Annotated in this window: 50 protein-coding genes, 1 tRNA gene and 8 pseudogenes (1 of these 59 running past the window's edge); 34 read left to right on the forward strand and 25 right to left on the reverse strand. The window is 38.2% G+C overall.

Annotation, left to right across the window (positions count from 1 at the left end):
* Positions 1-175, forward strand: a pseudogene (locus tag ABP870_RS04485) (ISAs1 family transposase); the annotation flags it as partial.
* Positions 176-305: 130 nt separating this feature from the next.
* Positions 306-377, forward strand: a tRNA-Glu gene (locus tag ABP870_RS04490).
* Between the two features lie 38 nt (positions 378-415).
* Here the strand turns inward: ABP870_RS04490 and ABP870_RS04495 are convergent.
* From ABP870_RS04495 to ABP870_RS04515, 5 genes and pseudogenes are all read right to left on the reverse strand, one after another.
* Positions 416-799: pseudogene (locus tag ABP870_RS04495) on the reverse strand (transposase); the annotation flags it as partial.
* Positions 799-1118 (reverse strand): annotated as a pseudogene (locus tag ABP870_RS04500) (transposase); the annotation flags it as partial. The pseudogenes ABP870_RS04500 and ABP870_RS04495, both read right to left, overlap by 1 nt.
* A gap of 223 nt (positions 1119-1341) precedes the next feature.
* Positions 1342-3948 carry a YfhO family protein gene (locus ABP870_RS04505; protein ID WP_350014284.1) on the reverse strand — a complete coding sequence of 869 codons (2607 nt, stop codon included), beginning with the start codon at positions 3946-3948 and terminating at the stop codon, positions 1342-1344.
* A gap of 82 nt (positions 3949-4030) precedes the next feature.
* Positions 4031-5653, reverse strand: coding sequence for an ATP-binding cassette domain-containing protein (locus ABP870_RS04510; protein ID WP_350014285.1), 1623 nt, complete (start codon positions 5651-5653; stop codon positions 4031-4033).
* Positions 5654-5717: 64 nt separating this feature from the next.
* A complete protein-coding gene (locus ABP870_RS04515; protein WP_350014286.1) occupies positions 5718-6590 on the reverse strand; it encodes a YitT family protein in 873 nt (290 codons plus the stop codon).
* Positions 6591-7397: 807 nt separating this feature from the next.
* Between ABP870_RS04515 and trpS the strand changes: the two genes are divergently transcribed.
* On the forward strand, positions 7398-8420 hold the full coding sequence (trpS, locus tag ABP870_RS04520; RefSeq protein WP_350014287.1) for a tryptophan--tRNA ligase: 1023 nt from the start codon (positions 7398-7400) through the stop codon (positions 8418-8420).
* Positions 8421-8674: 254 nt separating this feature from the next.
* On the opposite strand, the gene arcC is transcribed toward trpS, so the two are convergent.
* The 6 genes from arcC to ABP870_RS04550 all read right to left on the reverse strand — a co-directional run bounded on the left by arcC (position 8675) and on the right by ABP870_RS04550 (position 15903).
* The gene (arcC, locus tag ABP870_RS04525) at positions 8675-9622 is read right to left on the reverse strand and encodes a carbamate kinase (protein WP_350014288.1); all 948 of its coding nucleotides are present in this window, start codon (positions 9620-9622) and stop codon (positions 8675-8677) included.
* A gap of 23 nt (positions 9623-9645) precedes the next feature.
* Positions 9646-10977, reverse strand: a complete 1332-nt coding sequence (locus tag ABP870_RS04530; RefSeq protein WP_350014289.1) for a dipeptidase — start codon at positions 10975-10977, stop codon at positions 9646-9648.
* A 17-nt stretch (positions 10978-10994) separates the two neighbouring features.
* Positions 10995-12491: a YfcC family protein gene (locus tag ABP870_RS04535; protein WP_350014290.1), complete on the reverse strand. Its 1497-nt coding sequence runs from the start codon at positions 12489-12491 to the stop codon at positions 10995-10997.
* A gap of 103 nt (positions 12492-12594) precedes the next feature.
* Positions 12595-13608 carry an ornithine carbamoyltransferase gene (argF, locus tag ABP870_RS04540; RefSeq protein WP_062710884.1) on the reverse strand — a complete coding sequence of 338 codons (1014 nt, stop codon included), beginning with the start codon at positions 13606-13608 and terminating at the stop codon, positions 12595-12597.
* Between the two features lie 61 nt (positions 13609-13669).
* Complete coding sequence (gene arcA, locus ABP870_RS04545; protein ID WP_350014291.1) at positions 13670-14902, reverse strand: arginine deiminase; 1233 nt, start codon at positions 14900-14902, stop codon at positions 13670-13672.
* A gap of 293 nt (positions 14903-15195) precedes the next feature.
* The gene (locus ABP870_RS04550) at positions 15196-15903 is read right to left on the reverse strand and encodes a B3/B4 domain-containing protein (protein WP_350014292.1); all 708 of its coding nucleotides are present in this window, start codon (positions 15901-15903) and stop codon (positions 15196-15198) included.
* Positions 15904-16292: 389 nt separating this feature from the next.
* On the opposite strand from ABP870_RS04550, the gene ABP870_RS04555 reads away from it, so the two are divergent.
* From ABP870_RS04555 to ABP870_RS04570, 4 genes are all read left to right on the forward strand, one after another.
* The gene (locus tag ABP870_RS04555; protein ID WP_350014293.1) at positions 16293-16973 is read left to right on the forward strand and encodes a Crp/Fnr family transcriptional regulator; all 681 of its coding nucleotides are present in this window, start codon (positions 16293-16295) and stop codon (positions 16971-16973) included.
* 9 nt (positions 16974-16982) lie between these two features.
* Positions 16983-17468 (forward strand): arginine repressor, encoded by a 486-nt coding sequence (locus ABP870_RS04560; RefSeq protein WP_350014294.1) that lies wholly within the window; start codon positions 16983-16985, stop codon positions 17466-17468.
* A 213-nt stretch (positions 17469-17681) separates the two neighbouring features.
* Positions 17682-19163, forward strand: coding sequence for an IMP dehydrogenase (gene guaB / locus ABP870_RS04565; protein ID WP_350014295.1), 1482 nt, complete (start codon positions 17682-17684; stop codon positions 19161-19163).
* Positions 19164-19573: 410 nt separating this feature from the next.
* Positions 19574-20443, forward strand: a complete 870-nt coding sequence (locus tag ABP870_RS04570; RefSeq protein WP_350014296.1) for a GRP family sugar transporter — start codon at positions 19574-19576, stop codon at positions 20441-20443.
* A gap of 16 nt (positions 20444-20459) precedes the next feature.
* Here ABP870_RS04570 and recF read toward each other — a convergent pair whose 3' ends face one another.
* Positions 20460-21557 carry a DNA replication/repair protein RecF gene (gene recF / locus ABP870_RS04575; protein ID WP_350014297.1) on the reverse strand — a complete coding sequence of 366 codons (1098 nt, stop codon included), beginning with the start codon at positions 21555-21557 and terminating at the stop codon, positions 20460-20462.
* A 3-nt stretch (positions 21558-21560) separates the two neighbouring features.
* Entirely contained in the window at positions 21561-21941 is a 381-nt protein-coding gene (gene yaaA / locus ABP870_RS04580; protein ID WP_350014298.1) for a S4 domain-containing protein YaaA, read from the reverse strand.
* Positions 21942-22025: 84 nt separating this feature from the next.
* Between yaaA and yfmF the strand changes: the two genes are divergently transcribed.
* The 8 genes from yfmF (at position 22026) to ABP870_RS04620 (ending at position 30236) form a co-directional block, all read left to right on the forward strand.
* A complete protein-coding gene (yfmF, locus tag ABP870_RS04585) occupies positions 22026-23273 on the forward strand; it encodes an EF-P 5-aminopentanol modification-associated protein YfmF (RefSeq protein WP_350014299.1) in 1248 nt (415 codons plus the stop codon).
* A 2-nt stretch (positions 23274-23275) separates the two neighbouring features.
* On the forward strand, positions 23276-24550 hold the full coding sequence (gene yfmH, locus ABP870_RS04590; RefSeq protein ID WP_405054639.1) for an EF-P 5-aminopentanol modification-associated protein YfmH: 1275 nt from the start codon (positions 23276-23278) through the stop codon (positions 24548-24550).
* Positions 24551-24622: 72 nt separating this feature from the next.
* A complete protein-coding gene (locus ABP870_RS04595) occupies positions 24623-25498 on the forward strand; it encodes a helix-turn-helix domain-containing protein (protein ID WP_350014301.1) in 876 nt (291 codons plus the stop codon).
* Between the two features lie 6 nt (positions 25499-25504).
* The gene (pgsA, locus tag ABP870_RS04600; protein ID WP_350014302.1) at positions 25505-26047 is read left to right on the forward strand and encodes a CDP-diacylglycerol--glycerol-3-phosphate 3-phosphatidyltransferase; all 543 of its coding nucleotides are present in this window, start codon (positions 25505-25507) and stop codon (positions 26045-26047) included.
* Between the two features lie 11 nt (positions 26048-26058).
* On the forward strand, positions 26059-26886 hold the full coding sequence (locus ABP870_RS04605) for an energy-coupling factor ABC transporter ATP-binding protein (RefSeq protein WP_350014303.1): 828 nt from the start codon (positions 26059-26061) through the stop codon (positions 26884-26886).
* A complete protein-coding gene (locus tag ABP870_RS04610; RefSeq protein ID WP_350014304.1) occupies positions 26862-27704 on the forward strand; it encodes an energy-coupling factor transporter ATPase in 843 nt (280 codons plus the stop codon). The genes ABP870_RS04605 and ABP870_RS04610 overlap by 25 nt, the downstream gene beginning before the upstream one ends.
* The gene (locus ABP870_RS04615; protein WP_350014305.1) at positions 27697-28497 is read left to right on the forward strand and encodes an energy-coupling factor transporter transmembrane component T family protein; all 801 of its coding nucleotides are present in this window, start codon (positions 27697-27699) and stop codon (positions 28495-28497) included. The genes ABP870_RS04610 and ABP870_RS04615 overlap by 8 nt, the downstream gene beginning before the upstream one ends.
* 1022 nt (positions 28498-29519) lie before the next feature.
* Complete coding sequence (locus tag ABP870_RS04620) at positions 29520-30236, forward strand: transglycosylase (RefSeq protein ID WP_350014306.1); 717 nt, start codon at positions 29520-29522, stop codon at positions 30234-30236.
* A gap of 29 nt (positions 30237-30265) precedes the next feature.
* Here ABP870_RS04620 and ABP870_RS04625 read toward each other — a convergent pair whose 3' ends face one another.
* From ABP870_RS04625 to sdaAB, 3 genes are read right to left on the reverse strand one after another with little or no spacing between them, the layout of a single operon-like run.
* The gene (locus ABP870_RS04625) at positions 30266-30853 is read right to left on the reverse strand and encodes a histidine phosphatase family protein (RefSeq protein WP_350014307.1); all 588 of its coding nucleotides are present in this window, start codon (positions 30851-30853) and stop codon (positions 30266-30268) included.
* Complete coding sequence (gene sdaAA, locus ABP870_RS04630) at positions 30854-31729, reverse strand: L-serine ammonia-lyase, iron-sulfur-dependent, subunit alpha (RefSeq protein WP_350014308.1); 876 nt, start codon at positions 31727-31729, stop codon at positions 30854-30856.
* Between the two features lie 11 nt (positions 31730-31740).
* Positions 31741-32415: an L-serine ammonia-lyase, iron-sulfur-dependent subunit beta gene (sdaAB, locus tag ABP870_RS04635; RefSeq protein WP_062710956.1), complete on the reverse strand. Its 675-nt coding sequence runs from the start codon at positions 32413-32415 to the stop codon at positions 31741-31743.
* A gap of 216 nt (positions 32416-32631) precedes the next feature.
* Here sdaAB and mnmA point away from each other — a divergent pair, with 216 nt between their 5' ends.
* The 9 genes from mnmA to rpsD all read left to right on the forward strand — a co-directional run bounded on the left by mnmA (position 32632) and on the right by rpsD (position 41930).
* Complete coding sequence (gene mnmA / locus ABP870_RS04640) at positions 32632-33753, forward strand: tRNA 2-thiouridine(34) synthase MnmA (RefSeq protein ID WP_350014309.1); 1122 nt, start codon at positions 32632-32634, stop codon at positions 33751-33753.
* Between the two features lie 162 nt (positions 33754-33915).
* A complete protein-coding gene (locus ABP870_RS04645; protein ID WP_350014310.1) occupies positions 33916-34371 on the forward strand; it encodes an NUDIX hydrolase in 456 nt (151 codons plus the stop codon).
* 1 nt (position 34372) lies between these two features.
* Entirely contained in the window at positions 34373-36274 is a 1902-nt protein-coding gene (gene mnmG / locus ABP870_RS04650) for a tRNA uridine-5-carboxymethylaminomethyl(34) synthesis enzyme MnmG (RefSeq protein ID WP_350014311.1), read from the forward strand.
* Between the two features lie 87 nt (positions 36275-36361).
* Complete coding sequence (locus ABP870_RS04655) at positions 36362-38329, forward strand: DHH family phosphoesterase (protein WP_350014312.1); 1968 nt, start codon at positions 36362-36364, stop codon at positions 38327-38329.
* A gap of 3 nt (positions 38330-38332) precedes the next feature.
* Entirely contained in the window at positions 38333-38785 is a 453-nt protein-coding gene (rplI, locus tag ABP870_RS04660) for a 50S ribosomal protein L9 (RefSeq protein ID WP_350014313.1), read from the forward strand.
* Positions 38786-38829: 44 nt separating this feature from the next.
* Positions 38830-40191 carry a replicative DNA helicase gene (dnaB, locus tag ABP870_RS04665; RefSeq protein ID WP_350014314.1) on the forward strand — a complete coding sequence of 454 codons (1362 nt, stop codon included), beginning with the start codon at positions 38830-38832 and terminating at the stop codon, positions 40189-40191.
* A gap of 60 nt (positions 40192-40251) precedes the next feature.
* Positions 40252-40539, forward strand: coding sequence for a Veg family protein (locus ABP870_RS04670; RefSeq protein ID WP_350014315.1), 288 nt, complete (start codon positions 40252-40254; stop codon positions 40537-40539).
* 175 nt (positions 40540-40714) lie between these two features.
* Positions 40715-41083 (forward strand): helix-turn-helix domain-containing protein, encoded by a 369-nt coding sequence (locus tag ABP870_RS04675; protein ID WP_350014316.1) that lies wholly within the window; start codon positions 40715-40717, stop codon positions 41081-41083.
* A gap of 235 nt (positions 41084-41318) precedes the next feature.
* Entirely contained in the window at positions 41319-41930 is a 612-nt protein-coding gene (rpsD, locus tag ABP870_RS04680) for a 30S ribosomal protein S4 (protein ID WP_062710983.1), read from the forward strand.
* 181 nt (positions 41931-42111) lie between these two features.
* On the opposite strand, the pseudogene ABP870_RS04685 reads toward rpsD, so the two are convergent.
* Both ABP870_RS04685 and ABP870_RS04690 read right to left on the reverse strand, forming a co-directional pair.
* Positions 42112-42316 (reverse strand): annotated as a pseudogene (locus ABP870_RS04685) (tyrosine-type recombinase/integrase); the annotation flags it as partial.
* A gap of 369 nt (positions 42317-42685) precedes the next feature.
* The gene (locus ABP870_RS04690; protein ID WP_350014317.1) at positions 42686-42886 is read right to left on the reverse strand and encodes a hypothetical protein; all 201 of its coding nucleotides are present in this window, start codon (positions 42884-42886) and stop codon (positions 42686-42688) included.
* 161 nt (positions 42887-43047) lie between these two features.
* Here ABP870_RS04690 and ABP870_RS04695 point away from each other — a divergent pair, with 161 nt between their 5' ends.
* Positions 43048-43401, forward strand: a complete 354-nt coding sequence (locus ABP870_RS04695; protein ID WP_350014318.1) for a DUF1304 domain-containing protein — start codon at positions 43048-43050, stop codon at positions 43399-43401.
* Positions 43402-43496: 95 nt separating this feature from the next.
* Here ABP870_RS04695 and ABP870_RS04700 read toward each other — a convergent pair whose 3' ends face one another.
* The 3 genes from ABP870_RS04700 to ABP870_RS04710 are packed head-to-tail and all read right to left on the reverse strand — an operon-like array spanning position 43497 to position 45434.
* Complete coding sequence (locus ABP870_RS04700) at positions 43497-44540, reverse strand: DUF4097 family beta strand repeat-containing protein (RefSeq protein WP_350014319.1); 1044 nt, start codon at positions 44538-44540, stop codon at positions 43497-43499.
* Entirely contained in the window at positions 44537-45121 is a 585-nt protein-coding gene (locus ABP870_RS04705) for a DUF1700 domain-containing protein (RefSeq protein ID WP_350014320.1), read from the reverse strand. The genes ABP870_RS04700 and ABP870_RS04705 overlap by 4 nt, the downstream gene beginning before the upstream one ends.
* Positions 45108-45434 carry a PadR family transcriptional regulator gene (locus ABP870_RS04710; protein ID WP_350014321.1) on the reverse strand — a complete coding sequence of 109 codons (327 nt, stop codon included), beginning with the start codon at positions 45432-45434 and terminating at the stop codon, positions 45108-45110. The genes ABP870_RS04705 and ABP870_RS04710 overlap by 14 nt, the downstream gene beginning before the upstream one ends.
* 241 nt (positions 45435-45675) lie before the next feature.
* Here ABP870_RS04710 and ABP870_RS04715 point away from each other — a divergent pair, with 241 nt between their 5' ends.
* Together ABP870_RS04715 and ABP870_RS04720 are read left to right on the forward strand one after the other, a co-directional pair.
* Positions 45676-46569 carry an ABC transporter ATP-binding protein gene (locus ABP870_RS04715; protein ID WP_062710999.1) on the forward strand — a complete coding sequence of 298 codons (894 nt, stop codon included), beginning with the start codon at positions 45676-45678 and terminating at the stop codon, positions 46567-46569.
* Positions 46566-47786 (forward strand): ABC transporter permease, encoded by a 1221-nt coding sequence (locus ABP870_RS04720; protein WP_350014322.1) that lies wholly within the window; start codon positions 46566-46568, stop codon positions 47784-47786. The genes ABP870_RS04715 and ABP870_RS04720 overlap by 4 nt, the downstream gene beginning before the upstream one ends.
* Positions 47787-48629: 843 nt before the next feature.
* Here the strand turns inward: ABP870_RS04720 and ABP870_RS04725 are convergent.
* Positions 48630-49250 (reverse strand): NUDIX hydrolase, encoded by a 621-nt coding sequence (locus ABP870_RS04725; RefSeq protein ID WP_350014323.1) that lies wholly within the window; start codon positions 49248-49250, stop codon positions 48630-48632.
* A gap of 151 nt (positions 49251-49401) precedes the next feature.
* Here ABP870_RS04725 and ABP870_RS04730 point away from each other — a divergent pair, with 151 nt between their 5' ends.
* The 6 genes and pseudogenes from ABP870_RS04730 to ABP870_RS04755 all read left to right on the forward strand — a co-directional run bounded on the left by ABP870_RS04730 (position 49402) and on the right by ABP870_RS04755 (position 55652).
* On the forward strand, positions 49402-49773 hold the full coding sequence (locus ABP870_RS04730) for a cupredoxin domain-containing protein (RefSeq protein ID WP_350014324.1): 372 nt from the start codon (positions 49402-49404) through the stop codon (positions 49771-49773).
* Positions 49774-49787: 14 nt separating this feature from the next.
* The gene (locus ABP870_RS04735) at positions 49788-50096 is read left to right on the forward strand and encodes a cupredoxin domain-containing protein (protein ID WP_350014325.1); all 309 of its coding nucleotides are present in this window, start codon (positions 49788-49790) and stop codon (positions 50094-50096) included.
* A 12-nt stretch (positions 50097-50108) separates the two neighbouring features.
* Entirely contained in the window at positions 50109-52025 is a 1917-nt protein-coding gene (locus ABP870_RS04740) for a copper-translocating P-type ATPase (RefSeq protein WP_350014326.1), read from the forward strand.
* 856 nt (positions 52026-52881) lie between these two features.
* Complete coding sequence (locus ABP870_RS04745; RefSeq protein WP_350014327.1) at positions 52882-53934, forward strand: hypothetical protein; 1053 nt, start codon at positions 52882-52884, stop codon at positions 53932-53934.
* A gap of 188 nt (positions 53935-54122) precedes the next feature.
* Positions 54123-54310: pseudogene (locus ABP870_RS04750) on the forward strand (ClbS/DfsB family four-helix bundle protein); the annotation flags it as partial.
* A gap of 428 nt (positions 54311-54738) precedes the next feature.
* Positions 54739-55652 (forward strand): annotated as a pseudogene (locus ABP870_RS04755) (IS982 family transposase).
* Positions 55653-55851: 199 nt separating this feature from the next.
* Here ABP870_RS04755 and ABP870_RS04760 read toward each other — a convergent pair.
* Entirely contained in the window at positions 55852-56442 is a 591-nt protein-coding gene (locus ABP870_RS04760) for a hypothetical protein (RefSeq protein WP_350014329.1), read from the reverse strand.
* A 438-nt stretch (positions 56443-56880) separates the two neighbouring features.
* Here ABP870_RS04760 and ABP870_RS04765 point away from each other — a divergent pair, with 438 nt between their 5' ends.
* Complete coding sequence (locus ABP870_RS04765) at positions 56881-57021, forward strand: hypothetical protein (protein ID WP_350014330.1); 141 nt, start codon at positions 56881-56883, stop codon at positions 57019-57021.
* 152 nt (positions 57022-57173) lie between these two features.
* Here ABP870_RS04765 and ABP870_RS04770 read toward each other — a convergent pair.
* A pseudogene (locus ABP870_RS04770) lies at positions 57174-57314 on the reverse strand (bifunctional phosphoribosylaminoimidazolecarboxamide formyltransferase/IMP cyclohydrolase); the annotation flags it as partial.
* A 167-nt stretch (positions 57315-57481) separates the two neighbouring features.
* Positions 57482-57671: pseudogene (locus ABP870_RS04775) on the reverse strand (hypothetical protein); its annotated part runs 137 nt beyond the window's last position; the annotation flags it as partial.

A 57671-nucleotide genomic window follows, 5' to 3' on the forward strand; every position in this document is an offset into this window, starting at 1 on the left:
TCGAGAAGATGCGAATAAGACCTTGAACAAGCAGTTAGCGTTTAATTTGAATGTTATGGACAAATTCTGTCTCGCTGTTTTAAAACAGCTGGATTTTGGAAAGAAAATGAGCATGCGACGTAAAAAATTTGTCCTTAGTCTGTCCTTTGACCAGTATTTAAAACGATTACTGTAAGGCAAACATAGCTTCGAAGCCAGAGAAATAGATTAGGGATTTTCATGCGTTTGTCGTGAAAGTTTAAAAAAGAACTAGACAAAAAAAAATTATCTGCTATAATAATAAGAGTGTTAAAGATAACATCTATGGTCCGTTGGTCAAGGGGTTAAGACACCGCCTTTTCACGGCGGTAACACGGGTTCGAATCCCGTACGGACTATTTTAAGTTTTTATCAACTGTAGTGAGTAGATGACAAGCTAACACCTAGAGAGGACCAGATTGGTTCTCTCTTTTGTTGTGCTCAAAGCGATATAAATTCATTAAATCCAAAAGCGTTGTGCTTAATGACTTTTATAGGATTATTAATGATCTCAAATTTAGCATTTGAATAAGGTACAGTCAAAGCACTTTCAATTTCCTTCCTAAACTTTAAAAAAACTCTCGAAAACAGTCTGAAAAAGTAGATTGACACTATCTAGCTGTTCTCAATCAAGTCGAAAAGTGATCTGACTGTTTTTCTTAGAGGGGAAAGAGCAGAATCTGATAGAATTGGCAGTGTTTCCTAAGTTCAGCGGAGTAACTTAACAGGCGTTTGACAATCCCCTGAGTGGTTAACGCATGCGGAAAGTCGGACGATAAAAGTGTATTTATCCTTGTTAGCAGTGATTATTTGCCTTTTTGTGCCATAATCACTGCCGCTTGCTTTAGGATGTCTAGCTGCATTTTGAGTTCTTTATTGTGCTTTCTAATAAGGGCTATTAGCTCTCGTTGTTCTTCTGTTAGATTATCAATCAATTTGAAAGAACCAGTTGTTTTGGCTTGTCTGACCCATTTGTCGAAGGTTGAGGGGGTTAAATCATATTCTTTGATGATCTCGCTACGTTTCATACCGGCATTGTGAAGGTCAATGATTTGTTGCTTAAAGTCATCACTAAATTGACGACGTATTTTTCTAGACATATCTTTTCTCCTGTTTTTGATTACTATAGAACACTTTATAAATTCTGTCTAGTTTAGTGTAACCGATTCAGACTACTCCTTTACGTTAGGAGTTTCCTCACTACTAAGTATGTTTGGTGTGATTAAAAAGAGCTCCATAATCCCCACAGTGGCGTTGCCACTACAGAAATTATAGAGCCAAAAAGTTATGGAATATGCTTCTAACAACTGGAGACTAGTATCATTATTGGATCTTTTTCGGTTTGTTTAAAGAGTTGCCTTGCTTGCAGCACTTAGGAAATGAATGATAACAAATAAATAATCCCAGCCCTAGTAGCGATAGTAAACTTCCTTCTTTTAGTCCTTGAGGAATGAAGGTAAGCTTAACAGATCCTCTTCCTTTAGGGACATCAACAACCATAAACCCCTTTTGAGCTCTTCGGATTGCAGTTTTCTTACCATTAACGCTTGCCTGCCAACCTTTATCAAATGGGAGGGTATAGATTATTGAGGAATCCTGCTTAGCGTGATAAGTTGTTAAAACCTTATTGCCCTCTGTCTTTGTTTGAGAACTTTGATTTCTAATCGTTTTTATAGCTTTTTGATAAGAGAGTGTGTTTAATCCATAAAAATTTGGTGAGTCAAAACTGACAGTAGCATTGTTGGGAAAAGCTAAGGTTACAATAATCGTTTGTGGCTTTTCAAAATAACCAATATTAAAGAAGGAGTAGGCATTGTCTGTGGTAAATGTTTGCGAGACTTTGCCGTGAGAAACGGTAACTTCTTTCTGATTGTCATTAGCAAAACTAATATTAGGAACACTGACATAAACTTGTTGATGGGCAGGTAGTGACAATTGATAGCTGATTCTTGTTCTACCCAATTGATCAGCTTTTAGGTTGACACGATTGGATAAGTGATTACTATCATTAATAGGATTGCTAATTAGGCGTTGAAAGTAAGTCTCTGATAATCCAGAAAGTTGATTAAGGAAATTAGCTTGATTGTCAAGGGTGTTGACAGTGAACTTGACATCTTTGTAAATGTCCGTTGAAAGAATCCCGAGAGGTAAAGCGTAAGCATTTTTATAGAGTTCCATGGCATGAGAAGTCTTTTCTTTTGTAAAGCCAAATTTTTGGGGATCAGATAGGGTTAAATTATATTTGACATCAAATAAACTATCTGTAAGGATTGTGTTGTTTTGATAGCGTAAGTTGAGGTTTGTACCATGGGACTGGAATCCTAGTCGATCTAAACTGCTACTTGAAGCCGTATTGCGTATTGATGAAAATTGAGAAATCCCATTGTAATTGAATTTCATACTGTCATTTCCAGTTTGAGGGAGAAGACGTTCTGTTCGATAGAAATTAGTCTCTTTAGATTTAGAGTAGTTGACAAGTTTTTCAATATCAGCCATATTTCTTTCATAGCCCTCTCTAGTAGGGAAAACCCACTCTTCACCTAGACTACGCACGACAAAAAAAGTATTCATAAATATCTCAAGGAGTGTAAAGAAGAGTGTAAAGCTAAGTAAAAATCCTTTAGGAAGTAACCGATTATTATTGTTTAAGAGAATAATTGTATAGGCAATCAAGAAAATAATGGTCACAATAAATTGAGAGATCGTCAAAAAGTCATATTCTTTTTGAAAGATAGCTGTAGCTAAGAAACCTAAAACTAGGACTATAAATGGCATTATAATGCTCTTTAGTTTAAAGGATTGCCAGTGTTCAAGGGTTTCTGCAGCCATAAATACTAGAAGTAGGGATAAAAGCCAAGAATAGCGGTGCAAAAACATATTTGGAGCATGCATTCCTTGCCAAAGTAGATCTAGTGGTTCAAGATAAAAGGAAGTGATGATGAAGCTGATGAGTAATAAATAAGCTAGTCGAATTTGCCATTTAATAGCTTTAAGTGTAAAGAATACAAGGCTCAAAATAAGCGGAAATAAGCCAACATATATCATCGGAATGGAGCCAAATTTTGTGGTATCATAAGCTCCGATAATATTTTTCGCAAAGATATCTAAATACCAGGCATCTTTGGACAACCATTGATCAAATGTTGAAAATTGTTCACCATGGGTTGACAGGTCTAAATAGCTCGGTAATAACATGATTGAGCTAGATAGGGCTGAAAGGATTGAGACAAAAGTAAAATCTAAAACTTGTCTAAGCGAGTTTTTCCAAGAAAATGCTCTACTTTGTTGAACCAAAAAATAGAGTGTTAAAAAGATAGCCATCATAAATCCAAAATAATAATTTTGAATAAATAAAATAGTGAGACTAACATAGTAAAGCCAGCTTTGACGTTTTTCAAGGAGCAGGTGTAATCCCAATATAATCAACGGTGCAGTGATGAAAACATCCAGCCAAGTATTAATCTCTAATTGGCTGATGGCAAAGCTCATTAAAGCGTAAGAAGTGGATAAGGACAAGAGAAATACTGTGTTGACATTTCTGTAAAGTTGCCGTAAAGCAGTAAACATAGTTAGTCCTGAAAATCCAAATTTTAGTAAGGTAAAAAGATAGATAGCTTCAGGAATTGATCGAAGGGAGAAAAAATAGAGAAAGGGAGATAGTAAAGATCCTAAATAATAACTAATAAGAGCGTAGAAGTTTAACCCTAAACCACTAGTGAAAGTGTAAAAAATACTATCTGATCCGTGTAAGATATTTCTAAGATTCTGAGCAAAGATAGCATATTGGTGGAAGCCATCACTGGCTAAAATGGTCCGATCACTTTTCCACCAGATTTCATTAGTGAATAAGACAATAGTCATTATTAGGAAAGGAAATAAGAATCCTAGAAGATAAGGAAGTCCTTTTTTGATGGTAAATTTAGAAATCATAGTTTAACCTTGTCAACAGTTTGTAAAGTTTTGTAAAGTATAGTAGAAAACTCAGTTGATCATCAACTGAGTTTTCTGTTTTTTAGTCTTTCCAAAGTTCTTGAACTTTTGCTTGAACTTCTTTATTGTCAAGAAACTCATCGTAAGTTTCATCGATACGGTCAATGACTCCGTTCTTAGACAAAACGATGATATGATTAGCAAGTGTTTGAATGAATTCGTGGTCATGACTGGCAAAGATAATGGATTCTTTGAAGGCTTTTAGGCCATCGTTAAGACTTGAGATAGATTCCAAATCCAAGTGATTAGTTGGATCATCAAGCACCAGTACATTTGACTTAAGAAGCATGAGTTTAGATAGCATGACACGCACTTTTTCGCCCCCTGACAAGACGTTGACAGACTTGTTAACCTCATCACCAGAAAAGAGCATACGACCAAGAAAACCACGTAGGAAGGTGTTATCATCCTCTTCTTTAGCGGCAAACTGACGTAACCATTCAAGAATGGATTCCCCATTTTCAAAATCTTTAGTGTTATCTTTGGGAAGATAGGACTGACTCGTTGTTACCCCCCACTTGACAGTCCCCTCATAAGGAATATCTCCCATAATGGCACGAATGAGAGCTGTTGTCTGAAGGTCATTTTGACCGATTAAGGCGGTCTTATCACCTGGTCGAAGGATAAAACTAATGTTGTCTAATACTTTTTCCCCTTCAATAGTGACAGAAAGATTTTCGACTGTTAAGAGATCATTTCCAATCTCGCGTTCTGCTTTAAAGTTAATGAATGGGTATTTGCGACTTGAAGGAACAATTTCCTCTAGTTCAATTTTATCAAGCATTTTCTTACGAGAAGTGGCTTGTTTTGATTTTGAAGCATTGGCCGAAAAGCGAGCAACGAATTCTTGAAGTTGTTTGATTTTTTCTTCGGCTTTGGCATTACGGTCTGCTTGTAGACGTGCGGCTAATTCAGAGGACTCTTTCCAGAAATCATAGTTACCAACAAAGAGTTTGATTTTACCAAAATCAAGGTCAGCCATGTGCGTACAGACTTTGTTCAAGAAGTGACGGTCGTGAGAGACAACGATGACTGTGTTTTCAAAATCAATCAAAAAGTCTTCTAACCATGAGATCGATTGAATATCAAGACCATTGGTAGGCTCGTCAAGAAGAAGAACATCTGGTTTACCAAAGAGAGCTTTGGCAAGGAGTACTTTAACCTTATCTCCATTAGCTAGTTCACTCATATTTTGGTAATGGAGGTCTTCTGGGATATTTAAGTTTTGGAGTAATTGAGAAGCTTCTGACTCAGCTTCCCAGCCACCAAGTTCTGCGAATTGACCTTCTAACTCGGCTGCACGAACGCCATCTTCATCAGAAAAATCCTCTTTCATATAAATAGCATCTTTTTCCTTCATGATGTCGTAAAGATCCTGGTTACCCATGATTACAACATCGATAGCACGTTCTTCTTCGTAGTCAAAATGATTCTGCCGAAGGACTGAAAGACGCTCATCTGGGCCCAGTGAAACGTGTCCAGTCGATGGCTCAATATCACCTGCTAAAATTTTTAAGAAGGTTGATTTCCCGGCACCATTAGCGCCAATAAGGCCGTAGGTATTTCCTTCTGTAAATTTGATATTAACATCATCAAAAAGTTTGCGATCGCTAAAGCGTAGTGAAACGTCTGAAACTGTAAGCAATATGTTTACCTCATGTCTATATTCTAACTGTATTCTACTAGAAAACCCCTTATTTATCAATCAATTACATTGGCATCATGATATCGTCGTCTAGTCTAGCATGATTTTTTTGAAGGCTAAATCCACGTCCAGATGCCTGAGAAGTAGGTGTGACTGTTAGGAATGCTGTTTCATCAATAGCAGTAATAGCTTCTTGTAGTTTGATAAATTCGTAACCAGAAACCGTAGTCATTAGCATGATATGATTAGAACCAGAGTAGCCCCCTTTAACAGGGATTTCTGTTACCCCTCTATCGGCAACAGTGTTAATGTAGGTTTTGATTTCTTTATGTTTTTGAGAAACAATTAGGACAGTGTTTAAGGTTGTAAAGCCAGTTTGAACAGCATTAATGATATAGCTAATGGTAACGAGTCCTATAATAGAATACATGACAGTATCACCATCGAAAACAAAAAATCCGACAGCAGTAATGAGCCCATCTACTAGAATAACCCCTTGGCCTAGGGTAATAGGAGTATACTTTCCTAGTAATTGGATAATAATGCCTGTTCCTCCAGTAGATGAATCACTCCAAAAAACTAATCCTAAACCTGCACCGACAATAATCCCACCGAATAAAGCAGCTAAAAAAGGATTTTCAGTAATGACAGGAGCTCCTTGTGTTAATTTAATAAAGATAGGGTAAACAAGAGATCCATAAATTGTTTTTAGAAAAATGGGTTTCCCTAAATAAAAATAGCACAAGAGGAGCAGGGGAATATTAGATACCATCATGAAAAGAGCAGCATCCCAAGAAAATAATTCATGGAAACTAATCGCTAGACCTCCAATACCACCTGTAACAATATTATTAGGCAGAAAGAAAGCGTTAAAGCCAAACGCTGCTACAATGGAACCGATATTCAAAAGAATGAAGCTTTTCACTTTTTTAGACATGTTACACTCCTTTTATGTTAGATATTGAAAAGACTTAATGAAATAAATTCACTAAGTGATTGACCATATTGATAAATTGATGGTTTCTCTATTATCCATCAGCTTAGCCAACTAGTCAAGCCTTTGAAATACTATAATGATGATATTATTTGTGAAGTAGTGACTAGTCCTATCAAAAAAGCCTTCGTATACTACTACTACCTTTAGGAAGGTAAAAACAATAATCTGGTATAAGGAGTTTAGTTTATGATATTTGTAGGTACTGGCTGTTAATCATACTGATTCTAGTGATACTAAGATTAGGAATTATTTACTAGAGAAACCGTTGAAGCTATCAACTGGAATAGGGGAGAAAGAGGTTGTTTAATAAGTGGTCACTAGCACTATTTTGATAGAATGGTTAAGTATGCTATAAACGATGATAAACTTGACTTTGTTTATATTTTGGCTTAGAATAAAATCATCAAGTGAGTCATTAAAAACTGTCTTTTAGAGAGTAGTTATTTACTGTATACGAGTAAAGCAGTTCAATGATGTGAGTCGGTGTTTCACATGAAACTTTAGGCCATTAAGCAACTATTAATATAGTCATAAAAAGATAGCAGGTCTTTTCTTTTTGTTAGTTGAGTTGATGCTGCGTCTTAAAAGGAACGCCCTCACGTAGTTGAACTGTGTGGGTTTTTTCGTTGGTTTACTAAAAAATGGATGACAGTTTCTGTCAACATTCAACCACTGATGGCCCGATATTGTTTGTTTAAACTTGAAAATTATTATTTAATTAGGATTCTGACTTTAAAGGAGAAGTGAATGAGTAGACCAATTATCTTAACTGGAGATCGTCCTACAGGCAAGTTACATCTAGGGCATTATGTAGGATCGCTTAAAAATCGGGTGATTTTACAAGATGAGGATCGCTATGATATGTTTGTTTTTTTAGCAGATCAACAAGCCTTAACAGATCATGCTAAAGAATCAGCTATTATCAAAGAGTCTATTGGTAATGTTGCTCTTGATTATCTGTCTGCTGGTTTAAATCCAGAAAAATCAACTATTTTTATCCAAAGTCAGATACCTGAATTAGCTGAATTAACGATGTATTATATGAATTTAGTTTCTTTGGCACGCTTAGAACGCAACCCAACGGTTAAAACAGAGATTGCTCAAAAAGGTTTTGGGGAGTCTATTCCGTCAGGTTTTTTGGTATACCCTATCTCTCAAGCAGCGGATATTACTGCTTTTAAAGCTAATTTGGTTCCTGTTGGAAATGATCAAAAACCCATGATTGAACAGACGCGTGAGATTGTTCGTAGTTTTAATCATACTTATCAGACGAATGTTTTAGTAGAACCTGAAGGGATGTATCCAGCTAATGAAGCGGCAGGTCGTTTGCCGGGCCTTGATGGTAATGCTAAGATGTCTAAATCGTTAGGTAACGGTATTTACCTTTCTGATGATATGGATACTGTGCGTAAAAAAGTCATGAGCATGTACACGGATCCAAATCACATTCGTGTGGAAGATCCAGGTCAAATCGAAGGAAATATGGTTTTCCATTATTTGGATATTTTTGGACGTGAAGAAGATCAGGCTGAGATTACAGCTATGAAAGAGCATTATCAACGCGGTGGACTTGGAGATGTTAAGACCAAACGTTACCTGCTTGAGATTTTGGAGCGTGAATTAGCACCGATACGAAGCCGTCGCTTAGAATATGCCAAAGATATGGGTGAAGTTTTTAGAATGCTTAAAGATGGCAGCGATAAAGCACGAAAAGTTGCCAGTCAGACACTAGCTGAAGTAAAAGATGCAATGGGCATTACTTATTTTTAAGGCTTAGTGTCTTGCTCCATTATAAAAGACGAGTTTTTAGATGAAACTCGTCTTTATTTTTGGGGTGGATTATTGCAGGACTTTAGTGACTAGTTTTGTTAATTTTTCTTCAAGAATATCCATTTGTGTACCATGTATGATGGTTAAATCTATCGAAATGATTTCTAGGAATCAAACGAAGGTTCTTTAATTAGCTAAGAATTGCTTTTAAAATTTAGCCCTACTAACGGATGAAATGTCTCTGAATGGCGCTATTAGCTGGTTACAATAATTGTTCCACTCTCACTATCAATAAGCTCACCTAGATTTTCTAAAGAAGTGATTGCAGCTTTAGAGTCTGGTTTGTTGTTAACAAAAGCCATAGCAGCTTCGACTTTTGGTAACATAGATCCTGCTGCAAATTGTTCTTCTTTGATATAGTTTTCTAATTCTGCAACAGATACTTTCTCCAATTTTTCTTGATTGGGTTTGTTAAAGTTGATAAAGACATGATCAACTCCAGTCAAAACGATAAATAAGTCAGCATCAACGAGCTCAGCTAATGTTTGTGAGGCAAAATCTTTATCAATAACAGCTTCAACCCCTCTTAAAAAGCCATTTTCTTCTTGAATAACTGGAATACCGCCTCCGCCAGCTGCAATAACAATTTGACCTGCTTCAAGCAGAGTTTGAATTGTTTTGATTTCTTTGATGGCAACTGGTTTTGGTGAGGGAACCACTTTACGCCAACCACGACCAGCATCTTCTTTAAATTTAGCGCCACTTTCCTCAGCTTGCTTATCAGCTTCTTCTTTCGTTAAAAATGGACCAATTGGCTTAGTTGGATTGGTAAAGGCTTTGTCTTTAGGATCAACGACGACCTGCGTAATAACTGTGGCCACTTCTTTGTCTAAGCCTTGCTCTTTAAGCTCATTATCAAGGGCATTTTGGAGCCAAAAGCCAATACTTCCTTCTGTCATGGCAACGCAAGTATCAAGGGGCATGGCAGGGTTCTTTTCGGAATCAATGGCAGCTTGTTGTAGTAATAAATTGCCAACTTGAGGACCATTACCGTGGGTAACGATAACATCGTGTCCTTCTTTTACTAATTTAATTAAAGATTTGGAGGTACTAATCAGTGCTTCTTGTTGCGCTTTTGCCGAAGCATCTGTTGATAAGATAGCATTTCCTCCCAGTGCCACAACAATTTTTTGTTTCTTCATCTTAGGTTTCTCCTTGTTTACCATTATCTTGTTAAACGGTAGATTGCTTCAGCGTAGATGTCCATGGCTTTAAAAGCATCCTCTAGTACGATACACTCATTTTCTTGATGTTCTGTTTGTTCAGCATGAGGGAACAGGGCACCAAAAGCAACACAATTTTCCATTGTTCTAGCAAAGGTAGCACCGCCAGATGATTTAGCTTCTTGCATGTCACCAGTTTTTTCACGATAGACCGTGAGTAAGGTATTTACGACTTCACTTTCTAAAGGAACGTATAATGGTGCTAAATAATCATATTCTTCATAAGTAAGCTGATAGTCACTAGCAACGTCTGTTAACTTTTTAACAATCTCGTCTTTATCAGCTAACACTGGAATACGAATATCTAGACGAATTTCTGATGATTCTGGGGTAATGGTTAATCCAGCAGCATTGAATGACAAAATGCCTGAAGGACGATCTTGAATATCTCCGAAAATATGAAGACCTCGACCATCTTCATCGACCATTTTTGCTAAGAAGTCTAAAGTTGGATGGTCAGTAAGATTTGTCAGTGCCTTAGCCAGTCTGACAATGGCATTTATCCCTTTAGGGGCATCTTTAGCATGTTGAGCTAGCCCATAAACAGTTAGTTGCTGATCGTCTAGTTGGTATTCAAAGTTAAGTTTATCTAATTCACGAGCAAGATCAGCTAGATCTTTACCCTCATAACTAGCTTTAGCAGGAACTACATTATAGGCTTGTCCAGCGTCTAGAGTAATTTGGTGACTGCCTAGACCATGTAATTTAGCTTGTAATAAGCCCTTTTCAGCATAGGTTAACGGGAAACTAGAATCTGGTGCAAAGCCAAAAGTGGCTTTTTCTTCTATTTCGTTATAGCGGTTCATACAGCGCCATAAGGTTTCTTCATCGGTTCCAAAAATGAATCTAATCTTTTTGTTAAAGTCAACCTTAGCATCGAGTAGTGCTTTAGTGGCATAAAGTGCCATCATTGATGGGCCTTTGTCATCTTGGGTACCGCGGCCATAAAGCTTACCGTCTTTTTCAACGCATTCAAAAGGATGAGTGTTCCACAACTGGATGTCTCCTTCAGGAACAACGTCCAAGTGGCACAGAATGGCTAGTGTTTCACTTCCTTGTCCAATCTCAGCGTAACCATAATAACCTTCTGGATCAATGTATGTTTTAAAGCCTATATGTCGGCAAATGTCCAAGGTCTTTTCTAACACGTCTTGGATAGCTTGACCGAAAGGGGTACCATTTTCACCTTCTTTTAAGACAGAAGGGTAACCGACAATTGTTTTAGTGGCTTCTAAAAATTCGTCATGATGTTTTTGAGTGATAAAACTTTGCATCTTAACCTGCCTTCCTACTAAACAAAGAATGTTGCTACAACAAGCAATAATACACTTGTTACCATGACGGCAACAATAAATTTAGCGATAAATTTCCACCAAGTGGTTAAGTCAATGCGTCCTAGGGCAAGTGCACCCATAACAATAGCTGAAGTTGGAGAAATCATATTTAGAACGCCTGATGCAGATTGGAAGGCAGTGATGACCAAATGTGAAGGTACATTTGAAAATTGTCCAAGAGGTGCCATAATTCCCATAGTAGCTCCAGCTAAGCCCGAAGTTGAAGGGATTAAAAATGACATTGGAAGGTAGAAAATATAGGCTAAAACAATAAATATTTGTGAAGAGAGTCCAGAAAGCCCAGTTTCACCCCAATGAAGAATGGTAGCTGTAATCATACCACTGTTCATAATAACTTGAATACCACGCGCAACAGCACAAATGATAGCTACACCTAAAAATTCACCAGCACCTGATAAAAATGATGAGAAAAAGTCGTCTTCTGACATTTTAAAGACAAAAGCTACAAGGACAGCCATCATGATAAAGAGCATTGTAATTTCTGGGAAGTACCAAGTACCAAATGCTCCCATTGTTTTACCCAAAATTGTACCAATACCAGGAAGTTCTGTTAAGAAGGTATTGATTGCTGAAAATAGTTTGATATTAAAATCTTCCCAAGGAATGAGGCTTAGAATCATAATAATGAATGTTAAAGCAAAGATAACAAGCACTTTACTTTGGCGTTTTGTTAACTCTTCACCATTATGTTGTAGTTTAAATAATTCCTTGTGTTCAGCAGCTTTGTCAGCAACAAGTGATTTCTTAGGATCTTTTTCGATTTTAGTAGCGTAGTTGTAAACAAACCAAGTGGACATGCCAACTAAAACAATCCATTGAATAACACGCCAAATAATACCATCAGCGATGCTAATTCCTGCTGCATCCGCAGCTACTCCAGTGGCAAATGGGTTAATCGTAGAAGCTAGACAGCCAATTTGTGATCCAATGAGAATAATAGCTACCGCTACAATACTGTCAAAACCAACAGCCATCATTACTGGAATGAGGAGAGGGTAGAAAGCCATGGTTTCTTCACCCATACCATAAGTTGTTCCACCTAGGGCAAATAGAGGCATTAAGATGAAAATTAATAATTTTTCACGACCTTTATTTTTCTTGACAACAGATGCAATCCCCGTATCAAGTGCGCCTGTTTTATTAACAACTCCCAGGAATCCACCCACCATAAGGATGAAAAATGAGACCTGAATAGCTCCGTCTGTTCCTTCAATACCTAGCATCCCACGTACAGGAGCCATTAGGATATCAAAGATACCTTGAGGATTGGATTGTACCGTTTTATATGTCCCTGAAATAACACTGCCACTTTCAGTAGTGTCGTAAGAACCTGCTGGAATAAACCAGGTTAAAACGGCCATGATAGCAATGATGATAAAGAGAACAGTGTAGGAAGAAGGAATTTTAAATTTCCGTTTAGCTTGTTCTGTCATAATAGTTTCCTCTAAGATAAATTTAAAAGGTCGTCCCAGTTCTGGTTATTTTCGCCAGAGCCAGAACGACCAGTTGCTAAGTTAATAATGTGACCAGTTTAGCTTAAACCTTTGGAATGAATAGATTTCCAAGTGTTGCAGCCATTACAGCTTTAATCGTGTGCATGCGGTTTTCAGCTTGGTCAAAATGACGGGCATATTTACTGCGGAAGACTTCGTCCGTGACTTCCATTTCTTCAACACCAAATTTCTCAGCGACATCTTTACCATACACAGTATTGGTATCGTGGAAGGCTGGTAGGCAGTGCAAGAAGATAAGATCTTCATTGTCAGCTTTCTTAATGAGTTCCATATTAACTTGATATGGTTGTAAGAGTTCAACACGTTCTTTGAACTTGTCTTCTTCCCCCATTGACACCCAAACGTCAGTATAGAACACGTCAGCGCCCTTAACAGCTTCGTCCGCGTTATCTGTCACCAGAACATGTGCGCCAGATTCTTTAGCGTAGCCTTCAGCCAATTGGACAATATCTTCAGCTGGGAAGAGTTCTTTTGGAGAGAAGATATGAACGTTAACACCCATCAAGGTTCCAGCTACTAATAGAGAGTTCGCAACGTTATTACGGCCATCTCCACAGTATACTAAGGTTAGCCCTTCTAGTTTGCCGAAGTTTTCTTTGACTGTTAAGTAGTCAGCTAGCATTTGCGTAGGGTGCCAAGCATCTGTCAACCCATTCCATACTGGCACGCCAGAGAATTCAGCTAATTCTTCCACCATTTCTTGGCTAAAGCCACGGAATTCAATCCCATCAAACATACGACCTAATACTTTAGCTGTGTCTTCAGTGGATTCTTTTTTCCCTAATTGGATATCATTAGCCCCAAGGTATTCCGGATGTGCCCCGAGGTCAATAGCAGCTGTTGTGAAAGCTGCGCGTGTACGTGTAGATGTTTTTTCAAATAGGAGGGCGATGTTTTTACCATCAAGATAGCGGTGAGGGACCCCACGTTTTTTGAGGTCTTTCAAATGAGCCGCAAAATCAATTAAATATTCAAATTCTTGACGTGTAAAATCTTTTTCGGCTAAAAAGCTACGTCCTTGAAATACTTGAGTCATAACTATAATTCTCCTTTAGGTTAAATGTTTTTCGAGTGATTGACGATTACTGACATCACTTTTAGAGGTCATCACGTTCAAATGGCATTGACATACAACGTGGTCCACCACGACCGCGAACCAATTCACTGCCATGGATTTTAATCAATCGTAAGCCTTTTGATTCTAAGATGGCATTGGTAATGGTGTTTCGGTTGTAAACCACAACCACACCTGGGGCAATGGTCAATGTGTTTGACCCATCGTTCCATTGTTCACGTCCTGCAGCAACTAAGTTGTCACCACCACAACGAATCAACTCAACGCTGTCAACGCCAAGGTTTTCTGCTAAGAGTTCTGCTAAATCGCCTTTTTCTTCAACGATCTTGAGCGCTTCATTTTCGTAAGTGACTGAGTAAACTCGGAGGTCACCTTCAATTTCAGGGTGGATAGTGAATTTATCGTAGTCAACCATTGTAAAGACGGTGTCAAGGTGCATGAATTTACGGTTATTGGCAAATTCAAAGGCTAAGACTTTCTTGAAGCCGAGGTTTTCTTTAAAGATATTGACCAATAATTTTTCAATCGAAGCTGCATCGGTACGTTGAGAGATTCCCACTGCTAAGACATCTTTAGAAAGAACTAACTCATCTCCCCCTTCGATACGAGTGGTCTCATCGCGGTCGTAAACCATAGGCACCTTGCCAGCATAAGTTGGATGATAGGTAAAGATGTATTTGCCATAAATGGTTTCACGGTTACGTGTTTCAGCGAACATATGGTTGAGGGAAACCCCATTACCGATGGTTGCGAATGGGTCACGTGTAAAGTAAAGGTTAGGCATTGGATCGATCGCGAATGGGTAATCAGATTCCACCAAGTCTGTCAATCCTTTGGCTTCTGCAGGGATTTCAGGAAGTTCTGATTTTTGAACCCCCGCCATTGTTTTTTCAATCAGTTCTTTATTGTCTTCAATACCATTTAACAAGTCGTAGATTGCTTTTTTCGTTTCACGACCACGGATATTAGCTTCTTCAAGGTATTCCTTGATAAATTGTTCCCGGATGTCTGGGCTAGTCAATGCTTCAGCAGCAAGTTCTTCAAGGTAGAGGACCTCAACGCCTTCATTTCGAAGAGCGTCAGCGAAAGCATCGTGTTCTTTTTGAGCATCTTCCAAGAAAGGAATGTCATCGAAAAGTAGTCTTTCCAAGTAGTCTGGCATCAAATTTTCAATTTCTTTACCAGGCCGATGTAACATTACTTTTTTCAGTTTTCCAATTTCAGAGAAAACATGAATAGGATTAGATTGAGTCATAAAAATCTCCTTTCAAAATATCGAGATAGTCAATATTTTATCTCTTTTGTTTGCGCTTACAAGTTATATTTTATCTTTTTTAAAAGAAAATAGTTAGAATAATTCACAGGTGGGATGCCAAAAACTTCACGCTTTTGAAGAGAAAAATGAAACATTATCAAAATGAAAGCGATTTCTATACATTTTTTTGCTTTTTTAAATGAAAAACGATAAATTATTAATCTAAAAAAAATGAAGAATCACAGTATTATGATTCTTCATTTTAAATAAAGTCATTATCAAACAGGTAGTTGTTAATCTAAATCTAGCTGCGTAGAATCCTTATCTAGGATCACCTGATGTGTTTGGGCAGACAAGAAGTAGTTAGCCTTCTCTTCTATAAAATTAAGAGCTTCTTTGAGGCTATCCTCTTTAGTGGCATCGACTAGTTCAATTACTAAAAAGGCATTTTTAGTGTTATCAGTAATCATAGTTCTCTCGCCATCACGCCAGTTGAAACAACGACAGACTGCCCCAGCGTCATCGATATAGGCTAGTTCACCAGCTAGAGTAGGTCTATTTTCCTCTTCGCCAATCAAGTAAAATTCATCCCCACCTTCGGTAATAGTGAGTTTTAAGTCTCCTTGGAAAGTGTCGATATCCTCAGCCCCAACTGGTAATGCATAAGTTAGACTAGCTGAATTATAGATGTCTACTAATGGGCTGATAGTTGATACAGGCTTGTCAGAATCAACACGTTTCAATAAGGCTTCAATACTAGATCTGGCACCTTTTTTTGTTTTAAATTTTTGGTAAGCTTTACGGTAAGTTTGAACGACATCGTTTTGGCTAAATTGGTCTTCTTGTAAATGACTCTTAGCCTTCTGGTTACTGAGCTTTAAAAGCTCTTCTAGTTCACCGGCTAATTCTTCCTTCATCTGATAATCTTTAATCAGTACAACACCAATTTTAGAATCAGGAAAGAGTTCCCAGTATGATGAATCAACGATAAATGTTCCCATAATTAACGTCCTCCTGTTAACTAATTGAAAAGTTTTTAGAATAATACCACTTTTTAGAAAAGAAGTCAAAAGACATGACAAATGTATGAAAGATTGTGGATGAAAAAATAAGGTTTTCTGTAGTTCAAAGTTCAGCTTTTTTAAAGTAAGTATTATTTTTGTCCATCTTATTATGAAAAAGCTCCAAAATGATGACAGTTTAGCGGTACTATTACTTGGAACTAACAGTTTCATTTGTACGACCTGATCAAAGGGAGCAAAATCTTTTCGTTAAGTGGTTTCTTTGGTATAATGAAAGCGTTGTATTATTTTTCTTGAAAACTTAATTTAGAGACTGGCTTAGACACTATGTGTTTATGCCTAATTAGAGAGGCAGGACTACACATAAGATGATTACGAAAGAACAGTATTTTTACCTGAGACAGCTAAGTGATTTTAAATATTTGACGATTGAGCAGTTCGATAATATTGTTAGCAAGATTCAATATCGCACGGCACTTAAAAACCATACTCTTTTTTTTGAAGGTGATCATAGAGAAAAATTATTTTTGATTCAATCAGGTTATGCTAAAATTGAGCAAACGGATGCGTCAGGGTCATTTATCTATACCGATTATGTTAGACAGGACACAATCTTTCCCTATGGTGGTTTATTTTTCGATGATGTTTATCACTTCTCTGCTGTGGCGATTACTGACGTTGGTTATTTTAGTCTTCCAATGGAAGTTTATGAGACGCATGCTCTTCAAAATATCAATCAAATGAAACATCTCTGTCGAAAATATTCTAAGTTGCTAAACGTTCATGAAATCAGATTACGTAATATGGTTACATCAAGTGCAAGGATGCGTGTCGTTCAGACCTTAGCAACGCTACTTTTAGAAGTCACGACTGAAGAAGGACGCCTTCCCTTTCCAATCACGACGATTGAAATAGCCAATATGAGCGCGACGACACGTGAAACAGTTAGTCATGTGTTAAAGGAATTGCGTCAGAAAGATATTGTTGAATTGAAATACAAAACACTTTTTTATAATGATAAACAATATTTTAAAAAATTCATTGAATAAGGATTGTATATGAATAAAAAAGAAATAAGACACCAGTTAATCCGCTCCTTACTTACGGAAACCAAAATTCATACACAACATGAATTGGGGCAATTACTTGAAAAAAATGGCATATCAGTCACGCAAGCAACCCTTTCTCGTGATGTGAAAGAGTTGAATCTTGTTAAGATAAGCGATGGTAATACTGATGATGCGGAAACTTACTATGAAATCCATAGTATTTCACAAGATAGATGGGAAAAACGGTTACGATTTTACATGGAAGATGCTTTAGTGATGCTTTTTCCAGTACAAAATCAAGTTGTTTTAAAGACTCTGCCGGGTTTGGCTCAATCTTTTGGTTCTATTTTAGATTCTATTTTACTTTCGGAGATTTTGGCAACCGTTTGTGGAGATGATACTTGTTTGATTATTTGTGAAAACAACGAAGAAGCGCAAAAATGTTTTGAAAAATTAAGTCATTACACCCCTCCCTTCTTTTTTTCAAGAAGGTAATTTATCGCAATTATTGATTAACTAAAAAGAGATTAGAACAACAGTTCTGTCTAAAATATAAAAAAACGAGCACGGTTAGGTTTCGGAGTCACAGAAAAACAAACCCTGTTCGCTTTTTTCTTCTAATATCCTTTCATGGTTGACAAAAAAATTTAGCGTGATATGATAATAAAAAAATAAAAGCATATAGGCGTAGATAAAGGAGAATTCTTCATGTCAAATTGGGAATCTAAATTTTTGAAAAAGGGCTTTACATTTGATGATGTCCTACTTATTCCAGCAGAGAGTCATGTCCTACCAAATGAGGTAAACATGCAAACCAAATTAGCTGATAATTTGACTTTGAATATTCCTATTATTACCGCAGCTATGGACACTGTCACAGATAGCAAGATGGCTATCGCTATTGCACGCGCGGGTGGCCTTGGCGTTGTTCATAAAAATATGTCTGTTCAAGAGCAAGCCGAAGAAATTCGTAAAGTTAAACGTTCTGAAAATGGCGTTATTATTGATCCTTTCTTTTTAACGCCAAATCAAAAAGTTCATGAAGCCGAAGATCTCATGCAACGCTACCGCATTAGTGGTGTTCCCATTGTAGATTCAATGGATAATCGTAAACTGGTTGGTATTATTACTAACCGCGATATGCGTTTCATCTCAGATTATGATGCCTTTATTTCAGAACATATGACCAGCGAGAATCTTATTACTGCAGAAGTAGGTACAGATTTGGGTACAGCTGAGCGTATCCTTCACGAGCATCGTATTGAAAAATTACCACTTGTCGATGAGCAAGGTCGTTTGTCAGGACTTATTACGATCAAAGATATTGAAAAAGTTATTGAATTTCCTAATGCTGCCAAAGATGAATTCGGTCGTCTTTTGGTTGCAGGTGCCGTAGGTGTTACTTCAGATACTTTTGAACGTGCAGAGGCTCTCTTTGAAGCTGGTGCTGATGCTATTGTTATTGATACGGCTCATGGTCACTCTGCAGGTGTTCTTCGTAAAATTGCTGAAATTCGCGCCCAATTCCCAAGTAAAACATTAATTGCTGGAAATATTGCGACAGCAGAAGGTGCTCGCGCTCTTTATGATGCAGGTGTTGATGTGGTCAAAGTTGGTATTGGACCAGGTTCAATCTGTACAACCCGTGTGGTTGCAGGTGTCGGTGTTCCCCAAATCACAGCTATCTATGATGCTGCTGATGTCGCGCGTGAGTACGGAAAAACGATCATTGCCGATGGAGGGATCAAGTATTCAGGTGATATCGTTAAAGCTCTCGCAGCTGGCGGTAATGCTGTTATGCTTGGTTCGATGTTTGCTGGTACAGATGAAGCACCAGGAGAAACAGAGATTTTCCAAGGTCGTAAATACAAGTCATACCGTGGTATGGGCTCAATTGCAGCAATGAAAAAAGGTTCTAGCGACCGTTACTTCCAAGGGGCTGTTAATGAAGCTAATAAACTTGTCCCAGAAGGCATTGAAGGACGTGTTGCCTATAAAGGTTCTGCGGCTGATATAGTCTTCCAGATGCTTGGTGGTATTCGTTCAGGTATGGGTTATGTTGGTGCTGCAAATCTTCAGGAACTTCGTGATAATGCTCAATTTATCGAAATGTCAGGTGCTGGCCTTAAAGAAAGTCACCCACATGATGTTCAAATTACAAACGAGGCTCCTAACTATTCAGTTCATTAATCCTACCGCAAGAGAATCTCCGGATTCTTTCAGGTTGAAGAAAAGTTTACTTAGATCTTTTCTTCAACCTTTTTTAATGTTATTTGGGAAAGGAGAATTATCAGCAAGTTTATTAAATTAATCTTTTTAAGAGATTGTCTTTATTGACAGTTAAATTTACACTCTCTTTTTCTCAGTCGTCTAAGGGCTTTGTTTGTATTTTGAAGAGAATCTCCGGATGCATTTTTATGTTGATTCTAACAAAATAAGAAATGTTTTGATATTAGAAATAAATCAAACCGTTGACAATGAGAATAAACTTTATTAAAGTATTCTAGTTATGATTTTTAAATTGTGACAACTAGTCATTATCGATTGGTGATGCTATGAACATAAATAAAATGACATTATTGAAATGAAAGGTATCTATCGTGGAAGGTATTATATATGCACTAGTTCCCATGTTCGCATGGGGATTGATCGGATTCACATCAAATAAGATTGGTGGAACAGCCAATCAACAGACATTAGGGTTAACAATTGGAGCTCTTTTATTTGCACTTGTTTCTTGGGTCATCGTTAGACCAGAAATGACATGGACACTCTGGATTGTTGGCATTATCGGAGGCCTACTCTGGTCAGCTGGACAAAATGGTCAGTTTCATGCTATGAAATATATGGGGGTTTCAGTCGCTCAACCTCTATCAAGTGGTTCACAGTTATTACTGGGAAGCTTGGTTGGAGCACTTGTTTTTCATGAATGGACTAAACCCATTCAATTTGTGCTTGGTTTGTCAGCGCTTCTCATCCTTTTGGTTGGTTTTTACTTTTCCAGTCGTCAGGATAAGACAGAGAGTATTGCAGGTGTTGCCGAGAGAGACTTTCCAAAAGGATTCAGAGCTCTCTCTTATTCAACACTTGGCTATGTTTCTTATGCTGTTTTGTTTAATAACATCATGAAATTTGATGCCCTTTCAGTGTTATTACCAATGGCGGTTGGAATGTTTCTAGGAGCTATCTTCTTTATGAAAGGTAATATTGCTTTTGAACCAGTCGTTTTGAAAAATGCTGCCGTTGGGTTACTTTGGGGAACAGGGAATATTTTTATGCTTCTGGCGGCTGCCAAAGCAGGACTTGCAATTGCTTTTAGTTTCTCTCAACTTGGAGCGGTTATTTCTATTGTTGCTGGTATTCTTTTCTTAGGAGAAAAGAAAACTAAAAAAGAGCTCCAATGGATTCTTATTGGAACCATTTTATTTGTTGTCGGGGCTGTCCTTCTAGGAATTGTTAAATCATATTAAAAAAATCAGGTTCTGTTTAGGAGCCTGATTTTATAGTACCTTGGTTAATGGTAAAAACTGTCATGTTTTCTGGAACCTGTTGTAAGTGCTCCAAACTTGTTGTTGTGATGAACGTTTGAACATTTTCCTTCAAAACAGCTTCTAGTAATTTAGCTTGACGATGATTGTCAAGTTCACTCATGACATCGTCAAGTAGAAGAATAGGATAGTCTCCAGTAGATTGCTTGATAAGTTCAATTTCAGCCATTTTTAGCGATAAAATCAAGCTTCTGTGTTGTCCTTGACTACCAAAACTGGCATTCATATCATTGATAAAAAAGGACATGTCATCTCGATGTGGACCGAGACTAGTATTTTTTTTGAAAATATCACGCCGATGTTGACTTGTCAGTTGTTGTAAATAATCTTGACGTAAGGTTGACAGATCTGTAAATCTGATAGAAGACTCATAAGCAATTTTAAGTCTTTCAGTTTCTTCTGAGATAGTTGCATGATGTTTATTAGCTTCTACTTCTAGGTCTTTAATAAACTGATGTCTATGAATCATGACACGGCTACCAAAATCGGCTAATTGTTCATCCAATACAGATAGAAAAGTGGTGTCAACTTTCTCTGCGTTTTTCAAATAGGCATTGCGTTGCTTTAAAACATGATTGTACTGACTCAGATCTGACAAGTAAATGGTTTTTATCTGTCCCAAATCAATGTCTAAAAATTTTCGTCTTAAGCTAGGTGATCCCTTAATCAGTTGTAAATCTTCAGGAGCGAACAAGACAACTGTTAAGTTTCCAATGTAGTCTGACAGGCGATTTTGTTTTAAATGATTAACTTTTGTAATGCGCCCTTTATCCGAAAGATGGATTTCTAATGGAACTTTACCATTTTGCTTATGAACGATACCTGAAAGATGAAGTTTGTCATGGTTAAAAGCAATTAATTCTTTATCGGATCGCGTACGATGACTGCGTGTCAAAGATAAAAAATAAATAGCTTCTAAGAAATTTGTCTTACCCTGAGCATTTCGGCCAATAAAGACGTTTAGATTTTTAGAAAAGTTGGCTGAGATATCTTGGTAATTTCGATAATGGTTGAGAGTAATGCTTTCAATCCACATGATTTACATCCCAGGAAAGCGTACAGGTTTTTTAGAGCGTGTTTCAGTTTGCGTCTTTGTGTTATCTTGTCTAGTTAGTTTCTGCTTGTCCTTATTCATCTTTTTTACTAAGTCAGCTATTCTTTTTTTCTCTGCTAAATCAAGTTGGTGTTGCTTAAGTTCTGTTTCATTTGGCTGGATAAGTGTGATAGCAATTCCTTCCTTAGGAAGTTCAATCTTGTCACCAAGACGTAATTTTTTGCCGCGGCGTTTCTCATCTTCGCCATTAAATAGAACAGTATTATCAGCTAAATAGCCTTTTATAGCACCTCCGCTTTGGATAATACCCGTTTCTTTTAAAAGGGCTTGTAGGGTAATGTAATCATCGAATAGTTTATAATCCATCGGTCTCTCCATATCTTATTTGAAGCCATTATACCATAAAAAATGGTATAATTTATGGAACTACTCTTTCTCAAAGGAGCTTACATGGAAATTGTCAAAGGTGTCAACCTACATCTCATAAAAAATGAATCTTTAAAAACAGTCCAAGTAAAATGTCGTTTTAGTGGTTATTTGGATAAGAAAAATGTGGCTAGGAGAGTCCTAGTTGCTCAAATGTTAGAGACTGCTAGTAAAGCTTATCCAACTAATCGTGACCTTAGAAAAAAACTGGCTAGTCTTTACGGAGCTAGTCTGTCAACTAATGTTGTCACAAAAGGGTACACGCACTGTGTTGATATTAATGCTTCTGTCATTAGCGATGCCTATAGTTTTGAGTCTCAGTCTTTGCTAGAAGAATTATTAGAAGTCTTTAAGGAAATCTTGTTTAATCCTTTGATAACAACGGAGCAGTACCAACCAGCCAGCTTTGAATTGGAAAAACAAAATATCATGGCAGCTATTGATACCGAAAAAGAGGATTTGTTTTACCTAGCTGATCAAGAACTTAAAAGACAATTTTTCGATGATTCCTGTCAAGCTTTGTCAAGTTTGACAGCCAAAGAGCTCTTGAATAAAGAAAATTCCTTTACAGCTTATCAAGAGTTCCAGCGTATGTTGCAACATGATCAAATTGACATTTTTATAGTTGGCGATTTTGATGATTATAATGTGATTAAAGCCCTATATCAATTTCCATTCAAAGAGCGCCAGTTAGATTTATCTCTAATCTATAAGCAAGACTATACCAACGTTATTTCGGAGCATCTGGAAACAAAAGATAGTAAACAGAGTGTTTTAACCATTGGTTATCATATGCCTTTCACTTATGGGGATAAAGGGCTAGCTTCCGTTGCCGTTTATAATGCATTATTAGGTGAGTTACCCACTTCTAAATTATTTGTTAATGTGAGAGAGAAGAAGGGATTAGCTTACGCCATCGGCAGTCATTATGATTCATTTTCGCAATTGTTTACTATCTATGCGGGTATTCAGAAGGTTAACAAGTCTTTAGCTTTAAGACTTATTTTAAAACAGACGAAAGAATTACGGTTAGGCAAGTTTACAAATGCTGAAATCAAGCAGGCAAAAGTTGTTTTAAAAAATCAACTATTAGCTGCACAAGATTATCCGAAGCAGGCCATTGAGTTAGCTTATCATGGTCATTATTTCAATAGGGATAATTCGATTGACAGTTTATTGACAGAGATTGACAATGTTAGTAAAGAATCCATTGTTGATGTTGCTAAACAATTGAAACTACAAGCCGTGTATACTCTAGAAGGGAGTGCTTAGGATTGCAGAAAGAGAGTCATGAATATCCTGATTTAAAAGTGTTTGTCCATGAAGCGAAACTTGATTGTGGATTAAAGTTAGTTTTGATACCCCGTCCTAATTTCAACGAAAAGCAAGTTATGATTTCAACCAATTTTGGTTCTACTGGCAGTTCCATTAAAACAACTAATGGTCAAGTTGATTATCCCTTTGGTGTGGCCCATTTTTTAGAGCATAAAATTTTTGAGATGGGTGACGGTAAGGATGCTTTGGAGGATTTTACGACACTTGGCGCAGAGGCTAATGCCTTTACAACCTATCAGCAAACAGTCTATTATTTTTCAACTGTCAACGATATTGATAAGGGAATCAAAAAACTCATTACTTTAGTTAGAGAATGGCATATGACGCAGGAGAGTGTTGACGAAGAACGCCCTATTATCCAGAATGAACTATTGATGTATGAAGATGATAGTGACTATCAAATGAACAAGGCACTGTTAGCTAATCTCTATCCCAATACCCCCTTGAGTGAGGATATTGCGGGAAACAGCCAGACAGTTGAACAGATTAGTTTAGCTAATTTGACATCAGCACATGATTATTTTTATCAATTAGACCAGTTAACCATGGTTGTCGTAGGTGATTTTGATGTTGACGAAATCGTCAACGAGATTGACAACCTTGTCAATTTAGATGTCACCAAAAAAGAAGTCACGATATTGCCTCTTGAAATAAGTCCTATTATCAAATCAAGTCGTTTTTCTATGGATGTTACACAACCTAAATTAGGATTGGGTTTTAGAGTCGTAGATGACCTAGCGGGGGTGTCTTTGAGTTACTACAAGTTAGGATTGAGACTGTTTCTGGCTATGTTGTTTGGATGGACGTCTGAAGCTTATCAGAATTGGTATGATGATGGCTTAATTGACTATTCTTTTGACTTTCATCTTGAAGTGACTTCACAATTCAAATTTGTAACCATTACTTTTGATACAGATCAACCGATTGCTATGACTGGAAAAGTCAAGAAACTGTTTAAAACATTTGCTAATCATACTGATTTTTCAGAAGAACACTTGACACTGTTAAAAAAAGAAATGTACGGCGATTTTATTAATTCCCTGGATTCGATTGATCAATTGGCAAGTCAGGTGAGTCTATCCTTGGCGGATGGCGCAGATTATCTCGATACTGGAGAGCTCATTCGTCAGATTTCTTTATCAGATGTGCAAATGATAGCTGAGCACTTTGTATCGCATATGGAAGTGACCACAGTCACTATTTTTCCAAAATAAGTCATGGGAAAATACTAGATTTTTTGATATACTAAAGATTAACTAGACGGATTAGAAATGAGGGGATGTCAAATGATAAGAAAATCAGTTGGAATGCAGTTAAGAGATGGTCGCGAATCAAAGCATTATAGCCTTGATGATCTTGAATCTCTAACTGGTATTAAATCCTCTTATCTCCTATCCATGGAGATGGATCAATTTTCACTGTTACCAAGTAAATCTTATGAGATTTCCTATATCAAAAAGTATGCTGAAGTGGTAGATTTAGATCATGAGAGTCTTCTTCGTGATTACCATATTGCAGTGGCTGAAAAACAAGAGCGAGCGGCGTCTCGTCAAGAAGAAATAATTGAAGATAAGGATTCTGAGTCCTACAGTCGAGCTCAAGCTGGACAGCATGGTACTAGTCATCGCCAGACAGCAAAAACGGATAAAAAGAACCTACTTTTTCTAATGCTCTCTCTTTTAGTTCTAGTGGTTTTGTTGGCTGGCTTATTCTTTGTTTTTTGGGGCCGACGTTCGAAAAATTCCAACCTTGAAACGACTAGGTCTTCTCAGATAAGTTCAGCAAGTTCCCCAAGTAGTAGCAGTGAATCTTCAACAAGTTCTTCAAGTGAGTCACCGATCCTAGCTGTGACGCCATCGGTTGATGGTGTTAATCTAGCTGCTCATCTATCTCAGGCAAGCAAACCTGTTGATCTCGTCTTTTCATTAACTGAAGGGGCTGCTGATCGTTGGTTCTCTGTATCGAACTCAAACTATGAGTCAGGGGCAACGCTCACTCAAGAAACTCCTACAATTCGTGTAGCATTGTCTGAAGATACAAGTGAAACACTGATAACGCTTGGAAATACTTCTGGTATTAAGGTCACTGTGAATGGGCAGGAACTTGATTTATCATCTTTATTAGCTGACACAACTGGCTATATTACATTAACGATTGAGTAAGGTATAATGACAAAAAAAGAAAATATCCCTAATTTATTAACGGTAATTCGCATTTTTATGATCCCCCTCTTTTTGCTATTAACGTCAGTTTCTAGTAGCCATTTTGGTCATATTGTTGCTGCTATCATCTTTGCAGTGGCAAGTTTTACAGACTATCTAGATGGTTATTTGGCTCGTAAATGGCAGGTTGTGACGAACTTTGGTAAATTCGCTGATCCTTTGGCTGATAAGATGCTTGTTATGAGTGCTTTTATCATGCTTGTTGGTTTGAAAATGGCACCAGCTTGGGTTACAGCAGTGATTATCTGTCGTGAATTGGCTGTCACAGGACTTCGGTTGCTCTTGGTTGAAACTGGCGGTGAAGTGTTAGCAGCGGCTATGCCAGGTAAGATTAAGACAGTGACACAGATGTTAGCGGTTATCCTGTTGCTTTGTCACATGCATGTCCTAGGAACAGTGATGCTTTATGTAGCCTTGTTCTTCACTATTTATTCAGGATATGATTACTTCAAAGGTGCTAGTTTCTTATTTAAAGACACCTTCAAATAATGAGCAGATTTATGATTGAGGTTTCAAATTTATTTTTTAAATATCAGGAAGAACAGGAAGCATATACTTTAAAAGATGTATCGTTTCACGTGAAACCTGGAGAATGGTTATCTATTGTTGGGCATAACGGTTCAGGAAAGTCGACAACAGCTCGATTGCTTGACGGTCTTTTATTGGCAGAGTCCGGTCATATTAAGATTAATGGCAGAGAATTGACTGAAGAAAATATCTGGGACATTCGTCAAGATATTGGCATGGTTTTTCAAAATCCTGATAATCAATTTGTCGGTGCCACCGTTGAGGATGATGTTGCCTTTGGTCTCGAGAACAAGGGAGTTAGCCATTCGGAAATGACTGATAGGGTTTCAGAAGCTTTGACTTTAGTTGGAATGACGCCATTTAAAACACGCGAACCGGCTAGATTATCAGGTGGTCAGAAACAACGTGTAGCTATTGCAGGTGCCCTTGCAACAAGACCTAAAATTTTAATTTTTGATGAATCAACTAGTATGTTAGATCCAGAAGGTCGTCAAGAACTACTGGGTACGGTTCAAAAGATTCGTCAGCAGTTTGACATGACTATCATTTCAATTACTCATGATTTGGATGAAGTGGCGCTTAGTGATCGTGTGATTGTTATGAGAGCGGGTGAGATTGAGTCTATTTCAACACCTAGAGAACTTTTTTCTAGAGGAAATGATTTGGTAGCACTCGGCTTAGATTTACCATTTACTGTTCGTCTGCAGGAATCTCTGCGGGCATTAGGATGGCAACCAAAAGAATATAGAACAGAAACAGAATTGGAAGATGACTTATGGGAATTTCTCTCAAAAATGTAAGTTATACCTATCAAGCTGGGACACCCTTTGAAGGGCGTGCCCTTTTTGGTATTGATGTGACGATTGAAAAAGGTTCTTATACAGCATTTATTGGACATACTGGCTCGGGCAAATCAACCATCATGCAGCTTTTAAATGGCTTAAATATTCCGACTGAAGGAACGGTTTATGTTGATGATTTTGAGATTGCTTCATCTGCCAAACCCAAAGACATCAAATCAATCAGACAAAAGGTTGGTCTTGTTTTTCAATTTCCTGAAAGTCAGTTGTTTGATGAGACAGTACTAAAAGATGTGGCTTTTGGACCTCAAAATTTTGGAATTTCTGCGGAAGAAGCAGAAGCACGAGCGCGTCAAACCTTGAAGCAAGTAGGTATTTCTGAAGATTTATTTCATCAAAATCCTTTTGACTTATCAGGTGGGCAGATGCGTCGAGTTGCCATTGCAGGAATTTTGGCTATGGAGCCAGAAATCCTTGTTTTAGATGAACCGACAGCAGGGCTTGATCCTAGAGGTCGAAAAGAGTTAATGACCTTATTTAAGGAATTACATGACTCAGGTATGACGATTGTTTTGGTGACACATTTAATGGATGACGTGGCTAATTATGCTAATTATGTTTACCTGTTGGAAAAAGGGCAGATTGCAGCACATGGAAAACCTGTTGATCTTTTCCAAGACGTTGCTTTTTTAGAAAAGAAACAAGTTGGAGTGCCTAAAATTACAAAGTTTGCTTATCAGTTGCAACAAAGAGGTTTAGCATTATCAGAATTACCGATCACGATAGAACAATTTAAGGAGGCGTTTAAGCGTGGATAAGTTGATATTAGGACGTTATATCCCTGGTGATTCTCTTGTCCACCGTTTAGATCCTCGTAGCAAGCTAATAGCAATGATGTTGTTTATTATTGTCGTTTTTTGGGCTAATAATGTGGTGACTAATGTGATTATGTTAGTATTTACCCTAGTTGCGATTGCTCTATCTAAAATTCCCATAAGGTTTTTCATCAACGGTGTTAGGCCGATGATTGGTATCATTTTATTTACAACCTTGTTTCAAGTTTTCTTTACGACACAAGGAAATCCTTTGTTTGCCTTTTGGATTTTTAAAATTACTGATTTTGGGCTGGCTCAGGCATTGTTAATTTTTATGAGATTTGTTTTAATCATTTTGATGTCAACGATACTTACATTGACGACAATGCCTTTGAGCTTGGCTGATGCTGTGGAGTCACTGTTAAAACCTTTGCGCATTTTAAAAGTACCAGCTCATGAAATTGGGCTAATGCTATCGCTTAGTTTACGTTTTGTTCCTACTTTGATGGATGATACGACAAGAATTATGAATGCACAGAGAGCACGTGGGGTCGACTTTGGAGAAGGTCATTTGATGCAGAAAGTTAAGACGATTATCCCTATACTAATACCTTTGTTTGCTTCCAGTTTTAAACGAGCTGATGCTTTGGCTACAGCTATGGAATCTCGTGGTTATCAAGGAGGCGAAGGTCGAACTAAATATCGTCAACTCAAGTGGCAATTGTCAGATAGTTTGACCATTCTGGCCTTCGTACTTCTTGGGATTACGCTATTTATTCTCAAAACAAATCGTTAAGCATAGAAAATCTATTGAGTCTTTAAGGCTCAATTTTTTTATGTGTTTAAAACGTTCTTGCTATCCATTTATACTCAATAAAAATCAAAATTAGCATTTGTGCTATTCTTTTAGGTGGTTCAGACATAAACCATAGATTTTTTATTACTGTCCATTTCATTCACTGAAAAAGCATCTTATTCGACTCACTTAGTCTGCTTCATTTTAGAGCAAAATTACATCGTTATAGGTAAAATAGCTATTTTTAAACTTAAATGAGTATTAATCCCTTTTCAAAGTAATCGTAATCTTTAGGGTGTATTCTAGTAAAGATCCTGTAAAGGGTTAAGCCCTCATAAGTTTACAAGTCATTTAAGTGACAAGGGAGATATGCTAAATCAGAGAGAAAAAATCAATACATCAGCTTTACTGGGATTGGAAAGTTTAAGGACACTTTCAGATTCTTAGTTTGTCAATGCAACTTCATATATTGTCGACTCAAGTGACGTTTTATCAACTATTGTTGTCAACTCATCAAAAAGGTAATAATACTTTAGTCCAAGTCAATCGTATAATGATGTCAATGGTATTAAAGTCAGATGGGTTTTGGAATGATTTCATACTAAATCGAAAAAAGGAAACTAGCGTGTCAACCATTTCTTTCTCTTTAATTCAAAAAGAGAAGGTTGCTAAGAAAGGAATTGCCTAAAAAGAGTCAAGGGATAGTTATACTGTACAGAATGACCAATACGATGATTGTTCGCAATTAACACTCTCTTATCTAAATGGTGATTGGTCATCAGGACATTACGAGAGTTGTTGATAATTAGGTTAAAGAAGTTTATGAGTCTTGGGTGGGAGCGATTGAGTTTAGGAACACTAATGGCTAGTATTAAGACTAAAAAGCTCGTTTTTGCTCAATTTTTTGCCTTTCTTTATCAATTTAAAAACTGACTGACATATTTGTCATATAACTATTACTATTAAGTAATAAAAGAAGAGTATGATAAATAAGGATTATTTTAAGAAAGAGATAGATTGTTATGACAAGAAAATCATTAAGGAAAGAAAATAGAATGAAGAAATCAGGTTTATTATTTATGTTGTCTATCTTAGCTTGTGGAGCTATTTTAGTGGCAACAGGTATGTTTAGCTCAAACAGTTATTTTTCGAAAGCTGAGTCTGAAGAGGTAAAAGCTAGTTCAACCAATCAGTCTAAGGACCCAAGCTCGTCTTCTACTGACGTCAAGGACTCGTCGTCACAACCATCAAGCACTTCGGAAGAACCAAGTAAATCAGGTACAGAAGATAGTGCCACTCAGCCTGAGGCTTCAATGACAGAAGTTGCTGAAGTAGCGACTCCAGAGGAAACAACCGTTGCTGCCGCTGCCAGTCAAGAGCCAGTGACGACGAAAGTAGCTTACAATACTCAAGTAGCAACAGGCGTTCCAGCTCAAACCCAAACGACACAGCAACACGTTGCCCCGTCTGGACGTGTCTTATCAAATGGCAATACTGCCGGTAGAGATGGAGCTTATGCAGCAGCCCAAATGGCAGCAGCGACAGGTGTTGACCAAGCCACTTGGGAACACATCATTGCTCGTGAATCAAATGGTCAAGTTGGTGCTCGCAATGCATCAGGTGCTTCTGGTCTCTTCCAAACTATGCCAGGATGGGGTTCAACAGCAACTGTACAAGATCAAATCAATTCTGCGATTAACGCTTACAATGCTCAAGGTTTATCAGCTTGGGGTTATTAATAAAAAATAAGGTTGACAATTCTGTCAACCTATTTTTTATATTCAATTTTTCTAGTAAAAGGGTTTGTAATAATAATGTCTTCTATCTTGCCATTGTTGAATATTAAAGTTGCAACGAACGGCATTAATTTTTTAATGTCTTGGAAGTTATCAAAACCAAACTGGTTATCATAATAGTTGATGATTGTTGAGATGGCTGTACCATGGGATGAAATGAGCAGAGACTTTTGTTTTTTATTAAGAATTTTCTGGAGTTCTTGGATTGTTCTATCTTGCACTTGTTGTAGACTTTCACCATTTGCTAATTGATAACTAAAATCCTGCCATTGACGTTTTGCAAAATCATTAAAGTCATCGATCCAAACATCATCAACTTTGCGTTCTTTAAAGTTTTCTTTTATTTGAATAGGTAAATTTTTTTCGTTAGCAAGGTCATGTACGGTTTGAATGGCACGCTTAAAGGGACTGGAATAAATACTATCAATAGCAGTCGATTTAAAATAATCTAGCAAAAGTTGACAATCTTGTAAACCTTTTGTTGTTAACTCTCTTTCTTCATCATTATGATTGTTGTAGTTAGGTTCAGCATGTCGAACAAGATAAACAGTTTGCTTCATCTAGATACCTCCAAAAAGTTCTTGGGCATAACGCTTGCCAGTTGGTGTAGCAGCTAGCCCACCTTCGGCAGTTTCTTTGAAGGCTGTCGGCATGGTTTTACCGACTTGATACATAGCATCAACAACTTCATCAACAGGAATTTTTGATTCAATACCAGCTAGAGCCATATCGGCTGCTACCAGGGCGAAACTAGCTCCCATCGCATTACGCTTGACACAAGGGACTTCCACCAAACCTGCAACGGGATCACAAACTAGTCCCAAAAGATTTTTTATGACAAAGGCGACGGCCTGACTGGCTTGGTAAGCACTACCGCCAGCAGCCATTGTGATAGCCGCAGCTCCCATGGCCGCAGCTGATCCGACCTCTGCTTGACAACCACCTTCTGCTCCGGATATTGAAGCATTATTAGCGATGACTAGTCCAAAGGCACCTGCTGTAAAAAGGAAGTCAAGCTGCTCCTCTCGAGTTAGTTTTAATTTTTCAATAGCTGTTGAAATGATTGCTGGAATACAACCGGCGCTACCAGCCGTCGGAGTGGCGCAGACTAGTCCCATTTTGGCATTTTGTTCATTGACCGCAATAGCATTTCGGGCAGCGGTCAGGATAGTAGATTCAGATAAGGTATTGCCAGCTTGAATGTAGTGGTGCAGTTTCAGAGCATCACCGCCTGTCAATCCACTGACCGACTTGTCATCATTCAGACCATCTTTTACAGAAGCTAGCATAACGTCTAAATTACGGGCCATGATGAAGCGAATTTCATCTGCCTGACGACCTGTCAAGCTAGTTTCGGTGGCAACCATTAAATCAGCTACTGACCCTTTGTAGTTTTCTTCTGCCTGTTGGACTAATTCTTCAATCGAGTAGAACATGTATGGCCTCCTTACCCAAAGTAATTGACATTATAGAGATGCGGAATGTTTTCAATAGCCTTGACAGCTTCTTGACAGTCTCTTGAGTCTACTTCAATGATCATAATGGCTTTTTGGCCTGCATTCTCACGTGTAACATTCATTTGAGCAATGTTGATATTGTAATCTGATAAGATATCTGTTACTCTCGCAATCATGCCAGGGATATCTTGATGGACGACAATAATCGTTGGTGTGTTCATCTGCAAGGTTACCGCAAAACCATTTAATTCAGTGACTTCAATATTACCCCCGCCAATTGAAATACCAGTTAGGCTCATACTACTGCCGTCAGCATCTTTAACTTCGATTTTAACGGTATTTGGATGTGGCGCATCGCCTTCTTTCAAGATTTCCCAGTAGATACGAATGCCTTTTTCATGAGCTATTTCCAGAGAATTCTTGATATCAGGATTGTCCGTGTCCATTCCCATTATTCCAGCAACAAGGGCACGGTCTGTGCCATGGCCCCGATAAGTTTTGGCAAATGAATTGTAGAGGTGAAAAGTGACTTCCGTAGGTTCCTTTCCAAAAATGGAGTGAATGAGTCGTCCAATTCGTACAGCACCTGCGGTATGACTACTCGACGGTCCAATCATAACAGGGCCAATAATATCAAAAACAGATTGAAATTTTAAGGGTTTCATGCCATTCTCCTAAGATTAAACGTTGTGTCTATTATAACAAATAAAGCGCTTTAAAAATAGAGGATTTTCAGTCAGTTGTCAGGTTTTGGAAATCTATCAAAATCGTGTTATAATGTACTCTGCCTTTGGGCTTCAAAATCGACCTTCAAATCGACTTTTGAAAACGACGACCTTCAAATCGTGCGTTAAAAAACGAAAAGATGGGAGACTTATCATATGATTGATAATTCAAAGACTCGTGTTGTTGTCGGCATGAGTGGAGGAGTTGACTCCTCAGTAACAGCTCTTATGCTTAAAGAGCAAGGTTATGACGTTGTTGGTGTCTTCATGAAAAACTGGGATGATACTGACGAATTCGGCGTCTGTACAGCGACAGAAGACTACAAGGATGTCGCAGCAGTAGCTGATCAGATTGGGATACCTTATTACTCAGTTAATTTTGAAAAAGAGTATTGGGATCGTGTTTTTGAGTATTTCTTGGCGGAATACCGTGCAGGACGTACCCCTAATCCAGACGTCATGTGTAATAAAGAGATTAAATTCAAGGCTTTCTTAGATTATGCCATGAGCCTTGGGGCTGATTATGTCGCAACTGGGCATTATGCACAGGTTTCGCGTGACGAAGATGGGACTGTCCACATGCTTCGTGGGGCGGATAATGGCAAGGATCAAACCTATTTCCTAAGTCAATTATCACAAGAACAGTTGCAAAAAACCATGTTTCCACTTGGTCATTTGCAAAAGTCTGAAGTACGTGATATTGCTGAGCGAGCAGGACTTGCAACAGCTAAGAAAAAAGACTCAACGGGGATTTGTTTTATTGGTGAGAAGAATTTCAAAGAATTTCTCGGGCAATACCTCCCAGCTCAAAAAGGTCGCATGATGACTGTTGACGGTCGTGACATGGGAGAGCACGCTGGTTTGATGTATTATACCATCGGTCAACGTGGCGGTCTTGGTATCGGTGGTCAACAAGGTGGCGACAATGAGCCCTGGTTTGTTGTTGGTAAAGACCTGTCACATAATATCCTCTACGTTGGACAAGGCTTTTACCATGAGTCACTCATGTCAACCTCACTTGACGCGTCAAGCATCCACTTTACACGTGAGATGTCAGAAGAATTCACCTTAGAATGCACAGCTAAGTTCCGTTACCGCCAACCAGACAGTAAAGTAACTGTCAAGGTTAAGGGTGACAAGGCAGAAGTAATTTTTGCGGAGCCACAGCGTGCTATCACTCCAGGACAAGCTGTTGTTTTCTATGACGGTGATGAGTGTCTTGGTGGTGGCATTATTGATCAAGCCTACAAAGATGGTGTGGCTTGTCAGTATATCTAAGGTAGTATGGGAAAAGTTTTCTTATTCCTTGAATCCTTAGGAGTTATTTGATAAACTAAATTCAGTAATATCATGAAAGTCAAAGCTCATGGTCTTGCAGGTCTTTTTGGCTTGCAATGATACGGGTTTTGGCTATTTTTGTGCCTAAACTGGAGGAAAGGGATGGATTTTCGTACTAAGCTTGGTCAAAGTAGTTTTGGAGTTCGCGCGACTGCTTTAATCATTAAGGATAATCATATCTTTCTAGGGAAGCATGAGGATGGATTTCATACCATTGGTGGTGCTATTGAAATTGGCGAAACAAGTTCACAAGCAGCTCTTCGGGAAATGCAGGAAGAAATTGGTATTGCGGGTGAGATAGTGGATTTGGCTTTTGTGGTGGAAAATCAGTTTACTGTTAATGATGTGAAATTTCATAATATTGAATTTCATTACATGATCCAACCACTCGAAGAACCGCCGACAGAGATGATTGAAGGTAAAGAAAGTTACCCTTGCGTATGGCTTCCTTTGGACAAGGTAGATGATTTTGACATCAAGCCTGCTTTCCTCAAAAAAGCTTTAAAAAACTGGAATGGACAGTTAAGGCATTTTATCAATAAAGATGGAGAAGATTAAAGTGGAACATCATTTTGTAGAAGAATTTGACGTTATCGTTGTTGGTGCCGGTCATGCGGGAGTGGAAGCTGCCTTGGCAGCAAGCCGTATGGGTTGCAAAACCTTACTTGCTACGATTAACTTAGAAATGTTGGCTTTTATGCCATGTAACCCCTCTATTGGAGGATCGGCTAAAGGGATTGTTGTACGTGAAATTGACGCCCTTGGCGGCGAGATGGGTAAAAACATCGACAAGACCTATATCCAGATGAAAATGCTCAACACGGGTAAAGGTCCCGCGGTGCGTGCTCTTCGTGCTCAAGCTGATAAGCACCTTTATGCTGTGGAAATGAAAAAAACAGTTGAGCAGCAAGAAAACCTGACTCTTCGCCAAAGCATGATCGATGATATCTTGGTTGAAGATGGCAAGGTTATTGGTGTTTTAACAGCGACTGGTCAAAAATATGGTGCGCGTGCGGTTATCATTACAACTGGTACAGCTTTACGTGGTGAAATCATTTTAGGTGAGCTTAAGTATTCGTCTGGTCCAAACAATAGCTTAGCTTCTATTACACTGGCTGATAATCTTGTTAAACACGGCCTGGAAATTGATCGTTTTAAAACAGGGACACCGCCGCGTGTCAAGGGGTCAACAATTAATTATTCCGTGACAGAGGTGCAACCTGGCGACATCAAACCAAATCATTTTTCATTCATGTCTAAGGATGAAGATTATATTACAGATCAGGTTGACTGTTGGTTGACATATACCAATGAAACAAGTCATGACTTAATCAAAGAAAACCTTCACCGTGCACCAATGTTTTCAGGTGTTGTAAAAGGAGTTGGACCACGCTATTGTCCATCAATTGAAGACAAGATTGTGCGTTTTGCTGATAAAGAACGTCACCAACTTTTCCTTGAACCAGAAGGGCGTCAGACAGATGAAGTTTACGTTCAAGGACTGTCAACTTCCTTGCCAGAAGATGTGCAACGTGATTTGATTCATTCAGTAAAAGGTTTGGAAAATGCTGAAATGATGCGTACAGGTTATGCTATTGAATACGACATTGTATTACCACATCAACTGCGTGCTACGCTAGAGACTAAGGTTATTTCGGGTCTCTTTACAGCCGGACAGACTAATGGCACGTCTGGTTATGAGGAAGCTGCAGGACAAGGTATTATTGCAGGCATCAATGCTGCTCTTAAAGTCCAAGGCAAGCCGGAATTTATTTTAAAACGCTCGGACGCTTACATCGGTGTCATGATTGACGACCTTGTTACAAAAGGGACCCTAGAGCCTTATCGTTTGTTGACCTCACGTGCTGAATACCGGCTCATTCTTCGTCATGACAATGCTGATATGCGGTTGACACCACTTGGTCGACAAGTTGGTTTAGTTGACGATGAGCGTTGGAATATCTTTGAAATCAAAAAAAATCAATTTGACAATGAGTTGACAAGGCTTGACACGGTTAAGTTGAAACCTGTCAAGCAAACCAATGAGCGCATTCAGGAATTAGGCTTCAAACCATTGACAGATGCTATGACAGCTAAGGCTTTTATGCGTCGTCCAGAAATTGACTACAAGCTAGCAACTGAGTTTGTTGGCCCAGCTACAGAAGAGCTGGATAGTAAAGTCATTGAACTATTGGAAACAGAAATCAAATATGAAGGCTACATTAACAAGGCCCTTGACCAAGTTGACAAGATGAAACGTATGGAAGAAAAACGTATTCCTGCTAATATTGACTGGGATGCCATTGATTCTATTGCGACAGAAGCTCGTCAGAAATTCAAGAAAATCAATCCAGAAACTATTGGTCAAGCTAGCCGTATTTCAGGTGTCAACCCAGCCGATATTTCCATTTTGATGGTTTACTTAGAAGGGAATAATAAAGCCCGTAGAAACCTTCAATAAGTAATCAAACTGTAATCTTGGATAGGTACAAAGAGTCCTGATATTCAGGGCTTTTTGTGGTATAATATGACCCTAAGAGGTTATTAAATGAAAAGATTTCGTTTTGAAACCATTCATCTTGTGATGATTGGCATGATTGTATTTGGTTTATTGGCCATCAGTGTACGTCTAACGCAGTCAGAAACCAGCTTATTGATTGCTATTTTTTTAGCATGTTCATCATTGACAGCCTTGCTCTATTTTCAGAAAAAAAGTTATCAGCTATCTGAAGATGAACAAATTGAACTGTTAAATGACCAAACTGAGGTAAGTTTGAAGGCTTTACTTGATAAGATGCCAGTTGGGGTCATTAAATTTAATCCAGAGGCCAGTGAAATTGATTGGTATAATCCTTATGCTCAGTTAATTTTTAGTGACCAAGAGACGGGACAATTTGATACACAAGTAGTTCTTGATTTACTGGAAGCCCATAAGCAGGGTGCACTCACTCGTAGCATTACGATTGGTGAAGCCAGGTATAATTCCTATATGGACTTGGAGTCTGGTGTCTTTTACTTCTTCGATGCTAGCCAAGAAATTGAAAGCAGTCAAAAGACAATCAAAAAACGTCCTGTTATTGGAATTATGTCTGTTGATAATTATGATGACTTCACCGATAATATGGCTGATGCCGACATTTCAAGTATCAATAGCTTTATCGCTAATTTCATTGCCAATTTTGCTGAAGAACATGCGATTTTTTATCGTCGTGTAGCTATGGACCGTTTTTATTTCTTTACGGATTATGGTACCCTTGAAACTTTAATGAATGATAAGTTTGATATTCTAGATCGTTTCCGCCAAGAAGCTCAAGAATATGAATTATCATTGACCCTAAGTATGGGGATTGCTTACGGTAGAGGGCATCACGATCAAATTGGGATTATTGCCCAAGAAAATCTTAATATAGCCCTAGTTCGTGGTGGTGATCAAGTTGTTCTCAAGGAAAACGAGGAACATGCAGACTTGATGTATTTTGGTGGAGGAACTGTTTCGACCGTGAAACGTTCACGCACTAGAACTCGTGCGATGATGTCAGCCATTTCGGATAAAATCAAATCAGTTGATAAGGTATTTGTTGTTGGCCACCGCCGTTTAGATATGGATGCTTTGGGATCTTCTGTCGGGATGCAATTTTTTGCGAGTCAGTTGGTTTCAGAATCTTATGTTGTCTATGATCCTAGTGATATGGGAATGGATATTGAAAGAGCTATCGAGCGTCTTAAACAAGATGAAACAGTAAATCTTGTAACGATCTCGGAAGCCTTACAGATGGTTGATTACAGGTCTTTATTGATTATGGTTGACCATTCTAAAACAAGTCTGACGCTTTCAAAAGACCTGTTTGATGAATGTCGAGAGACGATTGTCGTCGACCATCACCGACGCGATGATGACTTTCCTGACAATGCCGTGTTAAGTTTTATCGAAAGTGGTGCCAGTTCTGCAGCAGAATTGGTGACAGAATTGATTACTTTCCAAAATGCTAAAACAAGTAAACTAAACAAGCTTCAAGCTAGTCTCTTGATGGCTGGTATTATGCTTGATACCAAGAATTTCTCAACTCGAGTTACTAGCCGTACTTTTGATGTGGCTAGCTATCTTAGAACCTTGGGGAGTGATAGTGTCGAGATTCAATCTATCGCAGCAACCGATTTCGAAGAATATCGTCAGGTTAATGAGTTAATTTTAAAAGCAAAACCTTATAAAAAACGTCTCATGATCGCTAGCGGTCCAGAAGATGTCCCTTACAATAATGTTATTGCGAGTAAGGCGGCTGACAGTCTGTTAATGATGGCAGATGTTGAGGCAAGTTTTGTGATTTCTAAGAATCCCAAAGGTCAAACAACTATTTCCGCAAGGAGTCGTAATGATGTCAATGTTCAGCGTATTATGGAACAGCTGGGTGGCGGAGGTCATTTCAACCTTGCTGCGTGTCAATGTGATGATATTGCTGTTATTGATTTAGAAGCGCAATTACTAGATATTATTGATCAAGAAGTAGAAGAGGAGTAGATAATGAAAGTTATTTTTTTACAAGATGTTAAAGGAAAAGGTAAAAAAGGCGAAGTTAAAGAAGTACCAACAGGATACGCTCAAAACTTCTTATTAAAGAAAAAATTGGCTAAGGAAGCAACCAATCAAGCTATTGGTGAACTTAAAGGGAAACAAAAGTCTGAAGAAAAACACCAAGCTGAGATTTTAGCAGAAGCAAAAGCAACCAAAGTTGAGCTTGAAAAAGAAGCAACGCGAGTGCAATTTACGGAAAAAGTTGGGCCAGACGGTCGTACTTTTGGCTCTATTACTGCTAAAAAAATTGCTGAAGAATTGCAAAAGCAATTTGGCATTAAAGTGGATAAACGTCATATTGAATTAGACCACCCTATTCGGGCGATTGGTTTGATTGAAGTACCTGTTAAACTACACAAAGAAGTAACTGCTGACATCAAGTTAGCCGTTAAAGAAGCTTAATTGATTTATAAAGAGTTACATAACATCGACAAGGAGGTGAGAAGATGGCGGAGACACAAGAATTACGTCTACAGCCACAAGATTTGGTAGCCGAGCAGTCTGTTTTAGGATCAATCTTTATCTCACCAGACAAGTTGATAACGGTTCGCGAATTTATCGAAGCAGATGACTTTTACAAGTATGCTCATAAGGTTATTTTTAGAGCTATGGTTACGTTAAGTGATCGTCATGATGCTATCGATGCGACTACTGTCAGAAATATTCTTGATAGTCAAGGAGACCTTCAAAATATCGGAGGCCTCTCTTATATTGTTGAGCTGGTCAATAGTGTACCGACTAGTGCTAATGCTGATTATTACGCTAAAATTGTGGCTGAAAAAGCCATGTTGCGCAATATTATCAAGCGCTTGACAGATACTGTTAATGAAGCCTATGAGGGGTCGCTTGAGTCAGAGGAAATTATTGCTGGCGCAGAGAAGGCTTTGATTGAGATTAATGAGCATAGTAATCGTAGTGGTTTTAGAACGATTGCGAGTGTGCTGGATCAAAACTTTGAAAGTCTCGAGATCAGAGCGCAACAAACTTCAGATGTGACGGGGCTCCCAACAGGTTTCAGAGATTTAGATCGCATTACAACAGGCTTACACCCAGACCAGTTAATAATCTTGGCTGCCCGCCCTGCGGTTGGTAAGACAGCATTTGTTCTTAATATCGCCCAAAATGTTGGAACAAAACAAAATAAGGCTGTGGCCATCTTCTCTCTTGAAATGGGAGCAGAAAGCTTAGTAGACCGGATGTTAGCAGCAGAAGGCATGATTGATTCTCACGCCTTGAGGACGGGACAATTAACCGATCAGGACTGGAATAATGTCATGATTGCTCAAGGAGCTTTAGCGGAAGCACCAATTTACATCGATGATACACCGGGTATCAAGATTACTGAAATTCGAGCGCGTTCTCGTAAATTAGCACAAGAAGTTGACGGTGGACTAGGTCTTATTGTCATTGACTATTTGCAGTTGATTTCAGGAACACGACCGGAAAATCGACAACAAGAAGTTTCGGAAATTTCTCGTCAGTTGAAAATTTTAGCAAAAGAATTACGTGTCCCAGTTATTGCCCTTAGTCAGCTCTCGCGTGGTGTTGAGCAACGTCAAGATAAACGCCCTGTTTTATCTGACATCCGTGAGTCAGGGTCTATTGAGCAAGATGCTGATATTGTTGCCTTTCTTTACCGTGATGATTATTATCGTAAAGAAGGTGAGGAAGCTGAGGAAGCCATTGAAGATAACACAGTGGAAGTTATCTTGGAGAAAAACCGTGCTGGTGCGCGTGGGACAGTTAAGTTAATGTTCCAAAAAGAATATAATAAGTTTTCAAGTATAGCTCAATTTGAAGAGTTTTAAACTTGATAGATAAGTTGACAAGTTTGTAAAGTAGCTTGTTTAAGAAATAGGAGAAACCGTATGAGTGATGCATTTGCTGATGTAGCAAAAATGAAAAAAATTAAAGATGATGTCAAGAACCACGAAGGACAGTTAGTAGAATTAACTTTAGAAAATGGTCGGAAACGCGAAAAAACCAAAACGGGCCGTTTGATTGAAGTCTACCAATCGTTGTTTATTGTGGAATATAACGAACAATCAGATGAGCCGGGAGCTATCAACAATTCTTATGTCGAGTCTTATACCTACTCTGATATCTTGACAGAGAAAACGCTAATCCGTTACTTTGATGAAGAACTAGCTGAATAACTAAAGACCTCCTAAGAGGTTTTTTGTTTACAGAAAAGTTGACAATTGAGTAAATAAAGTTGACAATAATTTGTGAGTTTCTAGTGACTAATTGACTCTCGTCTACTCTCTTTTTATTATATTCCTATAAAAGAGAGGAGAATTTTAGTAAGATTGATGTAAAGGAGGGATGATATTGGATAAAGAAACGATTTTAGCCATAGCCTTAAAGAAATACCGTCAAGACCAGGGATTGACACAAGCAGAATTAGCAGAGCAGTTAGATGTTTCTGATAAGACGATTTCAAAATGGGAAAATGGAGAAACTTATCCTAGTAAGCGGAATATGATGAGGATTAGTGACCAACTAGGAGTCAGTATCGAGTCCTTACTGATTGAAAGTTCACAAAAAGAAAGTCGAGGATTGCGTGTAGGAAATTATACGATTGACTACATATACTTAATAGTTATGGTTCCTTTCATCATAATGGCTATACAGACCCAGAATTATGTATTTTTATCGAGTGTTATCGTGATACTTATTATTGGTACAAAGAGACAATAGGATCAGCTGCCCGTTTAAAAATATTACTTTACTTTCATATACAGAAATGATATAATACTCTTTGTGTGAAATAATGGCAGTTCAATATGAAGCTCGTCAACAGATACCTTGAAATACAAGTAACCTTGGCTGTTTAGGCGAAGGGCATCTGCACGAATCAGGATTGGACAATCATATTTCCTCAAAAAAGGAGCTAGTTAGCTAGCTTCAAAAAATAAAGAGGAGGACATTTTTAATGTCACGTTATACAGGACCATCATGGAAACAAGCCCGTCGTTTAGGCTTGTCACTTACAGGAACAGGTAAAGAGCTTGCTCGTCGTAACTACGTTCCAGGACAACACGGACCAAACAACCGTTCAAAACTTTCTGAATACGGTTTGCAATTGGCTGAGAAGCAAAAATTGCGTTTCACTTATGGAATGGGTGAAAAACAATTCCGTAACTTGTTCGTACAAGCAAGCAAAATCAAAGGTGGAATCCTTGGTTACAACTTTATGCTTCTTCTTGAGCGTCGTCTTGACAACGTTGTTTACCGTTTAGGTCTTGCAACTACTCGCCGTCAAGCTCGTCAATTTGTAAACCACGGTCACATCCTTGTTGACGGAAAACGCGTTGATATCCCATCATACCGTGTTGAAGTTGGTCAAGTCATCTCAGTTCGTGAAAAATCAGCTAAAGTTCCAGCTATCCTTGAAGCAGTTGAAGCTACCGTTGGACGTCCAGCATTCGTATCATTCGATGCTGAAAAACTTGAAGGATCACTTTCACGTCTTCCAGAGCGTGATGAAATCCACCCAGAAATTAACGAAGCCCTTATCGTTGAATTCTACAACAAAATGCTTTAATTTTAAGATTATATGCTTTGAAAGCCCGTGGTTGCGGGCTTTTTGCTTTGCTTAAAATACTGATTTTTGAATTTGTTCAGGAATTTGTGGAGTTACAGTCAAATGAATTAGCTTTCAAACAAGGAATTGAGACGCAGAAAGTACTCGTGTACGGCAAGTCGAAAGTGACGAAGTATCAAAGTTAATTCAAAAGACTATATAAATCGTTTATTGATGTTCCATAGAATGAAATGGCTTTTTTTTGCATTCTCTTTAGAAAGGTGGCTGTAAGTATCCACAGTCATTGATAAAGTGGAGTGTCCTAGTCTGTTTTGAAGTTCCTTGTATGGAATACCAACATTTAATAATAAACTAGCGTGAGTATGGCGGAAACCGTGGAAGCCGACAGCGTCAAATGACATAAAAAACAGTACAACAATGTTATCCTATTGCTATGGCTTATTCACTGACTTTTGGTGAAACAGCTTAGAAACATACTAAACTAAATGGTGTGGAAATCTCTTATAGGAGAGGGCATTCAATACTTTCTTGTGAAAAAAGACATTCCTTTCCAGCAGTAAGTGTTCGTGGCTGTTTACCTATTTTATACGAAAATTGTCGCTAGTGAAGCCTCCTTTTGTTTCATTGTTTTAGATAAAATCTTATCAGAGTATGTGGGACACTTGATGTCGAGAATTGAAAATGCTATCTCTAAAGCAAGAGATCATTTAAGACAAAGAGTCATAAGAAAACACCAGCAATTTGCTGGTGCTAACTTATTTACGGCCATCATTGGTTTTTAAACCACCTTGGAAATCTGCTTCAACATTATCAACATAGTCACGATAGTAATTGAGTAGGTCAGTTTTTAATTGTTGATACTCTTTTTCCGTATAGTCCTTTTCTTCAAAGAAAGCATTAAATTTTGGCATTTTTAGTTCTTCACGTAGGCGTTTAATAACAGTATTTTTATCCATAAGTAACTTCTTTCTTTTTCTTTCATTGTATCACATTATTGTGAATAAGGTAACATATTTTTGATGTAAGAGGCAAAATCAGTGCGATTTAACGTTTTTAGTAATATGATAATAAGATACAGTTAGTCTAAGTAGAGGCTTGTTTAGAAAAAGAGGAAAATATGTCAGTTATTACGCTTATTTTAGCTACTTTAGTAGCTTTGGAACATTTTTATATCATGTATTTAGAGACATTTGCAACCCAGTCGAAAGCAACCGGTCGTGTCTTTAAGATGTCTCAGGAGGAGCGTTCGCGTGATTCGGTCAGCAAACTTTTTAAGAATCAGGGGATTTACAATGGTTTGATTGCTATTTTTTTGTTATTTGGGATTTTGACGAGCAATCAGACGCTAGTCGTAGTCTTTTTGCTTAATGTGGTTTTTGCCGGAGCTTACGGAGCCTTGACTGCTGATAAGAAAATCATCTTGACCCAAGGTGGTCTGGCTATTTTGGCTCTTATTACCTTACTATTTTAAGAAAAAGCTTTCCATTTTGCTGCGTCCTCAATCCTAGAGATTCTGTCTCATTTTTGAGATGCGGGTCATTTGGAGGGCTTTTTCTTATTGTCACATTAGTCGATAGAGACAGGGCCTTCTTTGCTGTTAATAGTCAATGTTGCTTTGTTATCCTTACCTTGTTTATGGAAACTAAGCTTTTCTTGGTCCTCGTCAGTAATCATCTGGTCTGAACTAGCAATGGCATCAGAGAGGTTAAGTTCCTCATCGATTATTTTGAGATTGAAGTTTGTTGTAGAACGTGTCTTCTCTTCTAGATGAATAGTGATGTCACTATAACGGCTAGTGATTTCAGTGAGATTTTTAAGAGATAGTTGTTTAGCAGTGATGGTATTGCTGTCACCAGATAGATTGACATTATCTAGCTCGGTATCTGTTAAAGTGAGCGTTCCATCTTCGAGTTTAATGGCTGTATTTTGGAGATGACTTTTATCCACGTCTATGGTTGTCGAGTTTCCTTCAAACTGTCCTCTGTCAATAGTAGAATTTGTTAAAGAAAGGTAATCAGATGCATCTAGTTTCAATCGACTGATATTGCTATTGTCCAAGTAGAGAGAATTAGCTGAAAAGTTAGCTTTTGAAATGACTGTGTCATCAGTGTAGATGGATTCAGATGTTAGATCGACCTCTTTGATTGGGAAATGATAGAGATGGGTTGAGCCTGAAACATAGCCTTTGATGTTATCAAATTTAGCATTTTTAGGAACGGATAAGACAACATCATGGCTATCCCTATCTTGATTGTTGAGATAATACCCTAAAGCTGATAGTAGTCCTGTGACATTGGTCGTTTTATCAGCTTGTTTGAGAGATAGGCTATCACCATCTTGTTTAACGGTTAATTTGCCTAAGACCTTACTACCAGTATAGTATGTCAAATGCCATTTATCATCTTTGGATGGTTCAATAATGAGGTCACGGGTGTTTAGTTTGAGTTCTAAGTGTTTAAAACTGGATAACTCTTGTTCAACTTTTTTAGTTGCTGTTGCCTCTTTAATGTCTTTTAGACCACCGTGGCTATGTCCCCATAAAACAGCTACTGTTCCAAAACTAATAAAGATGAGAGAAAGAATGAAAAGGAATTTATTTGTTTTTTTCATGCGGCACTTCCTTTCTTAGTGAAACGACTAATAATAGCTAGGAGAACACGAGTCATTGCTTTTGCTAGTGCTATTAACAGGAGCCAAAGAAGTAAGCCTACTCCTAAGACTAACAGCCCTGTTCCAATCCCTAAAGCCATAGCTGCTAAAGAATCTGGCACCAGTGTGAAGCTTTCCCAAATGAGAACACCTAAAACAGCAATGCCAGCTACTAGGAGTGAAATGGCTGCGACAACAAAGGCAAAAATAATGGCGATGAAGGCAAACATAAGCCCTGCGACTAGAATGATAGCAGGAAGTGCCAAAGGTGCAGCAAAAAGGGCTAGGAGGGCAATCCAGAGGGTTTTAGCGCGCGATTTTTGGCTATGGTCTGCCTCGCCTTCTTTTTTATCCCAAAGAGCATTGAGGATATCTTGTGCAGCTTCCTTAGGTGTTCCCAGCTCTTCGATAACACGGTCCTCGTTTTCAGGTCCAGCTTCGTCAAAATATTCGGTAAAGTATTCCATAGCTTCTTGGTAATCTTCCTCTGGCAAACGGTGCAAGTAATGATCTAACTGCTTTAGATACTCAGTCCTTGTCATGTCTCAAACTCCCTTCCACAATCCCATCTAGGGTCTCCTTGTAACTTCTCCATTGTAATTTTAAATAAGTGAGGTGCTCTTTTCCCTCAGTTGTTAGAGCGTAGTATTTGCGCTTACGCCCTTGATGTTCCTGACTGTAGTTAGAGACATAGCCAGCCTGCCCTAGTTTTTTTAAAATGGGGTAGAGTGTGGATTCCTTGATAGCTGCGACCAATTTGATGGTTTGGCTAATCTCATAACCGTAGGAATCCTCTTTTTCTAAAATGGCTAAAATCAAAAATTCAATCAGGGTTGATGATACTGGAAAGTACATGTCATCAGCTCCTTTTTGTATATAAAATTGCTATATATATAATTATTTTACATATCAATTATAAACTAATATTAGCGATATATCAATATTTTATATATAAAAAAATAATATATTTAAAACAGACAATTTTCACAAATTCCTTTTAACTTAACTAGCATTTATGTTAAACTAGAATTATTGAAAACGCTTTGCTGGTTTTATACGAGCAACAGATGCTAGTTACGATTAGAAAGAGGTAGAGATGATTAGGATTTCAAGACTCTCTAAGAGTTATGGAAAGAACGAAGTGCTTAGAGAGATGTCATTTGAAGTGCCATCTGGAAGTATTTGTGGCTTGGTTGGGAAAAATGGTTCTGGTAAGACGACACTCTTTCATTCCATTTTAAATTTTGTAAACTATGATGGAAAAATTGAGTTAAATGGGCATCCTTTGACCACAAAGACCAATACGCAAATCGGTTATTTACCGGAGGAACGTAGCCTGATGCCTAAGTTGACTGTTTTTGAGCAGGTTCGCTATCTGGCTAATCTCAAAGGAATGTCTCGAAAAGAAGTTAGCCAAAAGCTCCCTCTTTGGATGGAAAAGTTGGAAGTTAAGGGCAAACTAACAGATAAGATCAAAAGCCTTTCAAAGGGGAATCAACAAAAAATCCAGTTGATTATTACCTTGATTCATGAACCTAGTTTGATTATTTTAGATGAACCCTTTTCTGGTTTAGATCCTGTTAATACAGCTCTTTTGAAAAAGGTTATTTTAGCCGAAAAAGAGCGCGGGGCGACGATAATCTTTTCAGACCATGTCATGACTAACGTTGAAGAATTGTGTGATTCTCTGGTCATGATTAGCGATGGTGAAGTTGTTCTTAATGGTAGTATTCAAGAGATTCGTGAGTCATTTGGTCGGACCCGTCTCTTTGTTTCAAATGATGTGCCAAGAGAACGTCTGGAAAATCTGGCCCATGTGACTTCTGTTAGTAAGACTAAACAAGGTTACTGGCGCTTGGTTCTAGATGATGAAGCTGCAGGTCCGATGCTATTCAGGGCTATTAGTGGAGGGCATTATATAGCCACATTTGACCAACAGGCGCCAACTATTGATGAAATTTTCAAGATGAAATCGGGGGTAGAATTATGAAACAGCTACTATTAGTTGCTAAAGAAACCTATCTAAGACAGGTCAAGACTTGGGCCTTTCTCCTCATGGTCCTATCTCCTTTTATCTTTATTGGTTTTACAATGGGAATAGGCTATTTAACAGGATCAGCAGCTGGCCATTCATCAGACAAAGTGGCTGTCGTTTTATCGGATAATGCTTTGAAAACAGCCTTTAAAGGGCTTGATGATGTGACCCTAAAGTATGAGACGGAGAAGGCTGCTAAAAAAGCGCAAAAAGCTGAGGATATTTCAGGATATGTTTTAGTTGATACAGTTGATAAACAGGTACAAGCCACTTATCATAGCCACACTAGTCTAGCTGGAAATACCAAGGGACAATTGCTCCAAGTACTAGGAGAGTTGCAGAATCAATTGAACATAGCTGAGGCTAATTTGAGTCCAAAACAAATTAAAACATTGGCGCAAGAACCGACATTCAAAGAAGAAATTAAGGAAAAGGATGACTTGAAAAAAGCGGGTAAATACATTACCTTCTATGGGTTAACCTTTATCATGTACTTCATTATTTTGACCTATGCTGGCTCAACGGCTCAAGAGATTGCTAGCGAAAAAGGCACCAAAATTATGGAAGTGATTTTCTCAAGTGTGCCGGCCAATCTCTATTTCTATGGGCGTATTTTAGGGATTTTCGGTGTCATTACTACCCATATTAGTGTCTATGCTCTTGGGGGAATTCTAGCTTACAGGCTTTTACCCCACTTTGCATTTAGCAAGGACATCGTCGACATTGCTAAACCCATGGTGGATACTATTATTGATAATCTAGACTGGAGCATGCTCTTCTTTGCTATCTTTGGTATTCTACTTTATGTGGTTTTAGCGGCGCTTTGTGGCTCCTTGGTCGTGCGCGTGGAAGATGTCAACAAGGCGGTACAGCCGGTTATGTACCTGGTTATTGTAGGCTTTGTTGGTGCCATTACGCTGGGACAACAAGGTCATGATAATGTGATTTTAGAGATTGGTTCTTATGTACCCTTTATATCCTCCTTCTTCATGCCCATTCGTTTGATTAATAGTTATGCTAGTACAAATGAGGCTCTAATTTCCTTGGGTATTTTAGCAGTGACAGCCATTCTTTGTACCCTATACATCGGTAAATCCTATGCCGGTTTGATTTTGCAGACAGATGATATCGGTCTTTTCAAGAGTCTTAAACGCGGATTAGGTAATAAGTAAAGTTGAAGTGAGCTGGTTATCCAGTTCACTTTTTTATAGGCAGTATGAGCATCTGACACTTCTAATGCGTTGTTCAGGGAACATTAACAGCCGTTAAGTCACAGCTTATGAACTAGTTAAATGAGTTGAGGCTTTGGTTGGTGATGATGTGGGTATATATCCCAAGGGGCATTTAACCGAAAGGTCAACTCTTTTTAGTTTTGGTGAGATCTGCTTGGTCGGGTCAGCTAGATTGGCGATCATGTTTGCACTAACAGCATAGGCGATAGTGTCAGACAGGAAATGATTAAGGAAGTGGTTCTTGAAGGAGAATGTGGTTTGCCTGAAAAGGAAAATCCTTAACTCTTAATCGGTATGGTTAGGTGGTTATGCTGCAAAAATAGTGATTATGATCATTGAAACTTTCTGGACTGTTGTCATTTCATTGAGGATGTCGCTGGGAATGTTGGCTAGCAATTAGTGTCTTTGACACAAGCTAATTGAGGTTATGAGAAGCCAACTTTATGGATACTTCGAAGCAGTGGCTCTGCCAAATAGTCTAGATTTATGGAAATAGTATGGTTTAGTAATACTCATGACCGTGTCAACGGATAATCCGCTTAACGTACAAGTTTTCATAAGAAATGACGCCTGTCTATCAAGAAGGTCGTAACTCGTCATATCACTTTGGCTAGGTGACACAAAGCGAGGGATTATTTAAGAGCGACTGCTACAAAGAAAGCCTCGTGTCTGCCCATATCTGCGTGAAAAGAGGAGGTCACTTGAGTTGCTAGAGACTCGAATGCGAAGGACAAAGAATGTTTTTTTGACCATAAGAAAAAGCCACATCCTGGGATGTGCTTTTTAATTGATATCGCAATCTTTGATGATTTCAGTAAAACGGTGGGTAAACATGGCGGTTAATCCCCAGAGGGTTTCAGGACCTTGTTCATAAAAGGGGATTTTATCAGCGCGTGATTTGAAGCGATAATCTTTACCGTTTTTAAGCAGACGATCGACAGGAAAATCTTCTTCAGGTTTTATTTTAGAACGAAGATTGTAGTAGGTAGGAGGGGTGTTTAAAAGTGATTTGAGCGCAATAGTGTAGACACTGGCAACTTCATCCTTGTTAGGACAGATCGATGATAAACAATCAATATGAATTTCTCCAACAAAACAATGAATGGTTCGATGATGTTGTACGAGGTAATCAATCTCACCGAAGATATTAATGGCTTCTTTGGGAATGTTTAACTCCTCATGCGTTTCTCGGATGGCGGCTGCCTCTGGACACTCCCCGTCCTCGATACGTCCGCCGGGAAATGAAACTTCACCAGGTTGAGAAATGTTTTCGCTGCGGACTTCGTAAAGAACATGCCACTCGTCATCAATACGCATCAAAGGTAGAAGCACAGCATAGGCTCTATCTTGCCCAAGAGGTCTTGGATGATAGGATTTTATCGTTTTTTCGATAGATGATAGCATTGTAGTTCCTCCATAGTTTATTTTATCCTAGTCTTAGTGAAAAATCAATTCATACTAATTAGTAACATGAAGAATAGAGAATCATTTGACAAAAAAATGAGACCTTGTTATAATATATCTACAAATGTAAACGAATAAAAAGGAGATTGTAGTGGTAAATACTGTTGTAATGATACTTAGCTTAGCTTTGATAGCCTTCATCATCTGGTGGTTTTTCGGTAAACATGAGGTCTCTCAACAGGAGGCTGTTGTTCGTGGAGATCATCAGGAAATTCGTGTTTCCGTTGATGGTGGCTATATCCCACAAACCATTGTCTTGAAAAAAGGGCTGCCAGCGACTTTGATTTTCAATCGAAAGGATCCTTCATCTTGCTTGGATCAGGTTGTTTTTTCAGATTTTGGAGTACATGAAGACCTTCCTATGAAGAAAGATTTTCCTATTCAGTTTACACCAGAAGAAGCGGGAGAATTTGGCTTTGCCTGTGGGATGAACATGATCCATGGAAAAGTGATTGTTAAATAGAAAAGAGGATCAGGATGTTTTTTAAAAAGACAAAAGAAGCAAAAGCAGAACAAAAAGGAGACTTTCAGGAAGTACGCGTGCTTGTTGATGGTGGCTACAAACCTGAGCGAATAGTTTTACAAAAAGGTATTCCTACACGTATTATTTTTGACCGTCAGACAGACTCAGCTTGTTTTGATCAAGTGGTTTTTCCAGACTTTAACATCAAGGCAGACTTACCTGTGAAAGAGGATTTTCTTGTAGAGCTTACCCCAAACGAAAAAGGTGAGTTTGGCTTTTCTTGTGGAATGAACATGTATCACGGTACACTTGTTGTTAAATAGAAAGGACTTTTTATGACGATTAGAAATCGTTTCTGGATTGCTTTTATCTGTTCGGTTCCCATGGTCTTTTTTATGATTGCCATGTTTACAGATACCTTAGACCATAAGATAATCGAGTGGGGAACCTTTTTCTTCACGACTATTATCATGATGTTTTCAGGGTTTCCATTTCTTAGAAGTGCTTGGGCGTCGTTTAAAAATCACAATGCTAATATGGATACTCTAGTAGTCTTGGGAACTTCTGTTGCCTATATTTATAGTGTTTATGCTATTTTTAATGGCTTGCCTGTCTATTTTGAGAGTGCCGGTTTTATCATCATGTTTGTTCTTTTAGGGCAAGTTTTTGAAGAGCGCATGCGGAAAAATGCATCTCAAGCAGTAGAGAAATTACTTGATTTGCAGGTCAAGTCAGCTAGTGTCCTCAGAAACAATGAATTTGTTGAGATTGCTCTGGAAGATATTGTTATTGATGATCTTATTAAGGTCAAACCCGGTGAGAAGATTGCGGTTGATGGCATCATCACAGACGGAAAAACCAGTATCGATGAGTCCATGGTTACCGGGGAAAGCATGCCAGTCAGCAAGACCGTTGGTGACACGGTGATCGGTTCAACCATAAATGCTAACGGAACGATTACCTTTAAAGCTACCAAGGTTGGTAAGGATACGATGCTATCTCAGATTGTGGAATTTGTCAAAAAAGCACAATCAAGCCATGCCCCAATCCAAGATTTGACAGATAAGATTTCAGGAATTTTTGTTCCCGTAGTAGTCATTCTGGCAATTTTGACATTTGTTGTTTGGTATTCGTTTTTGGAAGCAGGTAGCACTCAGGCCATGATTTATGCGGTGTCTGTTTTGATTATTGCTTGTCCTTGTGCGCTTGGTTTGGCGACTCCAACAGCTCTGATGGTTGGGACTGGACGAAGCGCTAAGATGGGTGTGTTGATAAAAAACGGAACGGTCTTACAAGAGCTACAACATATTGATACTGTGGTTTTGGATAAAACAGGAACCATCACTCTCGGTAAGCCGAGGGTGACAGATGTGGTCGGTGATCAAGCAGAGGTTTTGGCGATTGCTGCTGCGCTTGAAGCTTCATCAGAGCACCCCCTAGCTACAGCTGTTATGACTTATGCAGAAACAAAAGGCATTGAGTACGAAGCACTAGAAGATTTTCAAGCCGTTGAAGGACAAGGGGTGACGGGAACTTATCAAGGTCAAATAGTTTCCTTGGGAAATCATCGCTTGCAAGAAGGCAAGAATTTCCCAAAAGACCTTGAGCAGCAGATGAAAGAGTTGCAAGATCAAGCTAAAACAGTGGTTATTCTAGCGAAAGGCTCAGATGTGATTGGTTTGATTGCCATCCAAGATGCGCCTAAAGAAACGTCTAAACAGGCTATCCAAGCTTTAGAGAATAGAGGGCTGAAAACGGTTATGTTGACAGGAGATAATGAAGGCGTTGCCCAAGCTATTGCTCAGGAAGTTGGTATTAATCAAGTTATTGCTAATGTTTTGCCACAAGATAAGGCAGACCAGATTAAAGCTCTTCAAAAAGAGGGAAAAGTAGCTTTCGTTGGTGATGGCATCAATGATGCACCAGCCCTAAGTCTAGCTGATGTTGGCATTGCTATGGGTGCAGGAACTGATATTGCCATTGAGTCAGGAGGTGTGGTCCTGATTCAAAACGACTTACTAGGTGTCGTTAAGGCTTATGATATGAGCAAGAAAACTTTCAATCGTATTCTGCTCAACCTTTTCTGGGCATCCATTTACAATTTAATTGGTATTCCCATCGCAGCAGGCCTTTTTGTGGCCTTTGGATTGACACTTAATCCAGAATTAGCAGGATTGGCTATGGCAATGAGTTCCTTGTCTGTACTAACCAGTTCTCTATTACTAAATCAATCTAAATTACCGAATATCTAGCAAAAACCACTTCATCTAACAGATGAGGTGGTTTTGCATTGGATATTACCGAGTGAGTAGTGCTTGTTCGAAACTTCAACGGACTTAAAGATCTAATGGAAGGACTTTCTTAGGCACTTTGGTGGCTTTGATAGTTTTAGATTGATTTTTTGGGAAATGCAGGGCATGTGTCGATGCTTTTCTTGCGACAAAATTAAAGGGGCAAATATCCAGATAAAGAGGTGATATTAGTTTTGGTTTTAACAGTTATTTGAGTATTTTTATAAGATTTGTTGTGACAAATGGTGCCAGAAAAAAATTTCGGCGGCAATTGATGACAAGGCGCTAGCTATGTCATGTGTTTTCCTATGCCAACAGTCTAAATGGCAGGTTATTATCATTAGTTTAGATTTTAATGGCTTTCAATCAAAAGTTTTAATAGTTGAATCAGTGTCTCTTATTGATCTAGATCTAATGACTTCGTAACATCTTGGTTAATGTTATGAGCGGCAGACAGGATTTTAGATGAAAGCTATCAGACATTTTGTTGCTAGGAAAAAGTGACCCTACTATCATTCTAAAAAAAACTTTCTTCAGTGCTATGGTATCAAGGGTTACAACCTAAAACCTTACGTCTAAGTGGGAGGTTTCCATATGTTATTTACCATAAGGCTGAATAGATACTCAATGACCAGTATAACCATCATCTAGTTCTTTACTTATTTTTAGTTATGATCTTCTTATAAAAGCACGGTAGGTTCACAGCTAACCCTCATCAATCCACCATTAAGGTTAATAGTCTTTTAAAAGATCAAAAAAATGAAAACCTTTTCTAAAAATATTGTATAATAAAAGAAAAACGGAAAGGAGACTTTTTATGAAGACTATTGTTAAACTAGGGTTGAGTTTATCATGTTTGCTGCTGTTGGCTGCCTGTCAGACAAATACAACATCACATACCTCTGAATCATCTGTTAATTCGTCAACGAAAAAGTCTAATAAGAGTGAAGCTGCAAAGCAGTCTTCTGAAAACAGCCAGTCATCAAAAAAATCGATGAAAAACCCTCAAACTAGTAAAGCACAGGCTTCTGAGTCACCAACTTCTCCATCAGAGAAGCATGATCAAAAATATTATGAAGCACTATATGCTGACACCTTGTCAAAAGTAGCTGCGGACGATAACAATGTCAGTCATTATGCCTTCTACGATATTGATCATAACGGCAGCAAAGAGCTGTTTACCGGAACAGATGTCGGCAGTACCATTCACCCAATTGCCCTTTATTACCTAAAGAATCATGTTTCGACCTACTTGGCACATTCTGAAGTTGCTTCAGGTGGTGACTATCGCTCTGGATTTGAAGTTAATGCGGATGGGACAGTCACCCATGTTGAGTGGACTTCGCATCAGGGTAAAGGAAGCTTGAAAAAAATGCGCCTAAATCCTGATAATAGTGGTGTGACAATAATTGAAGAAAAAGCCATTGTCATAAGTTCAGCTGAAGAAAAAGCCAGCATGGATGATAATTCATTAGACCTATCAAGCTTGGATTGGAAGAAGCTTGATAAAGTAGCAACAACCTCATCTGAAACAAAAACGACTGAACCTAACCCTAAAAGATACACCTTTGATAATCTAGTTGGCACATGGAAAAATGCTAAAGGTGATAAGGTGACGATTTCATCCGACAAAACGGTAGATTTGAATGGCTCTCAAGGACAAGCGGGTGATCTGTCGAATACTAACAATCGATGGGGAACTGGTGTTCAGCCTTCTGGAAGTCGTATAGGAGGGTACGGCATTCGTTATCTTCCAGCAAAAGAGGCTGCCTCAGACCAAGACCAGTCGGATAAAAGTAAAGAACGTCTTTTGATTGGACAATACGATAATAGTGGCAATACGGATGATTACTTTTATCGAGTGGAGTAATTTATAAAATAAAAAGCCTAAATGAAACTAGCATTCAACGGAAATTAAATGACCTATCTCCTATAGAATATAGGAAACAGATCTCAAAATAGTGTTTTTCTTCTGTCCCATTATTGGGGTGCAGTGCCAATTAAAGAAAGGGTTCATACTAGCGGGAGCTACCCGCTAATATAAATATAAGGTAAAAAATGAGGACATATGAAGATAAAAACGACCTAAAGGAAGAGGTACTGAAATCATATAAAAAGTACATTGCTGAATTTGCTGAAATTCCCGAAGATTTTTGAAGGATTTAAAAATCGATGAGGTTGATAGGACACCAGCGGAGAATCTAGCCTATCAGGTTGGATGGACTACTCTAATACTAAAATGGGAATCATGAAAAGGCAACCCTTTTCAACCAGTGTATGTGGCTTGGAGAATTTCTCCGGTAAACCTATCATTGTTATAGTTGAGGTTTTCAACTAGTCCAGAATATCCGTCAATATGAATGGCGGGATATCCAATACCGTCAGCATCCATAATATACAGAGTTTGTTCTTTAGAAATAATATTATTCCCACTGTTATCATATTCAGTATCTACGCTACTTTTTATCTCCATAGGAAACCGAATGACATATTCTGAATACGGTATATGTAAATGAGCATCGTCCTCAGAATAATACTCTGAATATTTTTTCCAGTCTATTTGGTGTTCAAAGCTATCAAGATACTTTATTACCCGTTGTGCTAGTTAATTCTGGCCAAACTAAAAAACTTTGCGTATCATAAACTCAGAACAACTACGAAATGAGGAAATGATATGCAAAGCCAAGTTCATTATCTCGCAAATGCTAGTCAAACACAAGTCATATTTTCAAGAATCTTGACTAAAGTGCTCACTTTGTATCAGCACTTTGTCCCAGTCACTATTAGACATCGGCGAAATGTTCATTTACAAAAGCAATCTGATGTGGTTATCATCGCTAGCTATCTCTGGGCAATTCAAGAGGGCTGCCAAACAGCAAGTGCTATTTACCGTGCCATTCGTCACAACCTCTTCCCCGATAATTTCCCAGAACGCTCTCGATTTTGCCGTATCTGCCAAAATCTTGCTCAAAGTATTCAGCGGATGCGCTATTTTATGGTCTTAGACTTGTGTCAAACCTGCTCTTTCGGCTTGATTGACAGCTTTCCTTGTGCTTTATGTCAACCCATTCGCAACTTAAGAGCAACACTTTTATCAGAAGTGGCCGATATTGGCTATAATGCGACTAAGAAAATGCACTACTACGGCATCAAATTTTCAGTGCTTGTCAGTGATAAGGGCTTTCCTATTGATTATGTGGTAACTTCAGCCTCTGTTTATGACGGTGATGTTGCTTTAGAACTACTTGAAAACAGCCCAATTCCAATCGTTTATGGAGATAAAGGCTATGTCGATAAACAAGTGAAATCAGAATTGTCTCAGTATGGTATTAAGTTGATATCACAACTAAGGAAAAACATGATGGGTTATTCGTGGATTGACAATTACAGAATCAGTCGTTTGAGAAAGCCCATAGAGACCGTATCTTCGAGTTTAGAGCACTTTGGTATCGAGTGTGTTTACGCTGCCGAAACCTAGCGGCACTCAAATTTAGAGTGGAAGCGATATTGCTTAACTATTCTCTTATGCTTGAAAGTAGTCATTATAAACTTGGGGTGAGTTTAAAATATTCTCATGCCTATGCTTAATTAACTAGCACAACGGGTTTTTAATATAAAATACCTGTAAAAAATAATTTTAGGAGTATAAATAAGGAACCTAAAAAAAACATCAATGCTAAAGCAATTAGTGGTTTAGGTTTAGATTTTTTCAGTAAATATATTTTATATAAACTTAGTGTGTTTAAACCTATAGCCAATAAAATTATGATTTTTAACAATCCTTTATCTAACATTTTTTATAATTTCCCAAAGCTCTGTCATATACGGGAGGAAGTTGTTGAGCAACACTAACTACAGATGCTACTGACGTTACAGCCCCCAATGCACCAATTCCGCCAGAAACTAAGGCTCCGATAACTGTTGCCCCTAATTCCCAACCTGCTGTTTTTAATAAATCTACTTCTATTGAGCGAATATTATCAATATCTTTTGTGAAATTATCGATATAACCAGCGTTCTTATCTCCTCTAGTGACGGTTTTAGAAACTGCTTTTCCACCATAAGAAGCATGTGCAATCGTTAAAGTATATTTATTGCCAGAAGATGAGTAAGACCAAGGGCTGAATAAACTGCTATTTGTAGCTCTAAAAGAAACTCCTGATCTTGAATTTAAAATCTCTTCACCGATAGCTTTGACATTGTAAGAATCGATTTGACCATTCTTGTTGACATCTAATATTCCAGTATTTTTGTGGAAAGTATAGATAATATCTTGGTTAAATTCAGGAGAAAAAGCTTTGACGGTACGATGGTTATCATCTTCACTTAAAACTTGTGAATGTTGTTCTATTGCATTTCTTTGGGCTTCAACTGACATAGCAGAACCTACAGGTGAAAGAAAACCTAGAGTGATAGATGTTAATAAAACTACGCTTAAGTTTTTATATTCATAATGGAGTTCCTTTCTGTTTTATTTTGAATTCGCTTTCATTTTATCATTAATCGTTGATTTTGTCTATTGGATATAGTAGGGGTGATAAGCGTGTTAAGCCTAAAAGGTGTGCGATAAGTAGGCGAAGCCGAGAAAATTGGGGTCATGGAAACGTTGATATTATCAACATATCACGACTAGTGATATCAGTTTCTCTTATGCTCTTTTTCATGGTTTAGAATGGTTTAGAGCTGAATTCACTGGCTAGAAAAGTTTGAGGGGATTGGGAATTTCCCCAAAAATATTTTATCAGGAAGTGGTGAAATAACCGGCAAGTTGTTATCCACATGCTACGCTTGCCATAACGAAATGATGAGGTAAAAGATGAACGAAGTAAAGACTGTTGGAAAAACGATGTTAGAGGTCTCTAAAGAATTAGGGGTGTTTAAAGATGTGGTGAAATACCATCAACGTAAAATGAATGCTAACGAGAGTTTCAAAGTTGGTAGAAAAAAGCCCGGTTAGACCGAGCTATTAGGAGATTATGAAAAAGAAATGCTCGCATTGATTAGCAGGAGCTAACTAATGCGACATATTATTTAGGAGTGACTATAGTATAATCTCTCTAGCTTAATCACAACTTAAACTTTTCTTTCGCAAACCTTAAATTTTAAATATCAATGACGGAAGTGCCTTATGCCTGTGAAGACCATAGCAATGCCACGTTCATTAGCCGCATCAATCGACTCTTGATCACGTATAGAGCCTCCTGGTTGGATAATAGCCTTAATGCCTGCTGCAGCAATTTCTTCAATAGACTTCCTACGAAACTAGAAATCCTGTTCTTTGTTGATAATCCCAGCAATTAAATTCCTTGGTAATCCCAATAGATTACGATGGTTGGGATCAGTTGCCGGAAAGTCTTCGAAGATCTTGAATTTCGTAAAGATATTTTCTATCTTGATTCTCACAACGAATGGTGTTCCATTCCTCTCTCAATCGTTTTAAAATGTGAATCAACCGGATTAATCAAAGAATGTTTATCGCATCACGTTCAACACTATCGACATCCTGATTAACCAAATAGAGTTGAGCTTCCTAATAAAAACAAGGTTTCTTGAGAACTTTCCACACGCTTGTCAAAGACCTGGCAAACTTTCAATGGCAAAGAAAGC

Origin of the sequence: Streptococcus jiangjianxini, assembly GCF_040225085.1 — a bacterium.
Classification (GTDB): Bacteria; Bacillota; Bacilli; order Lactobacillales; family Streptococcaceae; genus Streptococcus; species Streptococcus jiangjianxini.

What these genes read in the sequence shown, in the direction of transcription:
- ABP870_RS04505 (WP_350014284.1), bottom strand. Translation starts at nt 3,948, where the DNA reads ATGATTTCTAAATTTACCATCAAAAAAGGACTTCCTTATCTTCTAGGA.
- ABP870_RS04515 (WP_350014286.1), bottom strand. Translation starts at nt 6,590, where the DNA reads ATGTCTAAAAAAGTGAAAAGCTTCATTCTTTTGAATATCGGTTCCATT.
- trpS (WP_350014287.1), top strand. Translation starts at nt 7,398, where the DNA reads ATGAGTAGACCAATTATCTTAACTGGAGATCGTCCTACAGGCAAGTTA.
- arcC (WP_350014288.1), bottom strand. Translation starts at nt 9,622, where the DNA reads ATGAAGAAACAAAAAATTGTTGTGGCACTGGGAGGAAATGCTATCTTA.
- ABP870_RS04530 (WP_350014289.1), bottom strand. Translation starts at nt 10,977, where the DNA reads ATGCAAAGTTTTATCACTCAAAAACATCATGACGAATTTTTAGAAGCC.
- ABP870_RS04535 (WP_350014290.1), bottom strand. Translation starts at nt 12,491, where the DNA reads ATGACAGAACAAGCTAAACGGAAATTTAAAATTCCTTCTTCCTACACT.
- argF (WP_062710884.1), bottom strand. Translation starts at nt 13,608, where the DNA reads ATGACTCAAGTATTTCAAGGACGTAGCTTTTTAGCCGAAAAAGATTTT.
- arcA (WP_350014291.1), bottom strand. Translation starts at nt 14,902, where the DNA reads ATGACTCAATCTAATCCTATTCATGTTTTCTCTGAAATTGGAAAACTG.
- ABP870_RS04550 (WP_350014292.1), bottom strand. Translation starts at nt 15,903, where the DNA reads ATGGGAACATTTATCGTTGATTCATCATACTGGGAACTCTTTCCTGAT.
- ABP870_RS04555 (WP_350014293.1), top strand. Translation starts at nt 16,293, where the DNA reads ATGATTACGAAAGAACAGTATTTTTACCTGAGACAGCTAAGTGATTTT.
- ABP870_RS04560 (WP_350014294.1), top strand. Translation starts at nt 16,983, where the DNA reads ATGAATAAAAAAGAAATAAGACACCAGTTAATCCGCTCCTTACTTACG.
- guaB (WP_350014295.1), top strand. Translation starts at nt 17,682, where the DNA reads ATGTCAAATTGGGAATCTAAATTTTTGAAAAAGGGCTTTACATTTGAT.
- recF (WP_350014297.1), bottom strand. Translation starts at nt 21,557, where the DNA reads ATGTGGATTGAAAGCATTACTCTCAACCATTATCGAAATTACCAAGAT.
- yaaA (WP_350014298.1), bottom strand. Translation starts at nt 21,941, where the DNA reads ATGGATTATAAACTATTCGATGATTACATTACCCTACAAGCCCTTTTA.
- yfmF (WP_350014299.1), top strand. Translation starts at nt 22,026, where the DNA reads ATGGAAATTGTCAAAGGTGTCAACCTACATCTCATAAAAAATGAATCT.
- ABP870_RS04595 (WP_350014301.1), top strand. Translation starts at nt 24,623, where the DNA reads ATGATAAGAAAATCAGTTGGAATGCAGTTAAGAGATGGTCGCGAATCA.
- pgsA (WP_350014302.1), top strand. Translation starts at nt 25,505, where the DNA reads ATGACAAAAAAAGAAAATATCCCTAATTTATTAACGGTAATTCGCATT.
- ABP870_RS04605 (WP_350014303.1), top strand. Translation starts at nt 26,059, where the DNA reads ATGATTGAGGTTTCAAATTTATTTTTTAAATATCAGGAAGAACAGGAA.
- ABP870_RS04610 (WP_350014304.1), top strand. Translation starts at nt 26,862, where the DNA reads ATGGGAATTTCTCTCAAAAATGTAAGTTATACCTATCAAGCTGGGACA.
- ABP870_RS04620 (WP_350014306.1), top strand. Translation starts at nt 29,520, where the DNA reads ATGACAAGAAAATCATTAAGGAAAGAAAATAGAATGAAGAAATCAGGT.
- ABP870_RS04625 (WP_350014307.1), bottom strand. Translation starts at nt 30,853, where the DNA reads ATGAAGCAAACTGTTTATCTTGTTCGACATGCTGAACCTAACTACAAC.
- sdaAA (WP_350014308.1), bottom strand. Translation starts at nt 31,729, where the DNA reads ATGTTCTACTCGATTGAAGAATTAGTCCAACAGGCAGAAGAAAACTAC.
- sdaAB (WP_062710956.1), bottom strand. Translation starts at nt 32,415, where the DNA reads ATGAAACCCTTAAAATTTCAATCTGTTTTTGATATTATTGGCCCTGTT.
- mnmA (WP_350014309.1), top strand. Translation starts at nt 32,632, where the DNA reads ATGATTGATAATTCAAAGACTCGTGTTGTTGTCGGCATGAGTGGAGGA.
- ABP870_RS04645 (WP_350014310.1), top strand. Translation starts at nt 33,916, where the DNA reads ATGGATTTTCGTACTAAGCTTGGTCAAAGTAGTTTTGGAGTTCGCGCG.
- ABP870_RS04655 (WP_350014312.1), top strand. Translation starts at nt 36,362, where the DNA reads ATGAAAAGATTTCGTTTTGAAACCATTCATCTTGTGATGATTGGCATG.
- rplI (WP_350014313.1), top strand. Translation starts at nt 38,333, where the DNA reads ATGAAAGTTATTTTTTTACAAGATGTTAAAGGAAAAGGTAAAAAAGGC.
- dnaB (WP_350014314.1), top strand. Translation starts at nt 38,830, where the DNA reads ATGGCGGAGACACAAGAATTACGTCTACAGCCACAAGATTTGGTAGCC.
- ABP870_RS04670 (WP_350014315.1), top strand. Translation starts at nt 40,252, where the DNA reads ATGAGTGATGCATTTGCTGATGTAGCAAAAATGAAAAAAATTAAAGAT.
- rpsD (WP_062710983.1), top strand. Translation starts at nt 41,319, where the DNA reads ATGTCACGTTATACAGGACCATCATGGAAACAAGCCCGTCGTTTAGGC.
- ABP870_RS04690 (WP_350014317.1), bottom strand. Translation starts at nt 42,886, where the DNA reads ATGGATAAAAATACTGTTATTAAACGCCTACGTGAAGAACTAAAAATG.
- ABP870_RS04695 (WP_350014318.1), top strand. Translation starts at nt 43,048, where the DNA reads ATGTCAGTTATTACGCTTATTTTAGCTACTTTAGTAGCTTTGGAACAT.
- ABP870_RS04700 (WP_350014319.1), bottom strand. Translation starts at nt 44,540, where the DNA reads ATGAAAAAAACAAATAAATTCCTTTTCATTCTTTCTCTCATCTTTATT.
- ABP870_RS04705 (WP_350014320.1), bottom strand. Translation starts at nt 45,121, where the DNA reads ATGACAAGGACTGAGTATCTAAAGCAGTTAGATCATTACTTGCACCGT.
- ABP870_RS04710 (WP_350014321.1), bottom strand. Translation starts at nt 45,434, where the DNA reads ATGTACTTTCCAGTATCATCAACCCTGATTGAATTTTTGATTTTAGCC.
- ABP870_RS04715 (WP_062710999.1), top strand. Translation starts at nt 45,676, where the DNA reads ATGATTAGGATTTCAAGACTCTCTAAGAGTTATGGAAAGAACGAAGTG.
- ABP870_RS04720 (WP_350014322.1), top strand. Translation starts at nt 46,566, where the DNA reads ATGAAACAGCTACTATTAGTTGCTAAAGAAACCTATCTAAGACAGGTC.
- ABP870_RS04725 (WP_350014323.1), bottom strand. Translation starts at nt 49,250, where the DNA reads ATGCTATCATCTATCGAAAAAACGATAAAATCCTATCATCCAAGACCT.
- ABP870_RS04735 (WP_350014325.1), top strand. Translation starts at nt 49,788, where the DNA reads ATGTTTTTTAAAAAGACAAAAGAAGCAAAAGCAGAACAAAAAGGAGAC.
- ABP870_RS04740 (WP_350014326.1), top strand. Translation starts at nt 50,109, where the DNA reads ATGACGATTAGAAATCGTTTCTGGATTGCTTTTATCTGTTCGGTTCCC.
- ABP870_RS04745 (WP_350014327.1), top strand. Translation starts at nt 52,882, where the DNA reads ATGAAGACTATTGTTAAACTAGGGTTGAGTTTATCATGTTTGCTGCTG.
- ABP870_RS04760 (WP_350014329.1), bottom strand. Translation starts at nt 56,442, where the DNA reads ATGTCAGTTGAAGCCCAAAGAAATGCAATAGAACAACATTCACAAGTT.
- ABP870_RS04765 (WP_350014330.1), top strand. Translation starts at nt 56,881, where the DNA reads ATGAACGAAGTAAAGACTGTTGGAAAAACGATGTTAGAGGTCTCTAAA.